The organism is Streptomyces callyspongiae (assembly GCF_047200695.1).
Taxonomy (GTDB): domain Bacteria; phylum Actinomycetota; class Actinomycetes; order Streptomycetales; family Streptomycetaceae; genus Streptomyces.
The window spans coordinates 55,002-110,242 of sequence record NZ_JBJZOM010000015.1 but is presented as its reverse complement, the minus strand read 5'-3'; the positions used below and the strand labels follow the sequence as shown (position 1 = coordinate 110,242).

At 72.7% G+C, this 55,241-nt stretch carries 53 protein-coding genes, 1 tRNA gene, 2 pseudogenes and 1 riboswitch (1 of these 57 only partly in view); of the genes and pseudogenes, 19 read left to right on the top strand and 37 right to left on the bottom strand.

Annotated features, from left to right (window positions below):
• From ACL06G_RS16250 to thrC, 5 genes are all read right to left on the bottom strand, one after another.
• Nucleotides 1–116, bottom strand: partial view of an alanine/glycine:cation symporter family protein gene (locus tag ACL06G_RS16250; RefSeq protein ID WP_412786177.1) — the start only. The gene continues 1,369 nt to the left of window position 1, outside the view; the window shows 116 of its 1,485 coding nt (coding positions 1–116); its start codon is at nt 114–116; the stop codon falls past the left edge of the window.
• 288 nt (nt 117–404) lie between these two features.
• Nucleotides 405–2,033, bottom strand: a complete 1,629-nt coding sequence (gene groL / locus ACL06G_RS16245; RefSeq protein ID WP_412786178.1) for a chaperonin GroEL — start codon at nt 2,031–2,033, stop codon at nt 405–407.
• Nucleotides 2,034–2,343: 310 nt separating this feature from the next.
• Nucleotides 2,344–2,547: a cold-shock protein gene (locus ACL06G_RS16240; RefSeq protein ID WP_016472377.1), complete on the bottom strand. Its 204-nt coding sequence runs from the start codon at nt 2,545–2,547 to the stop codon at nt 2,344–2,346.
• A 417-nt stretch (nt 2,548–2,964) separates the two neighbouring features.
• Nucleotides 2,965–3,243 (bottom strand): MoaD/ThiS family protein, encoded by a 279-nt coding sequence (locus tag ACL06G_RS16235; protein WP_412786179.1) that lies wholly within the window; start codon nt 3,241–3,243, stop codon nt 2,965–2,967.
• A 49-nt stretch (nt 3,244–3,292) separates the two neighbouring features.
• Entirely contained in the window at nt 3,293–4,585 is a 1,293-nt protein-coding gene (thrC, locus tag ACL06G_RS16230) for a threonine synthase (RefSeq protein WP_412836216.1), read from the bottom strand.
• A 17-nt stretch (nt 4,586–4,602) separates the two neighbouring features.
• A riboswitch (SAM riboswitch) is annotated at nt 4,603–4,744 on the bottom strand.
• A 172-nt stretch (nt 4,745–4,916) separates the two neighbouring features.
• Between thrC and ACL06G_RS16225 the strand changes: the two genes are divergently transcribed.
• Both ACL06G_RS16225 and ACL06G_RS16220 read left to right on the top strand, forming a co-directional pair.
• Nucleotides 4,917–5,879: a glucosyl-3-phosphoglycerate synthase gene (locus tag ACL06G_RS16225; RefSeq protein WP_412786181.1), complete on the top strand. Its 963-nt coding sequence runs from the start codon at nt 4,917–4,919 to the stop codon at nt 5,877–5,879.
• 110 nt (nt 5,880–5,989) lie between these two features.
• A complete protein-coding gene (locus tag ACL06G_RS16220; protein WP_412786182.1) occupies nt 5,990–7,462 on the top strand; it encodes an alpha,alpha-trehalose-phosphate synthase (UDP-forming) in 1,473 nt (490 codons plus the stop codon).
• A gap of 27 nt (nt 7,463–7,489) precedes the next feature.
• Here the strand turns inward: ACL06G_RS16220 and ACL06G_RS16215 are convergent, their stop codons facing one another.
• The 3 genes from ACL06G_RS16215 to ACL06G_RS16205 form a co-directional block, all read right to left on the bottom strand.
• Nucleotides 7,490–8,311, bottom strand: coding sequence for an endonuclease/exonuclease/phosphatase family protein (locus ACL06G_RS16215; protein ID WP_412836215.1), 822 nt, complete (start codon nt 8,309–8,311; stop codon nt 7,490–7,492).
• A gap of 99 nt (nt 8,312–8,410) precedes the next feature.
• The gene (gene otsB / locus ACL06G_RS16210) at nt 8,411–9,289 is read right to left on the bottom strand and encodes a trehalose-phosphatase (protein ID WP_412836214.1); all 879 of its coding nucleotides are present in this window, start codon (nt 9,287–9,289) and stop codon (nt 8,411–8,413) included.
• Nucleotides 9,290–9,326: 37 nt separating this feature from the next.
• Nucleotides 9,327–9,590, bottom strand: a complete 264-nt coding sequence (locus tag ACL06G_RS16205) for a DUF3263 domain-containing protein (protein ID WP_412786185.1) — start codon at nt 9,588–9,590, stop codon at nt 9,327–9,329.
• Nucleotides 9,591–9,703: 113 nt separating this feature from the next.
• Between ACL06G_RS16205 and ACL06G_RS16200 the strand changes: the two genes are divergently transcribed.
• The 4 genes from ACL06G_RS16200 (at nt 9,704) to ACL06G_RS16185 (ending at nt 13,965) form a co-directional block, all read left to right on the top strand.
• Nucleotides 9,704–10,654, top strand: coding sequence for an SIS domain-containing protein (locus ACL06G_RS16200; protein ID WP_412786186.1), 951 nt, complete (start codon nt 9,704–9,706; stop codon nt 10,652–10,654).
• A 136-nt stretch (nt 10,655–10,790) separates the two neighbouring features.
• The gene (locus tag ACL06G_RS16195) at nt 10,791–11,690 is read left to right on the top strand and encodes an ROK family protein (protein WP_412786288.1); all 900 of its coding nucleotides are present in this window, start codon (nt 10,791–10,793) and stop codon (nt 11,688–11,690) included.
• Entirely contained in the window at nt 11,687–12,859 is a 1,173-nt protein-coding gene (gene nagA / locus ACL06G_RS16190; RefSeq protein WP_412786187.1) for an N-acetylglucosamine-6-phosphate deacetylase, read from the top strand. Before ACL06G_RS16195 ends, nagA begins: the two co-directional genes overlap by 4 nt.
• A gap of 143 nt (nt 12,860–13,002) precedes the next feature.
• Complete coding sequence (locus ACL06G_RS16185) at nt 13,003–13,965, top strand: 1-phosphofructokinase family hexose kinase (RefSeq protein WP_412786188.1); 963 nt, start codon at nt 13,003–13,005, stop codon at nt 13,963–13,965.
• 43 nt (nt 13,966–14,008) lie between these two features.
• Here ACL06G_RS16185 and ACL06G_RS16180 read toward each other — a convergent pair whose 3' ends face one another.
• The 3 genes and pseudogenes from ACL06G_RS16180 to cdgB all read right to left on the bottom strand — a co-directional run.
• Entirely contained in the window at nt 14,009–14,974 is a 966-nt protein-coding gene (locus ACL06G_RS16180; RefSeq protein WP_412786189.1) for a carbohydrate-binding protein, read from the bottom strand.
• A gap of 153 nt (nt 14,975–15,127) precedes the next feature.
• Nucleotides 15,128–15,643 (bottom strand): annotated as a pseudogene (locus ACL06G_RS16175) (GGDEF domain-containing protein); the annotation flags it as partial.
• A gap of 92 nt (nt 15,644–15,735) precedes the next feature.
• A pseudogene (cdgB, locus tag ACL06G_RS16170) lies at nt 15,736–16,813 on the bottom strand (diguanylate cyclase CdgB); the annotation flags it as partial.
• A gap of 292 nt (nt 16,814–17,105) precedes the next feature.
• Here cdgB and ACL06G_RS16165 point away from each other — a divergent pair.
• Both ACL06G_RS16165 and ACL06G_RS16160 read left to right on the top strand, forming a co-directional pair.
• Entirely contained in the window at nt 17,106–17,720 is a 615-nt protein-coding gene (locus ACL06G_RS16165; RefSeq protein WP_412786190.1) for a flavin reductase family protein, read from the top strand.
• A gap of 86 nt (nt 17,721–17,806) precedes the next feature.
• The gene (locus ACL06G_RS16160; RefSeq protein WP_412786191.1) at nt 17,807–18,478 is read left to right on the top strand and encodes a pentapeptide repeat-containing protein; all 672 of its coding nucleotides are present in this window, start codon (nt 17,807–17,809) and stop codon (nt 18,476–18,478) included.
• Nucleotides 18,479–18,534: 56 nt separating this feature from the next.
• Here the strand turns inward: ACL06G_RS16160 and ACL06G_RS16155 are convergent, their stop codons facing one another.
• The 4 genes from ACL06G_RS16155 to ACL06G_RS16140 form a co-directional block, all read right to left on the bottom strand.
• Nucleotides 18,535–20,718, bottom strand: coding sequence for a SpoIIE family protein phosphatase (locus ACL06G_RS16155; protein WP_412786192.1), 2,184 nt, complete (start codon nt 20,716–20,718; stop codon nt 18,535–18,537).
• 227 nt (nt 20,719–20,945) lie between these two features.
• The gene (locus ACL06G_RS16150) at nt 20,946–21,443 is read right to left on the bottom strand and encodes a hypothetical protein (protein ID WP_412786193.1); all 498 of its coding nucleotides are present in this window, start codon (nt 21,441–21,443) and stop codon (nt 20,946–20,948) included.
• Nucleotides 21,444–21,510: 67 nt separating this feature from the next.
• A complete protein-coding gene (locus ACL06G_RS16145) occupies nt 21,511–23,529 on the bottom strand; it encodes a SpoIIE family protein phosphatase (protein ID WP_412786194.1) in 2,019 nt (672 codons plus the stop codon).
• A gap of 169 nt (nt 23,530–23,698) precedes the next feature.
• Entirely contained in the window at nt 23,699–24,274 is a 576-nt protein-coding gene (locus tag ACL06G_RS16140; protein WP_412786195.1) for a TerD family protein, read from the bottom strand.
• Between the two features lie 160 nt (nt 24,275–24,434).
• On the opposite strand from ACL06G_RS16140, the gene arfB reads away from it, so the two are divergent.
• The gene (gene arfB, locus ACL06G_RS16135) at nt 24,435–24,872 is read left to right on the top strand and encodes an alternative ribosome rescue aminoacyl-tRNA hydrolase ArfB (protein ID WP_412786196.1); all 438 of its coding nucleotides are present in this window, start codon (nt 24,435–24,437) and stop codon (nt 24,870–24,872) included.
• A 45-nt stretch (nt 24,873–24,917) separates the two neighbouring features.
• Here arfB and ACL06G_RS16130 read toward each other — a convergent pair whose 3' ends face one another.
• Nucleotides 24,918–25,637: a DedA family protein gene (locus ACL06G_RS16130; protein WP_412786197.1), complete on the bottom strand. Its 720-nt coding sequence runs from the start codon at nt 25,635–25,637 to the stop codon at nt 24,918–24,920.
• Nucleotides 25,638–25,924: 287 nt separating this feature from the next.
• Here ACL06G_RS16130 and ACL06G_RS16125 point away from each other — a divergent pair, with 287 nt between their 5' ends.
• On the top strand, nt 25,925–26,368 hold the full coding sequence (locus tag ACL06G_RS16125) for a PASTA domain-containing protein (RefSeq protein WP_412786198.1): 444 nt from the start codon (nt 25,925–25,927) through the stop codon (nt 26,366–26,368).
• Nucleotides 26,369–26,445: 77 nt separating this feature from the next.
• The gene (locus tag ACL06G_RS16120) at nt 26,446–26,829 is read left to right on the top strand and encodes a VOC family protein (protein WP_412786199.1); all 384 of its coding nucleotides are present in this window, start codon (nt 26,446–26,448) and stop codon (nt 26,827–26,829) included.
• Nucleotides 26,830–26,880: 51 nt separating this feature from the next.
• On the opposite strand, the gene ACL06G_RS16115 is transcribed toward ACL06G_RS16120, so the two are convergent.
• Complete coding sequence (locus ACL06G_RS16115; protein WP_412786200.1) at nt 26,881–27,654, bottom strand: VOC family protein; 774 nt, start codon at nt 27,652–27,654, stop codon at nt 26,881–26,883.
• 448 nt (nt 27,655–28,102) lie between these two features.
• A tRNA-Thr gene (locus ACL06G_RS16110) sits at nt 28,103–28,179 on the bottom strand.
• A 195-nt stretch (nt 28,180–28,374) separates the two neighbouring features.
• Here ACL06G_RS16110 and ACL06G_RS16105 point away from each other — a divergent pair.
• The 4 genes from ACL06G_RS16105 (at nt 28,375) to ACL06G_RS16090 (ending at nt 31,324) form a co-directional block, all read left to right on the top strand.
• Nucleotides 28,375–29,499: an ABC transporter ATP-binding protein gene (locus tag ACL06G_RS16105; protein ID WP_412786201.1), complete on the top strand. Its 1,125-nt coding sequence runs from the start codon at nt 28,375–28,377 to the stop codon at nt 29,497–29,499.
• Between the two features lie 249 nt (nt 29,500–29,748).
• Nucleotides 29,749–30,123, top strand: a complete 375-nt coding sequence (locus tag ACL06G_RS16100) for a hypothetical protein (RefSeq protein WP_412786289.1) — start codon at nt 29,749–29,751, stop codon at nt 30,121–30,123.
• Between the two features lie 76 nt (nt 30,124–30,199).
• Nucleotides 30,200–30,958 (top strand): nucleotidyltransferase family protein, encoded by a 759-nt coding sequence (locus ACL06G_RS16095; protein WP_412786202.1) that lies wholly within the window; start codon nt 30,200–30,202, stop codon nt 30,956–30,958.
• Nucleotides 30,959–31,123: 165 nt separating this feature from the next.
• On the top strand, nt 31,124–31,324 hold the full coding sequence (locus tag ACL06G_RS16090) for an antitoxin (RefSeq protein ID WP_412786203.1): 201 nt from the start codon (nt 31,124–31,126) through the stop codon (nt 31,322–31,324).
• Nucleotides 31,325–31,431: 107 nt separating this feature from the next.
• Here the strand turns inward: ACL06G_RS16090 and ACL06G_RS16085 are convergent, their stop codons facing one another.
• The 7 genes from ACL06G_RS16085 to ACL06G_RS16055 all read right to left on the bottom strand — a co-directional run bounded on the left by ACL06G_RS16085 (nt 31,432) and on the right by ACL06G_RS16055 (nt 38,384).
• Nucleotides 31,432–33,081 carry a DoxX family protein gene (locus ACL06G_RS16085; RefSeq protein WP_412836213.1) on the bottom strand — a complete coding sequence of 550 codons (1,650 nt, stop codon included), beginning with the start codon at nt 33,079–33,081 and terminating at the stop codon, nt 31,432–31,434.
• Between the two features lie 131 nt (nt 33,082–33,212).
• Nucleotides 33,213–34,169 carry a 23S rRNA (guanosine(2251)-2'-O)-methyltransferase RlmB gene (rlmB, locus tag ACL06G_RS16080; RefSeq protein ID WP_412836212.1) on the bottom strand — a complete coding sequence of 319 codons (957 nt, stop codon included), beginning with the start codon at nt 34,167–34,169 and terminating at the stop codon, nt 33,213–33,215.
• Nucleotides 34,170–34,330: 161 nt separating this feature from the next.
• On the bottom strand, nt 34,331–35,737 hold the full coding sequence (gene cysS / locus ACL06G_RS16075) for a cysteine--tRNA ligase (protein ID WP_412836211.1): 1,407 nt from the start codon (nt 35,735–35,737) through the stop codon (nt 34,331–34,333).
• Nucleotides 35,738–35,803: 66 nt separating this feature from the next.
• Nucleotides 35,804–36,208, bottom strand: coding sequence for a PPOX class F420-dependent oxidoreductase (locus tag ACL06G_RS16070; protein WP_412786207.1), 405 nt, complete (start codon nt 36,206–36,208; stop codon nt 35,804–35,806).
• A 105-nt stretch (nt 36,209–36,313) separates the two neighbouring features.
• Nucleotides 36,314–36,826, bottom strand: coding sequence for a 2-C-methyl-D-erythritol 2,4-cyclodiphosphate synthase (gene ispF / locus ACL06G_RS16065; protein WP_412836210.1), 513 nt, complete (start codon nt 36,824–36,826; stop codon nt 36,314–36,316).
• A complete protein-coding gene (gene ispD / locus ACL06G_RS16060; protein ID WP_412786209.1) occupies nt 36,816–37,577 on the bottom strand; it encodes a 2-C-methyl-D-erythritol 4-phosphate cytidylyltransferase in 762 nt (253 codons plus the stop codon). The genes ispF and ispD overlap by 11 nt, the downstream gene beginning before the upstream one ends.
• A 324-nt stretch (nt 37,578–37,901) precedes the next feature.
• Nucleotides 37,902–38,384 (bottom strand): CarD family transcriptional regulator, encoded by a 483-nt coding sequence (locus tag ACL06G_RS16055; protein WP_412786210.1) that lies wholly within the window; start codon nt 38,382–38,384, stop codon nt 37,902–37,904.
• A 551-nt stretch (nt 38,385–38,935) separates the two neighbouring features.
• Between ACL06G_RS16055 and ACL06G_RS16050 the strand changes: the two genes are divergently transcribed.
• Complete coding sequence (locus tag ACL06G_RS16050) at nt 38,936–39,604, top strand: DUF461 domain-containing protein (RefSeq protein WP_412786211.1); 669 nt, start codon at nt 38,936–38,938, stop codon at nt 39,602–39,604.
• A gap of 105 nt (nt 39,605–39,709) precedes the next feature.
• Here the strand turns inward: ACL06G_RS16050 and phoP are convergent, their stop codons facing one another.
• Both phoP and phoR read right to left on the bottom strand, forming a co-directional pair.
• Nucleotides 39,710–40,390 carry a two-component system response regulator PhoP gene (gene phoP / locus ACL06G_RS16045; protein WP_412786212.1) on the bottom strand — a complete coding sequence of 227 codons (681 nt, stop codon included), beginning with the start codon at nt 40,388–40,390 and terminating at the stop codon, nt 39,710–39,712.
• Nucleotides 40,391–40,407: 17 nt separating this feature from the next.
• Complete coding sequence (gene phoR, locus ACL06G_RS16040; protein ID WP_412836209.1) at nt 40,408–41,700, bottom strand: two-component system sensor histidine kinase PhoR; 1,293 nt, start codon at nt 41,698–41,700, stop codon at nt 40,408–40,410.
• Nucleotides 41,701–41,942: 242 nt separating this feature from the next.
• On the opposite strand from phoR, the gene phoU reads away from it, so the two are divergent.
• Entirely contained in the window at nt 41,943–42,665 is a 723-nt protein-coding gene (phoU, locus tag ACL06G_RS16035) for a phosphate signaling complex protein PhoU (RefSeq protein ID WP_412786214.1), read from the top strand.
• 12 nt (nt 42,666–42,677) lie between these two features.
• On the opposite strand, the gene ACL06G_RS16030 is transcribed toward phoU, so the two are convergent.
• Both ACL06G_RS16030 and ACL06G_RS16025 read right to left on the bottom strand, forming a co-directional pair.
• On the bottom strand, nt 42,678–43,121 hold the full coding sequence (locus ACL06G_RS16030) for a PaaI family thioesterase (RefSeq protein ID WP_412836208.1): 444 nt from the start codon (nt 43,119–43,121) through the stop codon (nt 42,678–42,680).
• Nucleotides 43,122–43,254: 133 nt separating this feature from the next.
• On the bottom strand, nt 43,255–43,647 hold the full coding sequence (locus tag ACL06G_RS16025) for a DUF4440 domain-containing protein (RefSeq protein WP_412786216.1): 393 nt from the start codon (nt 43,645–43,647) through the stop codon (nt 43,255–43,257).
• Nucleotides 43,648–44,029: 382 nt separating this feature from the next.
• Between ACL06G_RS16025 and ACL06G_RS16020 the strand changes: the two genes are divergently transcribed.
• Entirely contained in the window at nt 44,030–44,656 is a 627-nt protein-coding gene (locus ACL06G_RS16020; protein ID WP_412836207.1) for a shikimate kinase, read from the top strand.
• A gap of 191 nt (nt 44,657–44,847) precedes the next feature.
• Here ACL06G_RS16020 and ACL06G_RS16015 read toward each other — a convergent pair whose 3' ends face one another.
• The 3 genes from ACL06G_RS16015 to mshA form a co-directional block, all read right to left on the bottom strand.
• The gene (locus tag ACL06G_RS16015; RefSeq protein WP_412786218.1) at nt 44,848–45,606 is read right to left on the bottom strand and encodes a phosphoglyceromutase; all 759 of its coding nucleotides are present in this window, start codon (nt 45,604–45,606) and stop codon (nt 44,848–44,850) included.
• Nucleotides 45,607–45,683: 77 nt separating this feature from the next.
• Nucleotides 45,684–46,196, bottom strand: coding sequence for a type III secretion system chaperone family protein (locus ACL06G_RS16010; RefSeq protein ID WP_412786219.1), 513 nt, complete (start codon nt 46,194–46,196; stop codon nt 45,684–45,686).
• A complete protein-coding gene (mshA, locus tag ACL06G_RS16005) occupies nt 46,189–47,571 on the bottom strand; it encodes a D-inositol-3-phosphate glycosyltransferase (protein ID WP_412836206.1) in 1,383 nt (460 codons plus the stop codon). The genes ACL06G_RS16010 and mshA overlap by 8 nt, the downstream gene beginning before the upstream one ends.
• 181 nt (nt 47,572–47,752) lie before the next feature.
• Between mshA and ACL06G_RS16000 the strand changes: the two genes are divergently transcribed.
• On the top strand, nt 47,753–48,556 hold the full coding sequence (locus ACL06G_RS16000; protein WP_412786290.1) for a class I SAM-dependent methyltransferase: 804 nt from the start codon (nt 47,753–47,755) through the stop codon (nt 48,554–48,556).
• Nucleotides 48,557–48,627: 71 nt separating this feature from the next.
• Here the strand turns inward: ACL06G_RS16000 and ACL06G_RS15995 are convergent, their stop codons facing one another.
• From ACL06G_RS15995 to mshD, 5 genes are all read right to left on the bottom strand, one after another.
• Nucleotides 48,628–49,662 (bottom strand): hypothetical protein, encoded by a 1,035-nt coding sequence (locus ACL06G_RS15995; RefSeq protein ID WP_412786221.1) that lies wholly within the window; start codon nt 49,660–49,662, stop codon nt 48,628–48,630.
• 116 nt (nt 49,663–49,778) lie between these two features.
• The gene (locus ACL06G_RS15990; protein WP_412836205.1) at nt 49,779–50,228 is read right to left on the bottom strand and encodes an NUDIX hydrolase; all 450 of its coding nucleotides are present in this window, start codon (nt 50,226–50,228) and stop codon (nt 49,779–49,781) included.
• On the bottom strand, nt 50,225–51,514 hold the full coding sequence (locus tag ACL06G_RS15985; RefSeq protein ID WP_412786223.1) for a CHAD domain-containing protein: 1,290 nt from the start codon (nt 51,512–51,514) through the stop codon (nt 50,225–50,227). The genes ACL06G_RS15990 and ACL06G_RS15985 overlap by 4 nt, the downstream gene beginning before the upstream one ends.
• A 189-nt stretch (nt 51,515–51,703) precedes the next feature.
• Nucleotides 51,704–54,139, bottom strand: coding sequence for an RNA degradosome polyphosphate kinase (locus ACL06G_RS15980; protein ID WP_412836204.1), 2,436 nt, complete (start codon nt 54,137–54,139; stop codon nt 51,704–51,706).
• Nucleotides 54,140–54,313: 174 nt separating this feature from the next.
• Nucleotides 54,314–55,210, bottom strand: coding sequence for a mycothiol synthase (gene mshD, locus ACL06G_RS15975; protein WP_412836203.1), 897 nt, complete (start codon nt 55,208–55,210; stop codon nt 54,314–54,316).
• Nucleotides 55,211–55,241: the final 31 nt, after the last annotated feature.

Genomic DNA, 55,241 nt, shown 5'->3' with positions numbered 1-55,241 from the left:
TGCACCACTTTCGAGCGGAGGGTGAACCACAGGCCCGCTCCCGCGACCAGCGGGATGAGCAGGTACGTCCAGAAGTGGTCGTTGATCTCGACGATCAACGTGTCCAGGGTGTGCATGGGTCAGGGATTTCCTCGGAGTCGGGGAGTGCTCGGCTCCTCGTGCAGCGTGGTGCGTCCGGGGCCGCGGGAACCGGAATACGGTCCTCCGTTTGAAGCGTTCCGGACGGAACCTAACCCACCGGTCGACGCCCATTCACCTGCGACGCGGTGCGGAATGTCACAGGCATGCGCAAGGGCCCCTCCCCGGCGGGGAGGGGCCCTTGCGAGGCAGGGGCAGCACGCGTCGCGGCGAACACCGCAGCGAACGGTGCGGCCGGGCGGAGCGCCCGATCCTCGGTGGGAGGATCAGAAGCCCATGTCACCGCCCATGCCGCCGGTCGGGTCGGCGGCACCGGCCGCGGCCTTCTCCGGCTTGTCGGCGATCACGGCCTCGGTGGTGAGGAAGAGCGCCGCGATGGAGGCGGCGTTCTGCAGCGCGGAGCGCGTCACCTTGGCCGGGTCGATGATGCCTTCGGCGATCATGTCGACGTAGTCGCCGGTCGCGGCGTTCAGGCCGTTGCCCGGGGTGAGGTTGCGCACCTTCTCCACGATGACGCCGCCCTCGAGGCCGGCGTTCACCGCGATCTGCTTGAGCGGGGCCTCCAGGGCCAGCTTCACGGCCTGCGCACCGGTGGCCTCGTCGCCCTCCAGCTCGAGCTTCTCGAAGGCCGAAGTGGCCTGCAGCAGGGCGACGCCACCGCCGGCGACGATGCCCTCCTCGACGGCCGCCTTGGCGTTGCGCACGGCGTCCTCGATGCGGTGCTTGCGCTCCTTGAGCTCGACCTCGGTGGCCGCGCCGGCCTTGATGACGGCCACGCCGCCGGCCAGCTTCGCGAGACGCTCCTGGAGCTTCTCGCGGTCGTAGTCCGAGTCGGAGTTCTCGATCTCGGCACGGATCTGGTTGACCCGGCCCTGCACCTGCTCGCTGTCACCGGCACCGTCGACGATGGTGGTCTCGTCCTTGGTGATGACGACCTTGCGGGCGCGGCCCAGCAGCTCCAGACCGGCGTTCTCCAGCTTGAGGCCGACCTCCTCGGAGATGACCTGGCCGCCGGTGAGGATGGCGATGTCGCCCAGCATGGCCTTGCGGCGGTCGCCGAAGCCCGGCGCCTTCACGGCCACGGACTTGAAGGTGCCGCGGATCTTGTTCACCACGAGGGTGGACAGGGCCTCGCCCTCGACGTCCTCCGCGATGATCAGCAGCGGCTTGCCCGACTGCATGACCTTCTCCAGCAGCGGAAGGAGGTCCTTCACGTTGCCGATCTTGGAGTTGACGATGAGGATGTACGGGTCCTCGAGCTCCGCCTCCATGCGCTCCATGTCGGTGGCGAAGTAGGCGGAGATGTAGCCCTTGTCGAAGCGCATGCCCTCGGTGAGCTCCAGCTCGAGCCCGAAGGTCTGCGACTCCTCGACGGTGATGACGCCTTCCTTGCCGACCTTGTCCATGGCCTCGGCGATGAGCTCGCCGATCTGGGCGTCGGCGGCCGAGATGGAGGCGGTGGAGGCGATCTGCTCCTTGGTCTCCACGTCCTTGGCCTGCTCCAGCAGCGCCGCGGAGACGGACTCGGTGGCCTTCTCGATGCCGCGCTTCAGCGCCATCGGGTTGGCGCCGGCGGCGACGTTGCGGAGACCTTCCTTGACGAGCGCCTGGGCGAGAACGGTCGCGGTCGTCGTGCCGTCACCGGCGACGTCGTCCGTCTTCTTCGCGACCTCCTTGACCAGCTCCGCACCGATCTTCTCGTACTCGCCCTCGAGTTCGATCTCCTTGGCGATGGAGACACCGTCGTTGGTGATGGTGGGGGCGCCCCACTTCTTCTCCAGCACGACGTTGCGGCCCTTGGGGCCGAGCGTGACCTTGACGGCGTCGGCGAGCTGGTTCATCCCGCGCTCGAGGCCGCGCCGCGCCTCCTCGTCGAACGCGATGATCTTGGCCATGGAAGTGGTCCTCCCGGACTGGGGTGGGCATCGAAGGACCGCGCTGGCGCCCGCGACGGACGGTCTGCGAGCCTGACGGTTCCCTGCACCGTCCGGCCTGCGGACCTCACCGACCCGGTCCTGCTGTCACTCTCACCTTCAGAGTGCTAACGCCAATGATTAGCACTCGACCCCTTCGAGTGCAAGCGCCTTCGGCCACGGACCCTGCGCGGAACTCCGCGCGCACCGGCACCACCACGACGCGGGCGAGGGCCCGCACCCCGATGGGATGCGGGCCCTCGCCCCGGATACGTCGGTACCGGTCGGCGCTTCAGCCGGTCACGCGGACCATGTCCGCCTGCGGCCCCTTCTGACCCTGAGAAATCTCGAACTCGACCCGCTGTCCTTCGTCCAGGGTGCGGTAGCCGTCCATCTGGATCGCGCTGTAGTGGACGAACACGTCCGCACCACCGTCGACCGCGATGAAGCCGTAGCCCTTCTCCGCGTTGAACCACTTGACGGTGCCCTGAGCCATTACTAACTCCCCTATTACTGGCCCTTGCACGAGCCCGCACTTCGCGGACCCGGGTCAGACCTCACCACCGGCGGGCCGGAGGTGTGCGCCGGAACGCGTCGACCGCCGCTGAATGTATCTGCCCGAACGCCGTCCGCAACAGGTCGGAAGAACGAGAATTCTGATACCGGCACTTCCCCACATAGAGGGAGAAGAAGGGGAAAAACCGGACGACAAAAAGGGGCCGGTGCGGCAAAAGCGACATCGATTTCCGGCCCAAAGTGGCGCGTTCACACAGGTACGCGGCACTCACAGAAGGGGAACGGTTTCACTCTACTCCCTCCCGGAACACCGACTGACCCCCTCCAGCGCTCCTGGAGGGGGTCGTCCCGTGCGGCCGGCGGCGCGGAACGGCACCCGCGCCGGCCCCACGGCCCGTCAGCAGCCGCCGGCCACGGCCGGGATGATCGACACGCCGGCACCGTCCGGCGTGGCCGTCTGCAGGCCGTCGACGAAGCGGACGTCGTCGTCGTTCACATAGACGTTGACGAAGCGGCGCAGCTTCCCGGCGTCGTCGAGGACACGGGCCCCGATGCCGGTGTGGTTGCTCTCCAGGTCGGCCAGCACCTCGGCCAGGGTGGCCCCCTCCGCGGGGACCTCGGCCCTGCCGCCGGTGTAGGTGCGCAGGATCGTCGGGATACGGACGTTGACGCTCATGGGTTCACCTTCCATGGGTACGGGAGTGCGGCGGTGGTGACGCGCCGGTTCAGGCGAGGCCGGCCTCGCGGAACGCGTCCAGGCTGGGGCGGATGGTCGCGCGGGGGCGGGCGGCCTCCGCCACGGCGTCGAGCGTCTTCAGCCCGTCGCCGGTGTTGAGCACCACCGTGGTCAGCGACGGGTCCAGCACGCCCTCCGCCAGCAGCTTGCGGGTGACGCCGAGGGTCACGCCGCCGGCGGTCTCGGTGAAGATGCCCTCCGTGCGGGCCAGCTGGGTGATGGCGTCGACGATCTGCCCGTCGTCGACGTCCTCGACGGCGCCGCCGGAGCGCCGCGCGATGTCCAGCACGTACGGGCCGTCCGCGGGGTTGCCGATGGCCAGGGACTTGGCGATCGTGTCCGGTTTCACCGGCCGGACGACGTCGTGTCCCTCCTTGAACGCGCGCGACACCGGCGAGCAGCCCTCGGCCTGGGCGCCGAAGACCCGGTACGGGCGGTCCTCCACGAGGCCGAGCTCGATCAGTTCGCGGAACCCCTTGTCGATTTTCGTCAGCTGCGAGCCGGAGGCGATGGGAACGACGATCTGGTCCGGCAGCCGCCAGCCGAGCTGCTCGGCGATCTCGTAGGCGAGCGTCTTGGACCCCTCGCCGTAGTACGGCCGCAGATTGACGTTGACGAAGCCCCAGCCCTCGCCCAGCGGATCGCCGATGAGCTCGGAGCAGAAACGGTTCACGTCGTCGTAGCTGCCCTCGATGCCCACCAGATCGCCGCCGTAGACGGCGGCCATCACGACCTTGGCCTGTTCCAGGTCATGGGGGATGAACACGCAGGAGCGGAAGCCGCCGCGGGCCGCGGCGGCACCGACCGCGCCGGCCAGGTTGCCGGTCGAGGAGCAGGAGAGCGTGGTGAAGCCGAAGGCCCGAGCCGCCTCGACGGCGATCGCCACCACGCGGTCCTTGAAGGAGTGCGTGGGGTTGCCGGAGTCGTCCTTGACGTGGAGCGACCCGCCGGCGGCGGATACGCCCAGCTCGCGGGCCAGGTTCCCGGCGTCCACGAGCCGGGTGAAGCCGGGATCGGTGTTCGGCCGTCCGGCGACGTCGGCCGGCACCGGCAGCAGCGGCGCGTAGCGCCACATGGTGTCCGGCCCCGCCTCGATCCGCGCGCGGAGGCCCTCGGGGTCGCCGGTCGGGAGGTCGTAGGCGACCTCCAGCGGCCCGAAACACTCCTCGCAGGCGAAGACCGGTCCCAGCGGGTTGCGCGCCCCGCACTCGCGGCAGGACAGAGCTGCGGCGGGACCGAGCGGAGCGGTGGCGGCTGACTTCTCAGGAGCGTGCACAGCCATGAAGGCGAGGCCCTTTCTCCTCATCTTCCTCGCGGCGAATCTCACCACGAGCCGGAATTGGCACCTTCCCGAACCGGGAGCCCCGCCTTTTTCTGCAGGACCGGCCGGAGGGTTGCCGGGGCTTCATCGGGCCGTTCCCTCTGCCCCTCTGGATGAGCGGTGTGAAGTTGTGGACCGGCGGTGGCCGGTTCCGGCGCTACCCCCGGCATGTGCCGGCGGGGCGCGTTGTTCAAGACTGTAACGGACGGACCGCGCTGTACAGCGGAGCGTCCGAACCGCGAGACAGGCGCCCCGCAGCGGGCTGTGGGGGCGCCACGAAGGAGAACCCGACGTGCTGGACGAGGTCCACGACTGGCTGGAACGCCGCTCCTGGTCCGCGGCCGACCGGCCGCGCGAGGACCTGGCGGCCGCGAAGGCGGCCCCGGGGGCACCGAGCGTGAGCGTGGTGCTGCCCGCCCTCGACGAGGAGCGCACGGTCGGCGCCATCGTGTCGGTGATCCGGCGCGACCTCATGGACGGCCCGCTGCCGCTCGTCGACGAGCTGGTCGTGCTCGACTCGGGCTCCACCGACCGTACGGGTGAGGTCGCCGCCGCAGCCGGGGCGAAGGTGGTGCACCGCGACGAGGTGCTGCCGCACGTGCCCGCGGTGCGGGGCAAGGGCGAAGTGCTGTGGCGGTCGCTGCTGGTGACCGGCGGCGACATCGTGTGCTTCGTCGACGCCGACCTGCGGGACTTCTCCTCCCGGTTCGTCTCCGGCATCGTCGGGCCGCTGCTGACGGACCCGGAGCTCCAGCTGGTCAAGGCGATGTACGACCGGCCGCTCGGGGACAGTCCCGTGGGCGGCGGCCGGGTGACCGAGCTCGTGGCCCGGCCCCTGCTGAACCTGCACTGGCCGCGGCTCGCCGGATTCGTGCAGCCGTTGGGCGGGGAGTACGCCGCCCGCCGCGGCCTGCTGGAGCGGCTGCCCTTCCCGGTCGGGTACGGCGTCGAGCTGGGGCTGCTGGTCGACGCGCTCGACACGGTGGGCCTGGACGCCCTCGCCCAGGTCGACGTGGGCGTACGGCGCCACCGCCACCAGGACGGGCTGGCGCTGGGCCGGATGGCCGCCGCGATCCACCACGCGGCGCAGCTCCGGCTCCCCGGCGGGGAGGCCCTGCGGCCCAGCCTCACACAGTTCTCCCGCGGCGAGGACGGTTTCGTGCCGTGCACGCACGCCGTGGAGGCCGGGGAGCGGCCGCCGATGCTCCGGGTGCCCGAGTACGCCGCCCGCCTCCCCCGCCACGGTCGGGACTGAGACCGGCGGGCGGCGGGAGCCCGCGGCGCCGGCCCGCCCGCCGTCCGCACCGCTCCACCCCTCCGGCGCGGATACGTTTCGGTACGGGGCGCGACGGCTAGGCTCCGGCCATGGCCGCTGAGCGTTCCGCCCAGGTACTCGTCGCGTCGAACCGGGGCCCCGTCGCGTACCGCCCCGCCGACGGCCCCGGACACGAACTTCTCGCCTCGCGCGGCGGCGGCGGCCTGGTCTCCGGGCTGAGCGCCGTGGGACCGGAGGCCGGCGCCGTCTGGGTGTGCGCGGCCCTGGGGCCCTCGGACCGGGAGGCGACCCGCCGGGCCGGGCGACGCCTCGACCCCGCCGACACCGGCGGGCAGGCGGTGCGGATGCTCGACATTCCCGCCGAGGTCTTCGACGGCGCCTACAACGGCGTCGCCAACTCCGTCCTGTGGTTCGTCCACCACCTGCTCTACCGGACACCGGTCGAGCCGTCCTTCGACACCGACTTCGACGACCTGTGGGCGGCGTACGAGGCGTACAACGCCGCCTTCGCCGACGCGCTCGCCGAGGAGGCCGCCGAGGGCGCCGCGGTCCTGGTGCAGGACTACCACCTCTCCCTCGTGCCGGCCCTGCTCCGGGCACGCCGCCCGGACCTGAGGATCGGTCACTTCTCGCACACCCCGTGGGCACCGCCGGACTACTACCGGATGCTTCCCGACGACGTCGCCGCGGCCGTGCTGCGCGGCGTCCTCGGCGCCGACCGCGCCGCCTTCCTCACCGACCGGTGGGCCCGCACCTTCGCCGACTGCTGCGCGGACGTGCTGGGTGCGAAGGTGACCGCCGCGGACGACGGCGGGCTGCTCGTCACCCACGGGGACCGCACCACCCGCCTGGGCACCCATCCGCTCGGCGCCGACGGGGACTTCCTGCGGGAGCGAGCCCAGCGCCCCGACGTCACCGAACGGCGCCAGCAGCTGCGGGCCCAGGTCGGCGGCGGCGACCGCAGGATCGTGGTCCGGGTCGACCGCACCGAACTGTCCAAGAACATCGTGCGCGGGCTCCACGCCTTCCGCCGGCTGCTCACCGATCACCCCGAGTGGCAGGGCCGGGTGGTGCACCTGGCCTTCGCCTACCCCTCACGGCAGGACCTGGCGGTGTACCAGGAGTACACCGCGGAGGTGGCCGAGGTCGCCGAGGAGATCAACGCCGACTTCGGCACTCCGGCGTGGACCCCGGTCGTGCTCCATGTGGAGGACGACTTCGCACGGTCCCTGGCCGCCTACCGGATGGCGGACGTCGCCCTGGTCAACCCGATCCGGGACGGCATGAACCTCGTCGCCAAGGAGGTGCCCGTCGTCTCCGACGAGGGCTGCGCGCTCGTCCTCTCCCGCGAAGCGGGTGCCTGCGCCGAACTGGCCGAGGACGCGCTGACGGTCAACCCGTACGACATCCGCGAGACCGCGCAGGCGCTCCACGAGGCGCTGAGCATGCCGCAGGACGAACGGGCCGCCCGCACCGGGCGGCTCGCGGAGGCGGCCACCGCGCTGCCGCCCGCCGCCTGGTTCGTGGCCCAGCTCGACGCGCTCCGTGCCCCCGCGCCGTAGCAGTACCGCACGCCCCGCGCACCTGCCTCATGCGCCGTCGCCGAGTTCGGCGACGACCGCCGCATGGTCGGACGGCCACACCCCGCCGACCGGCCCGTCGCCCGCACGGCGCACCCCGCGGACGTGGCCGAGACCGCCCGGCCCGGGCTCGGCGACATGGATGTAGTCGAGGCGCACGCCGGGGTCGCGCCGCGCCGCGACGTACGGGTTCTGCGCCATCCGGGTCGCGGAAGGCTGCGAGGGGTCCGCCCACTCCCAGGCGTCGATCAGCACCTGGTCCGGGACGGCAGGGCCCGTGCGGTACCCGCCGAGCAGCCGCATCTCGTCGGAGTCCGGGCAGGCGTTGTAGTCGCCGGTCAGCACAGCGGGATGCGCGTGGCCGGCACGGCGTTCCGCCACGAACCGGGCGAGCGCCCGCACCTGCCCGACGCGGACGGCCGACTCGGCGAGGCCGGAGTTCAGGTGCGAGGTGAAGAAGGGCACCGGGGCCCCGGGGGCGTCCAGCAGGGCGTGCAGGCACAGCCGCCCGTCGTCCGTGCCGGCAGCCGTGGGCAGCCGCAGCGTGGCGCTGTCACGGACGGGCCAGCGGCTGAGCACGGCGTTGCCGACGCCCCACGCGTCGGCCTCCGGTTCGTCGAGGCGGCGCCGCCAGCCGCCGGGTGCGTCGGACTCGGCCCGGATGCAGTACAGCCCGAGGTCCTCGGCGAGCCGGTCGGCGAGACTGTCGTCGCCGCGGGTCCAGTTCTCCTGGAGTCCGAGCACGTCGGGCCGCACCTCGCGCAGCACGTCCCGGATCGCGGTGCTCCGTTCGGCCAGCGGGCCGAAACGCCACCAGAGGTTCCACGTCATCACCCGCACACCGGGTGCCTCCCCCGCGGTGCTCCGCCCCATGCTCCGCCACCGGCTGGGACACCTCCTCCGGCGGAACGGGCGGCGCCGGAAGCCCCGTCAGCGGCCGCGGTGCGCGGCCAGGGCGTCGGCCAGGGCGTCCAGCAGCGCGACGACGCCGTACGGGCCGTCGACGACGAGGTCGGCCCGCTCCGCGAGTGCGGTGACCTCGTCGCTGCCGCTGCACACCAGCAGCCCGTGCAGCCCCTCCGCCCGCAGCTCCTCCACCGCGGCGAACGCGGCGAGGTCGCCGAGGTCGTCCCCGGCATACACCACGGTCCCGGCGCCCGCGGCGCGGGCCAGGCCGGTCACGGCCGCGCCCTTGTCGGTGCCCGGCGGACGCAGTTCCAGCACCGCCCGGCCCGGCTCGACGGTGAGTCCGTGCCGCCCGGCCAGGTCCGTCAGGGGGGCGCGCAGCCGCCGGAACGCGACCGACGGCTCCGCGGCGCGGCGGGTGTGGACGGCGACCGCACCGCCCTTGTCCTCCACGTGCACGCCAGGGTCCGCGCCCGCTGCCGCCAGGACGTTCGGCAGCTCCTCCCGTACGGCGGCGACGCCGGGGTGCGGCGGTGGGGAGGTGAGCTCGCCCGTGGCCGCCTCCCAGCGCTCCGCGCCGTACGCCCCCAGCACGACAAGCCCGTCCAGGCCGGTGACGCCGGCGAACCCGCCGTAGCGGACGGCCCGTTCCGCGGGACGTCCGGTCACGACGGCCACGGCGGCGACCTGCGGGGCCAGGCGGGCCAGTGCGGGTACGGCTCCGGGATGCGCCCGTGCCCGGTCGGGGTCGGGCACGATCGGCGCGAGGGTGCCGTCGAAGTCCAGCGCCACCACCGCCCGGGCGGGGTGGGCGAGGAGCCGTCGGAGTCCGGTGCGCCCCGCCGTGGTGGCCGGGACGGGGAGGGCCGGAGGGACGGAAGGAGCACCGCGGTCACTGCCCATGGGGGCGAGCCTACCCAGCCGCGGCGGGCACGAGGGGTCACCGGCGTGCGCGCTGCGCCTCCCGCCGGCGCCGGAGCCGGTTGACGGTGACCGGGTCGTGGGCGAGGGCCCGCGGATCGTCCAGCAGGGCGTTGAGCAACTGGTAGTACCGGGTGGGGGACATGTCGAGGCGCTCCCGCACGGCACGTTCCTTGGCACCGGGCCCCGACCAGGTGCGGCGTTCCAGCGCGAGCACCGCCCGGTCCCGTTCGGACAGGCCGTCCCCGGTGTCCCGCCGGTCCGGATCCCCTTCCTCGCTCATGCGGCAAACCTACTCTGCGCCGGGGTAGGCACGACACGTAAGGTCGACGCCGCCCGGGCGGCCGACTTCCCGACACCCGCCCGTCCACCGCACGCACCGAGGAGCGCCGTCCCATGACTGCCGGAACCGAGCAGCCCCCGTCCCTCACCGAGACCGAGATCGCGACGCAGCCGCACTGCTGGCAGCGGGCGGCCGACGAAGCCGACGGATTCGGGCAGGCGCTGCCGCAGCGCGGAGAGCGGGTGGCAGTGAGCGGCTGCGGAACGTCCTGGTTCATGGCGCAGGCCTACGCGGCGCTCCGCGAGGCGTCCGGGCAGGGGGAGACGGACGCGTTCGCGGCGTCCGAGTTCCCCGCGGCGCGCGCGGAGTCCTACGACCGTGTCGTCGTCATCACCCGTTCCGGGACGACCACCGAGGTGCTGGACCTCCTCGGGGCGCTGCGGAACCGCACCCGCACCGTGGCGCTCACCGCCGACCCCGCCGGCCGGGTCCTCCGGGCGGCCGACCGGGTCGCCGTGCTGGACCACGCGGACGAGGAGTCCGTGGTGCAGACCCGGTTCGCGACGACCGCGCTCGCTTTCCTGCGCGCCGGGCTGGAGCAGCACGGCAGCCTGCCGGTGAAGTCGGTGGCCGAGGCGGCCGCGGATGCCGAGAACGCCGTCGCCGTGCCGCTGCCGGCCGGTGCGGCGGTGGCCGAGCAGTGGACGTTCCTCGGCAGCGGCTGGACGTACGGGCTGGCGCTGGAGGCCGCGCTGAAGATGCGTGAGGCGGCCGGGGCATGGACGGAGGCGTACCCGTCCATGGAGTACCGGCACGGGCCGATCGCGATCGCCGCGCCGCGCCGGGTGGTCTGGCAGTTCGGGGCGCTGCCGGAGGGGCTCGCGGAGGACATCGCGGGCACGGGCGCCGAGTTGGTCGCCGCGTCCCGGGACGCGGAACGGGTGCCGGACCCGATGGCGGACCTGATCCGGGCCCAGCGGCTCGCGGTGGAGGTCGCCCGCGCGCGGGGCTGCGACCCGGACCGGCCGCGGAACCTGACGCGCAGCGTGGTTCTGGACGGCTGAGACCCCGTGCCGCGGGGGCCCGGAGGTCCGGGCCTTCGCAGAAGATCATCGAACTGGACTAGACCTCTACCCGGTCGCGCGGGAGACTGAGGAGGTGAGTCCGTACGTCATCGCCCTCGACGTGGGCGGCACAGGGATGAAGGGCGCCCTTCTCGGCCCGGTCGGCGAGGAGCCGCTGCACGAGGAGCGGCGCGGAACGCCGCGGGATCGAGGCCCGGAGGCCGTCGTCGCGGCCCTGCTGGACTTCGCGTCCGGACTGCGGGACCGGGGCACGGCCCTGCTCGGCGAGGAGCCCGCCGCCGCGGGTGTGGCGGTGCCGGGGATCGTCGACGACGCGTCGGGCACCGCACTGTTCGCCGCCAATCTGGGCTGGCGGGACGTGCCGCTGCGCGCACTGCTCCGGGAGCGCCTGGGCACCGAACGGGTCGCACTGGGGCACGACATGCGGACCGGTGGTCTCGCCGAGGGCCGGCTGGGCGCGGGGGCGGGCCTGGACCGCTTCCTGTTCGTCGCGCTGGGCACCGGCATCGCCGGAGCGCTGTGCGTCGACGGCCGTATCGAGCCCGGGGCCCACGGCGCGGCGGGCGAGATCGGCCACGTCGTACTCCGTCCGGACGGCCCGCCGTGCGGCTGCGGACGGCGCGGCTGCCTGGAGACGCTGGCCTCGGCTGCGGCCGTCGGCCGCGCCTGGGCCGCGGCCTGCCACGATCCGGCAGCGACGGCCGCGGACGCCGCGCGGGCGGTCGCCGCGGGCGATCCGCGGGCGCGCGCCGTGTGGCACGACGCCGTCGCGGCGCTGGCCGACGGCCTCGTCGTCGGCGTCACGCTCCTCGACCCGGGAACGCTGATCGTCGGCGGCGGGCTGGCCGAGGCGGGCGCGACCCTTTTCGACCCGCTGCGCGAGGCACTCGCGGAGCGGGTGACGTTCCAGCACGTTCCCTCGATCGTCCCGGCGGCCCTCGGGGACGCCGCCGGATGCCTGGGCGCGGGACTCCTCGCCCGGGACCTGCTCTCCGCGGAGGTGATCGGCCGATGACGGCGACGACGCAGCGCACCGTACTGACCGGGGCCCGCCTGGTACTTCCGGACGGCGTGGTGCAGGGCGGCCGGGTCGCGGTGGAAGGGGGCGTCATCGTGTCCGCCGGACCGGGCGGCGGGGACGTGCCCGCCGGGGCAGCCGTCACCCACGATCTGCCGGGCCACTGGGTGGTGCCGGGCTTCGTCGACATGCACGTGCACGGCGGGGGCGGCGCCTCGTTCTCCGCCGGCACGCCCGAGGAGGCGCTGCGCGTCGCCGCGCTGCACCGCCGGCACGGCACGACCACCATGGCCGCGTCCACGGTGACGGGGGACCTGGACGACCTGGCACGGCAGGCCGGAGTGCTGAGCGAACTGGTGGAACAGGGCGACCTGGCGGGCATCCACTTCGAGGGGCCCTTCATCGCGCGTGCCCGCTGCGGGGCGCACCAGCCCGCGCTGCTCCGCGATCCCGACCCGGCGGACGTCCGCAAGTTGCTGGAGGCGGCGCGGGGCACGGCCCGGATGGTCACGCTGGCTCCGGAGCTGCCGGGAGGACTGGAGTCGGTGCGCTTCCTGGCGGACCAGGGCGTGGTCGCGGCGGTCGGGCACACGGACGCCACGTACGAGGTGACGCGGCAGGCGATCGACGCGGGCGCGACGGTGGCGACGCACCTGTTCAACGCGATGCCGCAGCTGGGCCACCGCTCCCCCGGCCCGGTGGCGGCGCTGCTCGGCGACGAACGGGTGACGGTGGAGCTGATCGACGACGGCACCCATCTGCACCCGGCCGCCCTGGCGATGGCGTTCCGTGCGGCGGGAGCCGAGCGGGTCGCCTTCGTGACCGACGCCATGGGTGCGGCGGGCATGGGCGACGGCGTCTACCCGCTGGGCCCGCTCCGGGTGGAGGTGCGCGACGGCGTGGCCCGTCTGGTGGACGGCGGCTCGATCGCCGGTTCGACGCTGACACTCGATCAGGCGTTCCGGCGGGCGGTGACGGTGGACGGCCTGGCCGTGCCGGACGTGGTGCGGGCCCTGTCGGCGAACCCCGCCCGGCTGCTGGGGGTGGACGACCGCGCGGGATCGCTGGAGGCGGGGAAGGACGCGGACCTCGTGGTCCTGGACGAGCACTTCGCCGTGGCGGCCGTCATGCGGCGCGGCGGTTGGGTGGTGCCACCGGCCGTGTGACACGCAGGAGGGACGGCCGCCGGGCCGGGCGGCTCACACCTCTGGGCCGACCCGACCCCACGATGGCATGATCATCCCCGCAGTTTTCCTTCTCGTACGACAAGGGACAGCCACGTGAACACTGCGGCAAGGGACGGACACGCGTGATCCTGACGGTAACCCTCAACGCCGCCCTGGACGTCACCTACCGCGTTCCGCGTCTGGAGCCCCACGGCTCCCACCGGGTGCGCGAGGTGCAGGAACGGCCGGGCGGAAAGGGCCTCAACGTCGCCCGCGTCCTCGCGGCGCTCGGCCACGACACGGTGGTCACGGGTTTCACCGGCGGCCGTACCGGCGAGGCCGTCCGCAGACTGCTCGCCGCTGACACCGCGGGGTCGGACCGGCCCGGACACCTCGGCGACGCCCTGCTGCCGGTCGGCGGCAGCACCCGCCGCACCCTCGCCGTCGTCGACGACGCGACCGGCGACACCACACAGCTGAACGAGCCCGGACCGCACATCACCCGCGAGGAGTGGACCGGCTTCCTCACGGGCTGCCGGGAGTTGCTGGCCGGCGCGCGCGGCACCTGCCGCGCCCTCGCCCTGTGCGGCAGCCTGCCGCCCGGCGTCCCGGTGGGCGCCTACGGCACGCTGGTGCGCGAGGCCAGGAACGCGGGCGTGCCGGTCGTACTGGACACCAGCGGGGAGCCGCTGCGGCGAGGGCTGGCCGCCCGGCCGGAACTCGTGAAGCCCAATGTGGCGGAGCTCGCCGGGATCACCGGCACCAACGAGCCGCTGCACGCGGCACGGGAGGCCCGGCGCCGAGGGGCGCAGGAAGTGGTCGCGTCCCTGGGGGCGGAGGGCCTGATCGCGCTCACCGCCGAGGGCACCTGGCGCGCCGCGCCGCCGCGCCCGCTCGCGGGGAATCCGACGGGAGCCGGCGACTCCGCCGTGGCCGGGCTGCTCGCCGGTCTGGTCGAAGGTCTGCCGTGGCCGCAGCGCCTGGCGCGGGCGGTGGCCGTGTCGGCGGCCACGGTCAGCGCCCCCGCCGCCGGCGAGTACGACCCGGCGGTCTACACCGACCTGCTGGAGAAGGTCGTGGTGACCGAGGAGGCCCCGGTGGCCTGAGCCGGGCGGCGGGCCGGCCGTCCGGGGCCGGGTCCGGACGGTCCTACGGCTGCTTCGTCAGCCAGAACTGGTCGAGGAGCACGTCGCACTTGTCTCCCTTCCGGCAGGAGACGGTCACGGTGTTGCGCCCCTTCTTCAGGTTCACGTCGGCGTAGGTGTAGGTCCAGCTCTTCGCCCAGTCGCCCTTGTCGGCATGGGCGAAGTTGTCCATGTTCAGACCGCCGCCGTGGGACTGGCCGTTGACGTCCAGCGAGGTCCGCATCTTCTTGCCAGGGACGCTGTACTGGATGTACATCCGGTACGTGCCGGCCTTCTCCATGTCGAAGGCCCAGGTGGCACTGGAACCTTCGGCGTTCATCCCTGCCACGTAGGCGCCGTTGCGTGCCTTGGCCCCGGGGACCGTGTTCTGCACCTGGGCGTCGCCGCCGAGACGGAACGTCGCGGCGTCCTCCTTGGGAAGGTCGGCCTGCTTCGGCTCCGGCTTCTCCTGGTCGTCCTCTTCCCGCTGCTCGGGCTGCTCCCGGGCATCGGCACTCGCCCCTGCCGTCGGGGTGCCGCCCGACCCGGTGCCGCCCGACCCGGTGGAATCGTCCCCGTTGACGAGCATGGCCGAGCCGATGCCCACGACGACGGCCGCGACCACGGCGACCGCACCGATCAGCAGGCCGTTCCGGTTCCCGCCACCGCGACCGCCTTCCGACGGGCCGGGGGCGCCGGCCTGCCGCGACGCCGCCCTGCCGCCCGGCATCGTCTCCGGCGCCGCGTAGTGGGCGTTGGGGCTCCCGTCCCCGTACCCGCCGTACGGGGCGGCGGGGGGCGGCCCACCCTGCGGCTGCCGCGCTCCGTACTGCCGCTCGCCGACCGCGCGCACCTGGTTGTAGGAACGCCGAGGTACGCCCGGCTGCGGCGTCTGCGCGGACCCGTCGCGCGCGCCGCCCTCCTGGCGGTACAGATAAGCGAACGGGTCGTCGCCCTCCGGCGCGTCCGCTCCCTGGTTCTCGGCGGTCATTCCCTGTCACTCCTTCTGCGTCAGGTATCCGGCCGAGCCTACATCCAGGGGGCGGCCGCCATACCAACGAGGAAGTGATCATCCAGCGGACGGCGCCGCACGAACTCGTGCGATGCGTCACAGACAGGCCGGCGGCCGGGCAGTCGCCGCGCCTCAACCGGCGCGGCGCCGCCCTCCGCCGCGGGACCGCTTCTCCACGTACATGCGCTGGTCCGCGGAGTGCAGTACCTGCTCCACGGACATGCCGCAGGCGGCCCATCCGATACCGAAGCTCGCGCCGACCCGGACGGCGCGCCCGTCGACCCGGATCGGCGGAATGATCGCGTTCCGCAGCCGCACCGCCAGATCCTCCGCCTCCGCGGGGCCCACGCCGTCGGCGAGCACCACGAACTCGTCGCCGCCGAGCCGGGCGACGGTGTCGTTGTCGCGGACACCGCCGGACAACCGCCGGGCCACCTCGACGAGCACGGCGTCTCCGCAGTGGTGCCCGAAGCGGTCGTTGATGGACTTGAAGCCGTCGAGGTCGCAGAAGAGCACGGCGAGGCCCTTCTCGCCCTCGTGCCGGGGCTGGACCGCGTGGGCGTGGTGGGGGTCGCGCCCCCCGTCGAACCCGCCGGCGCCGTTCGGGGCGGGGAGCGGCACGTCGAACGGCGGGTCTGAGGTGGCGCCGGGAGCACCCTGCTCGGCGCCCGGCAGGCCGAACCTGGACACCGGGTTCCGCCGGCCGTGGGTCAGCACGGGGCCGATCCCGTCGCTGCCGCCGGGGTCGGAGCAGAGCCGCCCCCGCAGACGGGCACGAAGCTCGGCACTGTTCGGCAGGCCCGTGAGCGAGTCGTGGCTGGCGCGGTGCGCGAGCTGCAGCTCGTGCCGCTTGCGTTCCTCTATGTCCTCGACGTGCGTGAGGAGGAAGCGGGGGCCGTCCGTCGCGTCGGCGACCACCGAGTTGCGCAGCGAGACCCACACGAAGCTGCCGTCGCGCCGCGCCAGCCGCAGCTCGGCCCGGCCCCCCTCGGCGGAGGTGCGGAGGAGGGTGCCGATGTCCTCGGGATGGACCAGGTCGGAGAAGGAGTACCTGCGCATCGCCGAGGCCGGCCGGTCCAGGAGGCGGCACAACGCGTCGTTCGCGCGCAGCAGCCGGCCGTGCTGGTCTCCGCCCATCTCGGCGACGGCCATGCCGCTCGGCGCGTACTCGAAGGCCTGCCGGAAACTCTCCTCGCTGGCACGCAGCGCCTGCTGGTCGCGCTCCAGGCGGACCAGGGCCCGCTGCATGTTGGCGCGGAGCCGCGCGTTCGACAACGCGATGGCGGCCTGCGTGCTGTACAGCTGCAGGGCCTCCCGCCCCCAGGCGCCGGGCCGGCGGGAGTTGCTCGGCCGGTCCAGCGACATGACGCCGAGGAGCTCGCTTCCGGAGGTGTAGAGCGGCGCGAACAGGCGGTCGTCGGGGTGCCACTGGTCGGGGTGACCGGTCACCTCGACCGGGGAGTGCCACTGCGGCACGTCGTCCTCGTTGAAGACCCACGCCTCCTCGGCGGGGACGAAGCGCAGGTGCCCCCACTGCACGCCCATGGCCAGGCGGCGCTCCCAGGAGGCCCGGGAACCCACCCGGCCCGCCATCACGGTCTCCGCGGCCTCGCTCCCGGCGACCGCGGCCACGACGAGGTCGCCGTCCGGGCGGACGAAGTTCACGGCGCACAGCTCGAATCCGGTGCCCGCGACGGCTCCGTCGGCGATCGCCTGGAGAGTGTCCGCCATGCTTCTGGCGGTGTTCAGGTGCGCCACGGCTTCGTGCAGTGCGCGCAGGCTGGCGAGGCGGACGTAGGGCTCCGACTCGGTCTCCATCGCCTCCCCCTGAGCATCGGCGTGAACGGCGGTTCCGCGGCCGTGATGCGTGGCGTCCGGGTGCGCCTCCTGTGCCCCTGCCTGTGCACGTGCACGTGCAGTACTCCACTGAATCACAGTCAGCACCACCGCCGGTACACAGGGTCAGCATCCGGTCACTGTTGTGACTCATGTCACACATTCGGATCGGGCGGCCCGCCCGCGCCGCGACCACGCTGCGGAAGACCCTGGTCACCGTACAGAACGGAGTGAGTCCATCCGCTTTCAGCCCGCCCCTGGTCCTAGGCCCCGGATGGTCCCCGGGTCCGATGTCCGCCATCGGACGGACCCGATAGCGTCTCCCGACGTGTCCCACGCAGTGCAGCAGCAGACGACCGGAACCGCGATCCCCCATGCTGAGGGGGTGAGCGAGGAGGAATTCAAGGCCGCCATGTCCCGGCTGGCCGCGGGCGTGGTCCTCATCACGGCCCACGACCCGGAGGAGGGCCCGAGCGGCCAGGACGCCGGCATGACCGCGACCGCCTTCCTGTCCGTCTCACTGGACCCCCCGATGGTGATGGTCAGCGTCCGCGACGGCTCCCGCATGGACGAACTCCTGGAACGCCAGCCGCTGTGGGCGGCGTGCCTCCTCACCGAGAACCAGCGCCAGGTCGCCGGACGCTTCGCGATGAAGGGCCGCTTGAGCGACCGGCTGCTCTTCGACGAACTCCCCCACACCCACGGCACGGCCACCGGTGCGCCACTGCTCGACGAGGCGCTCGCCGTCATGGAGTGCCGCACCGAGCAGCGCGTGCCGGCGGGCGACCACAACCTGGTCATCGCGCGGATGCTGACCTCCTCGGTCCGGCACGGCGAAGGAACCGGACCGCTCACCTACTTCCGGGGCCGCTACCGCACGCTGTCCTGACTGTTCCCGACCGCGGTCCGAACGCCTCGAACGGCCCGGACCGCGACCGGAACCCCCTGTCGGTCCGCTCCGGCACAGTGGAGCGCATGACCGCCCCGACGAACCGCCCCGTGCGGCGCCCGCGCCTGCCCGCGTTCGACCACCCCGACCTCGCCCCGTACCACGGCCCCGGCCTCCGCCCCGACGGCGACCACGACACCGAGTCCCTCACCGGCCTCGACCTGGCCGGAGCGGACGCGGCAGGCACCACGTTCCTCGACTGCGCGCTGCGCGCGTGCGACCTCACCGAGACCCGGCTGAAACGCGCCCGGCTCCTCGACACGGCGCTCGACGGGGTCACCGGCGTGGGCACCGACCTGTCCGGGGCCGAGCTCCGGGACGTGGAGATCACCGACGCCCGGCTCGGCGGCCTCCAGCTCCACGGCGCCCGCCTCACCCGGGTCCACGTGCGGGGCGGGAAACTGGACTTCCCGAATCTGCGCCGGGCCCGCCTCGTGGACGTCGTGTTCGAGAACTGCGTGCTGGTCGAACCGGACTTCGCGGGAGCCGAACTGGAACGGGTGTCCTTCCCCAGCAGTTCGCTGCGCCGCGCAGACCTCTCCACCCACGGCATGCGCGACGTCGACCTGCGCGAGACCGCGGAACTCGACCTCGCGGCCGGCGTCGACCGGCTGTCCGGGGCCGTCATCAGCAACGCGCAACTCATGGATCTGGCACCCGCCTTCGCCGCCCGCCTGGGCGTCCGCGTGACGGACTGAGCGCCCGCACCCGGTCGCCCGGGACGTACGGGGACCGCGGCGGCATCGTCCCGGCCCTACGGCACCGGCACCTCGCTGTCGGGCAGCGGCTGCCCCGTCCAGATCGTCTTGCCCGTGGGCGTGTAGCGGCTGCCCCAGCGCCGCGTGAGCTGGTGGATCAGGAACAGCCCCCGGCCGCCCTCGTCGGTGGGGCGGGCGCGCCGCAGGTGCGGATGCGTCTGCGTGGGGTCCGAGACCTCGCATATCAACGTCTCGTCCTTGATCAGACGCACCTGCACCGGGCCACCCGCGTAGCGGATCGCGTTGGTGACCAGTTCGCTGGCGATCAGTTCGGTGGTGAAGACCAGCTCTTCCAGCCCCCAGGCGACGAGCCGGGCGGCGACCGCCTCCCGGGCCTCGCCGACGATGGCCGGGTCGGCCGGGAACTCCCACTCCGCGGTCTGCTCGACCGGCAGCCGCCGCGGCCGGGCCACCAGCAGGCAGGTGTCCGCGTCCGGCGGCTCCGGCACCAGGGCGCCCAGCGCGTTCCGCACCGCGTCCGAGGGCACCTCCTCCGAGCGCACGGCCTCGCCGAGGGCCCGGCACAGCCGGGCCTGCGCCGCGGTGACCGCCGCCATGACGTCGCCGTCCGGCGACCCGGGAAGGTGGGGCGCCGGCAGGTTCGCCGAGTACAGCGCCAGCAGTTCGCCCGGCTCCAGCACCACCTCCACGAGCTCGAAGGGCTCACCGCCCTCGCCCAGCGCCGGGCCGGGCTCGCAGTCCACCAGCCGCGCCTCCCCGTCCGGCGTGACCAGTGCCGGCGGCGGGTGTCCCGCGCTCGCCAGGGAGCAGCGGCCACTGACCGGGTCGAAGGTCGCGTACAGGCAGGTGGAGCCCTTGATGCGCCCCGACGGGCCGGCGGCGGAGGGGTCGTCGGCGGTGAGCCGCAGCACCAGGTCGTCCAGATGGGCCAGCAGTTCGTCCGGGGGAAGATCCAGGTCGGAGAGCGTCTGGACCGCGGTCCGCAGCCTTCCGGTGGCCGCGGTCGCCTCCAGCCCGTGACCGACCGAGTCGCCGACCACGAACGCCACCCGCGCCGAGGACAGCGGGATCACGTCGAACCAGGTGCCGCCGATACCCGCCGTGGTCGCGGCCGCCAGGCACGTCCCCGCGGCCTCCGCGGCGGACACCTCCACCACCGACGGCGGCAGCAGGCTGCGCCGCAGCGCCTCCGCCGTGCGGCGCTCCTGGGTGTAGCGGCGGGCGTTGTCGACGGCGAGAGCGGCCCGGGTGACCACCTCCTCGGCCAGTTCGGCGTCCTTCTCGTCGAAGGGCCTCCGCTCGCCGGTGCGCCACAGGTTCACCGACCCGAGCACCAGACCGCGGGCCTGCAGCGGCACGAACATGTACGAGGAGCCGCCGCGCGGTAGCAGCAGCCGGGCGCGGTCCGGGGCCTCCGCGAACGCCTCCCGCATCTGCGGATAGTCGGGGATGAACGAGGAGTGCTCCCGCAGGTACGCGGCCTCCATGGTGCGCAGCGTGGCCGTCTCGCCCGGCTGGTACAGCTCCTCCGGCCAGTCGCCGTCGACGGACGCGACGCCCATGCGGGTGAACGGCACTCCCCGCCGCACGTCCCCGGGCTCCTCGCCGACGAGGACCACCTCGGTCAGGTCGACGGCGACGAGATCCGCGACGTCCGGCACGAAGAACGCCGAGAGCTCCTCCGCGCACCGGCCGACGTCCAGCGAGGTGCCGATCCGGTCGGCCGCGTCGTTGACCATCGCAAGCCGCCGCTGGTCGCGGAACGTGTCGGTGACGTCCAGGACCATGCTCATGACCCCGGGACCGTGGCCCTCGACGTCGCCGAGCGGCACCGCCATCAGGGACACCACCCGCTCGCTCTCCGGCTCCCCGAGAAACCGTGCCCGGTACGGCTGCGGCGCCACCGCCTCGCCCGTCTCCAGCACCCGGCGGAGCACCTCACTGATCCTGGCGGCGTCCTCCGGCTCCAGCACGTCGTCGGGGGTCACAGCCCCCACGGTCGGCTCCTCGCCCCGGGATCCCGCGCAGGCGTACGACAGGTTCGTGCGCACCACTTTCAGGTCCGCGTCGTGCAGACAGAACCCGACGACGGACTGCGAGAAGAGCGCCTCCACCAATCCCTCGTACCCCTCGGACCGGGGCGCGTCGCGAAGGGATGCGTCCGTGACGATCCGGGCGGCATCGTCCACCAGGCGGGGATGCGAATCCGGGCGGTTCATACGCCATGTCCTGTCTTCGAAGGCGCCACCCGGGCGAGGTGGCGCTCGGCACCCCGTTCCCGCAACCGCACCCCGCCCGCGTCGTCGAGGTGGGGCCGTGGGACGAAATGTCTCACCTCCTACGGTAACGCTGCCCCACACCGGTGGAAACCGGCGAGTAACCGGGTGGCACGCTCGGTGCCCACCGCCGCGGCCGCCGTCCCGCGCCGGTCGGGCCGCCGGCGGCCCTAAACCCGCGGGAAGCGCGCCCCCAGGTCCCACACCACCGGGTTGTCCGCGAGCCCCTCGTGCAGGTCGGTGAGGTCGGCGAGCAGATCGTGCAGGAAGTCGCGGGCCTCCCGGCGCAGCACCGCGTGGCGGAAGGCCAGCGGCCGCTCGTCGGGCGGCGACCAGTCGGCGGCGATGTCGACCCATCCGAAGCGGCGCTCGAAGCGCAGCAGATCGGCGGTCTCGGTGAAATCCAGGTCCGCCCGCTGCGGCCCCGGGGAACGACTGCCCCGCGGGTCGCGGTCGAGCAGCTCGACCACGTCGCACAGCGCCCACGCGAAGTCCAGCACCGGCAGCCATCCCCAACCGGTTCCCAGCTCGCGGTCGGACTCGGTGTCCGCCAGGTAGACGTCCCCGCAGAACAGGTCGTGACGCAGCGCGGCGACATCCGCCGCGCGGTAGTCGGTCTGCGGCGGGTCGGGGAAGCGGTGGGAGAGGGCATAGCCGATGTCGAGCACGCCCCGATGCTGCCACGCGACCGCGGGCGGCAGTCCGGCGGCGGGGACCGGGCGGGCAGCGGGGCCGTCAGGGAGCGGTGCGCAGCGCGATGAGCGCCGTGTCGTCCGAGGTGCGGGGATTGTGCGCAGTGACCAGCTCCTCGCAGAAGTCCGGCAGCGGCACCGCGGACAACGACTCCGCGTGCTCCCGGAGTCGCTCCAAGCTGGTGTCGAGATCCTCGCCGGGACGCTCGATCAGACCGTCCGTGTACAGCAGCACCGTGCTGTCCCGCGCGACGATCTCCGTCGCGCTCTTCCGCGCGGCGTCGGGCGAGACCCCTCCGAGCAGCACCCCGTGCGCCCCCTCCAGGAACCGGGCACCGCCGCCCCGATCGACGACCAGCGGCGGCAGGTGGCCGGCAACCGTGTAGTGCAGGCGCCAGGACCCGTACCCCGCGGGCTCCACGCGGGAGAAGACGCAGGTGGCGGTGGTCTCCTCCGGGCCGAGGCACTGGGCGGCCAGGTCCAGGCGACGGACGATGTCGCCGGGCGGCTCGGTCCGGTCCACCGCCAGGCCCCGCAGCATGTTGCGCATCCGGCTCATGGTCACCGCCGCATCGAGATCATGGCCCGCCACATCGCCGATCACCAGCGTCACCACACCGTCCGGCAACAGGAAGGAGTCGTACCAGTCACCGCCCACCTCCGCGCTCGTGGTGCTCGGACGGTAGCGGGCAGTGATCTGAAGACCCACCACCTGCGGCGGAGTGGTGAGCAGACTGTGCTGCAGCGCATTCGCCACTCTGCGGGCCCGCTGCAGTTCCAGCGCCGTGTGCAGATGGCCGTGCGCGTGCTCGAGGATCTCCCGGATCAGCTCGGTGTCCTCCTGCGAGAACGGGTCCCGCGAACCGCAGACGAGCGCCGACACGACCGCCGCGACGACCCCGTCGACCAGCACCGGCACCAGGACACCGCTGTGCGCCCCGTGCCGGGCGATCCACGGCGCCAGCGAGGGCGACGAAAACCCGGACGGCGGACGCCCCGGCGGGAAGGAGACCCGCGCCGGAACCTGGTCGAGCGCCGCGTGGCTGAACGCACTGTGCGCCTGGGCGTCGACCCGCTCGTGACCCAGCGGCGGCAGCCGGTGCTGCAGACCGTGCCGGGCGGTCGCCGCCACCCGCTGCACCGTCAAGCCCTCGGTGCGGATCCGCTCCGGACTGTCCGGCAGCAGATAGATGCCGCACTGGTCCGCCAGCTCCGGCACGATCACGTGGCTCAGCGCCGCGAACGACTCCACCGCGCTCGACGCGTCACCCACCACGGCGGCCGCGCGCGCCAGCAGGGCGGAACGCCGCTCCTCGCGCCACTCCTCCTCGATGTCCGAACAGCCACCCACCCATTCGACCAGGACGCCGTTCTCCCGCAGCGGCACGGCACTCAACCGGCAGTGGCGGAACGCACCGTCCCGGTACCGCAACCGGTACACGTACTCGAACCGCTCCGGCACCTCGCGCATGGCGGCGCGCCACGCCTCCTCCAGCCCGGCCCGGTCGTCGGGGTGGGCGACATCGAGCCACCCGTCGCCCACCAGCTCCGCGCGCGTCCGCCCGGTCACCTGCTCCCAGCCCGAGACGTCGACGACCCGACCCGACGGGTCCGCGACCATCGTCTTCTGGTCACTGGCGGTCACCAGACGCTGGAACCGCAGCAGCAGACGCCGCTGCTCCTCCACTCTGCCGGTGACCTCCGTGGCCACCACCAGCACACCGCGGGCGCCTCCGGGCGCGACGGACGGTGACAGACTCACCGAGAACAGCCGCTCCTCGGGGCCCGTGCCCCCGAGGTGCAGCATCACGGGCAGGTCCGTGAGGATGCTGGGCTCACCGGTGCGCCGCACCTCGCCCATCCGCTCCAGAACCTCGCCGCCCGCCAGGTCGGGGAACGCGTCGGCGAAGAGATCCCCCGGTGAGGCTTCCCCGAACATCCGCCGGTGCATCGGGTTGGCGTAGGTCAGGCGATGCTCCGCCCCCCACGTCGCCGCCACTGTGAAAGGTGCGGCGTCGAATGCCTGAGCGGGCAGGCCGGGCGGCGGAGCATGAGATCCCACGCCTTCATTGTTCGCCTCCGGAGCCACGACTGCCATACGACCGGGGCAGTCGGAAGACCCCATCCTGGAGGCGCCCACGCCGCGGGCCCGCGCCCCGCCCCCGCGGGCCCGCGCCCCGCCCCCGTGGGGACGCGGCGCGGGCCCGCCGGAGGAGCCGGGCTCGGCAGGCTCAGACGTTCACGCCGAAGTCCTGGGCAATGCCCACCAGGCCGGAGGCGTAGCCCTGGCCGACGGCGCGGAACTTCCACTCCGCTCCGTTCCGGTAGAGCTCGCCGAAGACCATCGCGGTCTCGGTCGCGGCGTCCTCGCTGAGGTCGTAGCGGGCGATCTCCGTGCCGCCGGCCTGGTTCACCACACGGATGAAGGCGTTGCGCACCTGGCCGAAGTTCTGGCTGCGCGATTCGGCGTCGTAGATGGAGACCGGGAAGACGATCTTGTCGATGTCCGCCGGGAGGGCCGCCAGGTTGACGTTGATCTGCTCGTCGTCGCCCTCGCCCTGGCCGGTGAGGTTGTCCCCGGAGTGCACGATGGCCTGGTCGGGGGTGGCGCGGTTGTTGAAGAACACGAAGTGCTGGTCGGAGTGGACCCTGCCGCCCGCGTTCACCGCGATGGCGCTCGCGTCGAGGTCGAAGTCGTTGCCCGTGGTGGTGCGGACGTCCCAGCCGAGGCCCACCGTGACGGCACTGAGGCCCGGTGCCTCCTTGGTGAGCGAGACGTTGCCGCCCTTGGACAGGCTTACAGCCATGGGGATGCCTTTCGTTGTGACTCTTGCGGGTCCGTACCCTTCACCCCATCACAACGCCACCGGGGCGGGAGCAAGTTCCCCCCTCAACTCCCGGAAACGGCGGAGCACGTGACCGCCACCACGGAAAACACCGTGGCAGGGAGCCCCGCGGCGCGGGACCATGGGACACATGTCCGGTCCCTACGTCATCCGCGGCAGCGTAGCGCTGCCCGAATCCGAACTCCGCTGGCGCTTCAGCAGGTCGTCGGGGCCCGGCGGGCAGCACGTGAACACCAGTGACACCAACGTCGAGTTGCGGTTCGACCTGGCGGCGACGGACGCGCTGCCCGAGGTGTGGAAGTCGCGGGCGCTGGAACGGCTCGGGAACCGCCTGGTGGACGGCGTCCTCGTCGTGCGCGCCGCCGAGCACCGCTCGCAGTGGCGGAACCGCGAGACCGCCGCCGTACGGATGGCCTCGTTGCTCGCGGAGGCGACAGCCCCACCGCCCCGGCAGCGGCGCAGAAAGAGGGTGCCGCGCGGCGTCAACGAGCGGCGGCTGCGGGAGAAGAAGCAGCGCAGTCAGGTGAAGCGGGGCCGCTCCGGCAAGGACTGGACCTGACCGGGAAGCCCCTCGACGCCCGAAAGGCCGGCCGGACCGGGACCGTCAGCCGCGCAGGGCATGGCGTCCGCGGCGCCGCGGACGGCCACCGCCGGACTCCTCGTCGTCCACCCCGCCGCCGTCGGCGTCCACGGCCTCCCGCCGCTTCGCACGACGAGCACGCAGGTACTCGACGACGATCGGCACCACCGAGAGCAGCACGATCCCGACAAGAATCGCCTCGACGTGCTCCCGCACCACGGCGACCTGGCCGAGCCCGGCGCCCAGCAGCGTCACGCCCGCGCCCCAGAGCGTGCCACCGATGATGTTGAAGGTGATGAACGAGCGGTAGTTCATCCGGCTGACGCCCGCGACGATCGGTGTGAACGTCCGTACGATGGGCACGAACCGGGCCAGCACCAGCGACTTCGGGCCGTACTTCTCGAAGAAGTCGTGCGCCTTCTCCACGTTCTCCTGCTTGAAGAACCGGGAGTCGGGGCGCTTGAAGAGAGCGGGGCCGACCTTCCGCCCGAAGAGGTAGCCCACCTGGTCGCCGAGCACGGCCGAGATCACGATCAGCGTGCACACCAGCCACAACGGGTAGTGCAGGTACTGGTCGGTGGCGACCAGCAGCCCCGTGGTGAACAGGAGCGAGTCGCCCGGCAGGAAGAAACCGAAGAACAGGCCCGACTCGGCGAAGACAATGACGAGAATGCCGAGCAGCCCGAAGGTCTGGATCAGGTAGTCCGGGTCCAGCCAACTCGGCCCGAGCGCCAGATTCGTCACGGATGCGGCTCCTCGTCGTGCGAAAGGACCAGCCCCTGTCGGCGGGAACTGGTCCTGCGAGAGCCCGTCGACGCCGGACGCCGATACAAGGCGGGCTCAGGATGGGCGTCTGCCTCGTCACTCTACAGGGTGGGCCTCCGGCCCGCCGGAAGCACCGTCCGGGCGGGGACCCGGGCGGCACGTCACCGGAACCGGCCTCCGCCGCCGTGCAACCCTCACCCGCCGCCACGCGTCACCTTGTCGCACAGCCACCGCACCACGACCTCTCCATTCCTCCGGGAGCAGCCGTGACACACGAGTCGACCACGAAGTCGAGCACGCGCCACCGCCTCGGGGTGGGGTTCGGTGCCGTCCTGGTGCTCATCGCGGCCGGGGTCGTCGCGGAAGGGGCCGACGGCCCCGCACCGCGTTCCTCCCCCGGCGCACCACCGCGCGCACCGAGCCCCAGCCCGCTCGCGCAGGCCGACGACCGCCCGGCCCCGCAGGCGAGCAGCGACGGGACCGCGGTGCTGCCGAACCTGGTGGGCCACAGCCTGCGGGCGGCGCGGACCACCGCCAGGGAAGCCGGATTCCTCCTGCTCGACTCCCACGACGCCACATCGGAACACCGGTCGCAGCTGGTCGACCGCAACTGGAAGGTGTGCTCCCAGACCCCGCCCCCGGGAACCCGCTCCACGCTCACCGAGGTCGACTTCGGCACCGTCAGGCAGGGGGAGCACTGCCCCCGTTGAGCGGCCCGTGCCCCGCCGGGCGCCGCACCCGCCCGGGAACGGACTCCTCCGACCGGATGTTCCGTCAGACTGCGAGCATGCTGACCATCGGATCCGTCGTGATGGGCGTCTCCGACGTCCCCCGAGCCACCGCCTTCTGGACGCGGGCGCTGGGATACGTCCCGCGGGAGGAGCCCGAGGACGACTGGGTCGTGCTCGTCCCGGGGGACGACGGAACGGGGACGCAACTGTCCCTCGGGTACAGCGAGACGCCCGTGCAACAGCGTCCCCGCGTCCACCTCGACCTGTACGCGGGCAGCGCCGCCGACCAGGCCGCGGAGGTCGAACGACTGGTCGCGCTCGGCGCCCGGCGCGTCGGCTGGGCCGACTACCCGGAGGACGCGGACTTCGTGGTCCTCGCCGATCCCGACGGCAACCGCTTCTGCGTCATCGCCACCGGCGACGAGCATCGGGCAGGCTGAGGGCCGCCGCAGGGGCGGCCGCACCCCCGAGCGCACGCGGGCGGGCCGGACTCACCCGTCGCGGTGCTGCTCGGGCTCCGCAGGGGCAGCGCCGAGGACGCAGAGTTCGTGCCCCTCCGGGTCGGACAGGCACCTCCACGGAACGTCGCCCTGACCGAGGTCGAGGTCGGTGGCGCCGAGCACCCGCAGCCGGGCCACCTCCGCCGCCTGATCGTCACCGGGGTACGGGAGCAGATCGATGTGGACGCGGTCCGGCACGGTCTTCGCGTCGGACGAGCGAAGGAACTCGAGGTACGGGCCGACACCCTTGGAGGAGCGCAGCAGCGCCCGGTCGTCCGTCGTCTCGTGCACGGTCCAGTCCGTCGCCTCGCCCCAGAACCGGGCCATGGCCCGCGGATCCACGCAGTCGACCACCACCCGGGCGATCGGCCCGGTGTCCCGATAGCCCTCCCGGGGCTCCAGCACGCAGAACTCGTTGCCCTCGGGGTCGGCGAGGACCGTCCACGGCACATCGCCCTGACCCACGTCGGCGGGCGTCGCACCGAGAGCCTTCAGGCGCGCGACCCACTCCTCCTGGTGAGCAGCGGAAGTGGTGGCGAGATCGAGATGCACCCGGTTCTTCGCCGACGACTTGGCTTCCGGGACGATGACGACGTCGATGCAGACCGCGGACGGGTCCGGCCAGACGAAGTCGCCGCCGGGCGCCACATTGGCCACACCCACCCCCTCACTGGACAGACCCCAGTCCAGCGTGTCCGCCCAGAACCGGCCGACCAACGCTTCGTCAACAGCCTTGATGTTCACCTGTACCGGTCGCAGCGCCATGCCGGTGATCCTAGGTATCCGCACGGCAGCGGCGCAGGGCGATTTCGCCGAGCAGGGCTGCTGTCGGGGCATCCGCTGTCGTCAGCCGGAGGCGCCACAGACTCCTGTGGTTTCTCCGCGAGGACGCTCCCTCGGGAGTCCGGCTGCGCGGAGGGCAGGTGGAGGGACACCCACCCGCGAAGACCGAGGACGAGACCGTCGTCGGGGGCGCCCATGAGCGGGTGGATTCCGCGACCGTGCGGACCGTACGCTCACGAATCTCCGGAGCGTAGGCGGACGCACGGGACATGACTCGATTCTTTCAGGGCGGCTGCTGAACGCATGGACGCTGCCCTGGATACCGATGCCGAGGAAGGGCGGGAGAGGAGGACGCCGGCGAAGGCCGGACACCCGGTCGAGCAGCCGCTGATGTCGGATGCCCCTGCGATTCCGCAGCGGACCTCCGAGCTGGAGCCGCCTGTCGGATTCGAACCGACGACCTTCTGTTTACAAGACAGATGCTCTCACCAGCTGAGCTAAGGCGGCGCTGGGCCTCCGGGGGGAGGCGCCCGTGCAGTGTACCTGCCCGCATCCGGTGGACGACCGGGAGTTTCCCCTGTCGCGGAGTACTGACAACCGCAGGGGTCCCGGGTTAACGTCCTGGAAACCTCCTCCGGGAGGACAATCCCCCTTTACTACGGATCGTCCGGCACGTACCTGCCGGTGAAGGAGCGCATACGCATGGCCACGGTCACCTATGACAGCGCCACCCGGATCTACCCCGGTGGCGACAAGCCCGCCGTCGACAAGCTCGACATCGACATCGAGGACGGCGAGTTCCTCGTCCTCGTCGGCCCCTCCGGTTGCGGCAAGTCCACCTCGCTCCGGATGCTCGCCGGCCTGGAGGACGTGAACGAGGGCGCGATCCGCATCGGTGACCGCGACGTCACGCACCTCCCGCCGAAGGATCGGGACATCGCCATGGTGTTCCAGAACTACGCGCTCTACCCGCACATGACCGTGGCCGACAACATGGGCTTCGCCCTGAAGATCGCGGGCGTGCCGAAGTCGGAGATCCGTCAGAAGGTGGAGGACGCAGCGAAGATCCTGGACCTGACCGCCTACCTCGACCGCAAGCCGAAGGCGCTGTCCGGCGGTCAGCGGCAGCGCGTCGCCATGGGTCGCGCGATCGTGCGTGAGCCGCAGGTCTTCCTCATGGACGAGCCGCTCTCGAACCTCGACGCGAAGCTCCGCGTGCAGACCCGTACGCAGATCGCCAGCCTCCAGCGCCGTCTGGGCATCACCACCGTGTACGTCACGCACGACCAGGTCGAGGCGATGACGATGGGCGACCGGGTGGCCGTCCTCAAGGACGGGCTGCTGCAGCAGGTCGATTCCCCGCGGCGTATGTACGACAAGCCGGAGAACCTGTTCGTCGCGGGCTTCATCGGCTCGCCGGCGATGAACCTGGTCGAGGTGCCGGTCATCGACGGCGGCGTGAAGTTCGGCAACAGCGTCGTGCCGGTCGAGCGCGACGCGCTGTCCGCCGCGGTCGACAAGGGCGACACCACCGTGACCGTCGGCTGCCGCCCCGAGCACTTCGACATCGTCAACGGCGAGGGGTCCGGCAGCTCCCTTTCCAAGGAGGAGCACGCCGGTCTGGCCGTCCAGGTCGACGTCGTCGAGGAGTTGGGCGCCGACGGCTACGTCTACGGCAGCGCCGAGTTCGACGGCAAGGAGAAGGAGCTGGTGATCCGCGTCGCCGGCCGCGAGGTGCCCGAGAAGGGCTCCACCATCCACGTCGTGCCGCGGAGCGGCGAGACGCACGTCTTCTCGACGTCGACGGGCGAGCGCCTGAGCGACTGAGCGTTCCGTGAGGGACCGGTGAGCCGGTGACCGCGGGCAGCCAGGGGCCGCACTTCTCCCGGAAGGGGAAGTGCGGCCCTTTTGCGTGGTTTTCCGATGATGGACGTCAACAGAGCGCCACGACTGCGGAGTTTTTCCTCCCTCGACCGAGTGACGGATTGTCCTCGCGCGGTCACCCCTCGCTACGATCGCCCTGTGACACACCACGCAGCGAACAACGCAGCCCGCCGTATCGGCCGCTCCCTGGCGATGGTCCTGCCGGTCGTCCTGGTCCTGTCCGGGACGCTGGCGGTGGCCAGCGTCCCCTGGGCGGCCGGCCCCACCGACTCCCAGGTCCTCACGGCTTCCGCGGGGTCCTCCGCCCGCCAGGAGGCGAAGGCGCCCCAGGACGTCCTCCGCGAGCGCCTGCTCTCCGAACTGCAGCGGGAGGACCCGGGCGTCGCCCTCACCAGCCTGCAGCGCGAGATGCAGCGGCGTCCGTCGCTGGCCGAGCACTGCGCCTCCCTCGCGAAGGCGCTCGGGCGCGCCGCCGTGAAGAAGTACGGCGCGGTGCACCGCGCCCAGGCGTTCGCCCGGCCGGTCTGCGACACCTCCTTCGCGACCGGGGTCGCGCAGCTGCGCTGACGAAGTACTGCTGCGGGGTTGCGGGACGGGCGTGCGTCTGCGGACGCGCGCCCGTCCCGACGCATAGGCTGCGGGCATGACGAGTGACAGGGGTGCCCAGACGTCCGCACGGCAGTCGCCGCCCGCACACCGCCCCACCCAGGCCGTGATCCTGGCCGGGGGCCAGGGGACGCGGCTGCGTCCCTACACCGACGACCGGCCCAAGCCGATGGTCGAGATCCCCGGCACGGGTGCACCGATCCTCCGTCACCAACTGGTCTGGCTCGCCGCAGCGGGCGTCACGGATGCCGTCGTCTCCTGCGGGCACCTGGCGCACGTCGTCGAGGCGTGGCTCCGGGAGGCCGAACTCCCGCTCCGCACCCGTGTCGTGGTCGAGGAGGAACCGCTGGGGCGGGGCGGCGGCCTCAAGTTCGCCGCTTCGGCGCTACCGCGTCAGGAGGAGTCCTGGTACGCGGTCAACGGCGACATCTGGACGCGCTTCCCGCTCCACGACATGGCCGACTTCCACACCGAGCGCGATGCGACCGCAACCCTGGCGCTGGCGCGGCCCCGCATCCCCTGGGGAGCCGTCGAGACCGACGCGTTCGGCAACGTGGTCGACTTCGTGGAGGCGCCCCCGTCGCCCTATCAGGTCAACGCGGGCGTGTACGTGTTCTCCGCCGGGTTCGCTGCCCTGCTCCCGGACCGGGGCGACCACGAGCGCCACACGTTCCCCCGCCTGGCACGCACCCGTTCTTTGGCCGGATTCCCCCTGCCGCAGGGCGCGTACTGGCGGGCGATCGACACCCCGAAGGACCTCATGGACGCCGCGCGGGAGCTGGAGGCGACCGGCTGACGGCGCGGGTTCTGCTGCCTCCGCGGCCCGGTGGCCCGTCACGAGGCGTCTCCTCCGGTGTCCGCGTCCGGGTGCTCTTCGTCTTCGGGATGTGCCGATCGGCTCGCATCGGGTACGCGACGGCGTGCAGTCCACTCACGAAGGCACGAAGGAGGCCCCGTGTCCATGATGAAGAGGCTCAGGACCCTGGTGAGGGGTCACGAGGACAAGGCCGCCAAGGGCATCGACATGGCGGGACGCATGATCGACCGCAGAACCCACGGCAAGTACCGGCGCCACGTCGAAGGGGCCCGGCGGAAGCTCACGAAGGAGCTGACCCGCCGGGAAGGCGGCCGGCCCTCCTCGCCCGGCGATCCCCGCAGATAGGGGCCGAGGGGGCGGACGGCCCCACGGGGACTCGGCGCCCCTCGCAGCGAGCGGCGGCCCGGCACACACACCGTGCCGGGCCGCCGCTCGCTGCGGACGCAGCCGGGTCAGCCGAGCAGGCCGCCCAGCGCGCCGCCGCGCTCGGGTTCGCCGCCGCCGGACGAGCCGTCCGTCGTGCCTCCCGTGCCGCCGGTGCTGTCGTCCCCGGACGGGCCGGTGCTGCTGGTGCCCGAGGAGGAGGGTTCCGCGACGGTCTCCTGCGGCGCGGGAGCCGCCGGCTGCTGGGGAGCCTGCACGGTCTCCTGCTGGCTCGGGGACGAGGTCTCGCCGGATCCGCCCGGCGTGCCGGCGCTGGACGCCGAGGGTTCGGGAGACTTCTCGGCCTCCGGAGCGCTGCTCTCCGTCTCCGACGTCCGCTTCTTCTCCTTCGGCTCGCGGGGCAGCGGCGAGCCGGGCAGGTGGTTGACCGGCGGCTCGCCGGGCTCGGAGACCCGCGGCGCCTCGGAGGAGCGGACCGCACCGCCCAGCAGGGACCCGGCGAGGAGCGCGCTCCCGGCCACCAGCGACGCCAGGACGATGCCGCGCCGCAGCACTCTGCCGCGCAGATCCCACAGTTCCGCCCGCGGGCCCAGCGTGCGCCAGGCCTCGCCGGCCAGTCTGGCGTCCAGCGAGTAGACCGGCGCCCCCGCGATCACGAGCGGGCTCCACGCGGCGAGGAAAAGCATGTCGGGGGCGTCGTAGACGGGCACCGAGCTCCAGGCGACCGTCACCAGCAGAGCGACGGACAGGGCCGCACCCACTCCGGCCGCCAGGCGCTGCCACAGCCCGAAGAGCGTGAGCACGCCGACGATGATCTGGAGGAAGGCGATCGTGAGTCCCGCGCCCACCGGGTGGGAGACGGCGAAGGCGTGCAGTGGCGAGGCGATGCTCCACGGTTCCAGGGACTGCAGCCAGGAGACCATCGATCCGCGGTCGCCGCCGTCGAAGTACACGGGGTCGCTGAGCTTGCCCATGCCGGCGTACACGGAGACGAAGCCGAGGATGAGGCGCAGCGGCAGCAGGACGATGCCGAGGTTCATCCGGCGGCCCGGGTAGAAGGCGTGCCGCACCGGATCGTTCCGGCGGGGCCGGCGCGAGGTCGGGTCTGCGTACTCCGGGAGGACGCGGGTGCCGGTGTCCTCCGGTTGGGGGCCGGTCGGCCCCGAGGGGCCGGTGCCGCCCGGCGGCACGTCGCCCGGGGGTGCGGCGGCGCGCCCGCCGGCGGACGGCGCGACGCGCGGCAGCGGCTGGGTGGTCTCCGACGGCCCGGGCTCGCGCGGACCGACGATCGTGGGCGCGCCGTCGTCGGGACGCGGCAGCGTCCGTGTGCCGGCGCCGGGCCGGTGCGGGACGGGGGCGAGTCCGGTCGGCGGCACCCGCACAGCCTGCAGCAGCCGTGCGGTCCCGGCGTCGCCGGGTGCGGCGCGGCCGCTCCATACCACCGGGGCGCGGCGACGTGCCGTGCCCGGTGCGGTGGCACCGGCGGCGGGCGAGGCGTCGAGTCCCACCGCTGCCCGCGCGGCTCTCAGCCGCGGCGTCTCCACGGCGGAGCTGCGAGGAAGGGGGCCGGGCAGCACCACACGGAAGCTGACGTGGTTGACGACGACCTGGCCGGGGTCGGACGGGACCTTGACCGTACTCAGCACGGGCTCGTCGTCGAGGAACCCGCGCGGGGTTCCTCCGGGAGACGGGCGGGGTGTTCTCGTGTCCACACTCATCTAACCGAGTGACGTACGGAGAAGACACTGCCTTGACCCCGCGGATCTGTCCGCGGTCCGTCAAACGGACAGATCCCCGCACCGAACGGTCGCATCCCGACCCGCTCGGCCCCGAGCGATCGGACGCGCCGTCAGCGGCGGCGGCGCGCCGCCTCGTACAGCACGACGCCCGCCGCCACGCCGGCGTTCAGGGATTCGGCGCCGCCCGGCATCGGGATGCGGACCCGGAGGTCGCAGGTCTCCCCGACGAGACGGGACAGGCCCTTCCCCTCGGAGCCGACCACGACCACGACCGGGCCGTCGAGCGCGTCGAGGTCGGTGAGGTCGGCGTCCCCGTCGGCGGCGAGACCGACGACGGTGAGCCCGGCTTTCTGGTACCCCTCCAACGCTCGCGTCAGGTTGGTGGCGCGGGCGACCGGGGTCCGGGCGGCCGTGCCGGCGCTCGTCTTCCACGCGCCGGCGGTCATCCCCGCGGCGCGCCGCTCGGGGACGACCACGCCGTGGCCGCCGAAGGCGTTGACCGAGCGGACGACGGCGCCGAGGTTGCGCGGGTCGGTGACCCCGTCCAGAGCGACGATCAGCGGGTCCTCGCCCTCGTCGAAGGCCACCGCGGTGAGGTCGTCGGGGTGCGCGTACTCGTACGGCGGGATCTGGAGGACGACGCCCTGGTGGTTGAGGTTGGACGTCATCCTGTCCAGCTCCGGGCGGGGCGCTTCCATCAGGTGGATGCCGCCGCGTTCGCCCGCGAGGCGGACCGCCTCGCGGACCCGGTCGTCGTTGTCGATGAACTGCTGCACGTAGAGGGTGTTGGCGGGCACGCCCTCGCGCAGCGCCTCGACGACGGAGTTGCGGCCGACGACGAGTTCGGAGCTGCCGCCCTTTCCGCCGCGGCGCGGGCCGCCCTGGCGCCCCTGGGCCTTGCGCGCCTTGGCCTGGGCGGCGCGCTGCTTGGCGTGGCCCTTGCGCATCTCCGCCGGCGGCGTGGGGCCCTTGCCCTCGAGCCCGCGGCGGCGCTGCCCGCCGCTGCCGACCTGCGCGCCCTTCTTGTTGGACGTGCGGCGGTTGCGGCGCGCGCTGTTCCCGGCCATGGGACTACCTCTGTGTTCTGCTCGGTCGTGGCTGCGGTGCGATGTGTGCGGTTCCGGTGCGATTATCCCCGACGGCGTGCGCGGAGCGGACCGGGAGGCGTCAGTCCCGAGCCGCGGCCTCCGCCGCCGGCACGCCGGGGCGGGGGCCGGACCGGCTCGGATCAGGCCCGCGGGCCCAGCTCCCAGCGGGGGCCGGACGGGGTGTCCTCGATGGTGAGACCGGCCCGCCCGAGTTCGTCGCGGAGTGCGTCCGCCGTGGCGAAGTCCTTGCGGGCCCGCGCGGCCTGCCGCTGCTCCAGCACGAGTGCGACGAGCGAGTCGACCACGTCGTGCAGTTCGTCGGCGGCCTTGCCGGCGCCCCCGCCCGCCCACTGCTCGGACATCGGGTCCAGTCCGAGCACGCCGAGCATGGCGCGGAGCTCCGCGACGTGCGCGGTCGTCCTCTCCTTGTCGTCGGCGGACAGCGCCTGGTTGCCGTGCCGGACCGTGGTGTGCACCACGGCGAGGGCCTGCGGGACGCCGAAGTCGTCGTCCATCGCCTCGGCGAAGGCCTCGGGAACGTCCGCGGCCGGAGCGACCTCGCCGACGGTCTCCACCGCGCGGTGGAGGAAGCTCTCGATGCGGCCGAACGCGGTCTCCGCCTCCTGCAGCGACTCCTCGCTGTACTCGATCGTGGAGCGGTAGTGCGGCGATCCCAGGTAGTACCGGAGGACGACGGGGCGCCACCGCTTGACCATCTCGCCGACCAGCACCGAGTTCCCCAGCGACTTGCTCATTTTCTCGCCGCTCATGGTCACCCAGGCGTTGTGCACCCAGTAGCGGGCGAACTCGTCGCCGTAGGCCTCGGACTGCGCGATTTCGTTCTCGTGGTGCGGGAAGACCAGGTCGACACCGCCGCCGTGGATGTCGAACGTGGGGCCGAGGTACTTGTGGACCATCGCGGAGCACTCCAGGTGCCAGCCGGGACGTCCGGGCCCCCACGGCGTGTCCCAGCTGGGCTCGCCGGGCTTGGCCGCCTTCCACATGGCGAAGTCCCGCGGGTCGCGCTTGCCCGTCTCGCCCTCGCCCTCCGGCTGGCGCAGGTTGTCCAACTCCTGGTTGGACAGCTTGAGGTAGCCGGCGTGGGAGCGGACGTCGAAGTAGACGTTGCCGTCGGCGGCGTAGGCGTGGCCGCGGTCGATCAGCGCCTGCATCATCTCGATCATCTCGGGGACGTGCCCGGTGGCGCGGGGCTCGTAGGTGGGCGGCAGGCAGCCGAGCACCTGGTAGCCGTCGTTGAACGCGCGCTCGTTCTCGTAGCCGATCGCCCACCAGGGGCGTCCCTGGTCCTCGGACTTCGTGATGATCTTGTCGTCGATGTCGGTGACGTTCCGGACGAAGGTCACGTCCATGCCGCGGTGGGCGAACCAGCGGCGCATGATGTCGAAGTTGAGCCCGGAACGGATGTGGCCGATGTGCGGCGCCGCCTGGACGGTGGCGCCGCACAGGTAGATCGAGACGCAGCCCGGCCGGAGCGGGACGAAGTCACGGATCTGCCGGGCGCTGGTGTCGTACAGGCGAAGAGTCACGGGGTCAAGACTAGTGGGCGCGCACCACCGCGTGTGCGCGCCCGTGCCCGTGGCCCGGCCGGGCCACTACAGCCGGCCGACCACCTTGCGCGGCGTGACGCGGACGACGACCCGTTCGGCGTCCTGGTGCGCCTGCGGGTTGAACTCGGCGTAGTCCTTCCCGACGTACTTGCGGGCGAGCTCGTCGATCAGCTCCTGGCCGCCCGCGGTGGTCATCGTGGCCGTGCCGCGGATCTCGGCGTAGGTGTACGGGGAGTCGGCGGGGTGCACCAGCACGGTGACCCGCGGGTCGCGCTCGAGGTTGCGGGTCTTGCGCCGGTCGGCGGTGGTGGAGAACAGCAGTTCCTCACCCTCCCGCTTGACCCATACCGGCGACACCTGCGGGCTGCCGTCCGGCTGGACGGTGGCGACGCCGACGAAGACGGGGCCGTCGAGGATGTGCTTGAGCTCGTCGGAGAACACGGCTGTCACGGGTTCCTTCCTGCGGGGACGCTGGGCACCGGAGCCGCCCGCGCGGCACACTCCCGCACGGGCCCTCGGAGAGCGGTTACCGCGCCCGGGGCCCCGCGTAACACCTCACCCGGACGCGGGTTCCCCACCGCGGGGCACCAGCAGGGCCGTGGCGACGGCGGCCAGCCCCTCGGCGCGGCCGGTGAGGCCGAGCCCGTCGGTGGTGGTCCCGGAGACCGAGACGGGGGCTCCGAGCGCCTCCGAGAGCACCTGCTGCGCCTCGTCCCTGCGTTTGCCGATCTTCGGGCGGACCCCGATCACCTGCACGGCCACGTTGCCGATCCGGAAGCCCTCGCCGGTGACGATGCGGGCGGCCTCCGCCAGCAGCGCGACGCCGGAGGCGCCGGCCCACTCGGGCCGTGAGGTGCCGAAGTGCGCCCCGAGGTCGCCGATGCCGGCGGCGGAGAACAGCGCGTCGCAGGAGGCGTGGGCGGCGACGTCGCCGTCCGAGTGCCCGGCGAGCCCGTACTCCTCGCCCTCCCAGAGCAGGCCCGCGCACCACAGCGGGCGCCCCCGCTCGAACCCGTGGACGTCGGTGCCGATCCCCACACGCGGCAACGGGAAGGTCTCAGAAGCCATCGATGGCCCTCCTCCGGGCGAGCACGGCCTCGGCGAGGACGAGGTCGAGCGGGCGTGTGACCTTGAAGCCCTCCTCGTGGCCGGGGACGACGACCACCTCGACGCCGAGGCGCTCGACCATTCCCGCGTCGTCAGTGGCTCCGTCGCCCTCGCGGGCCACGCGTGCGTGGGCCTCGGCCAGTGTCGCGCGGTCGAAGCCCTGCGGGGTCTGCACGGCGCGGAGGCGGGAGCGTTCCGGGGTGCCGACGACGGGTTCGGGGTCGCGGGCGTGGGCCGCGGGCCGGACCTCCTTGACGGTGTCGGACACGGGCAGCGCCGGCACGACGGCGGGGGCGCCGTCCCGCACGGCGGCGGCGACGGCGTCCACGGTGTCCACCGGGACGAGGGGGCGGGCGGCGTCGTGCACGAGCACGGTGGTGACGTCCTCGGGCAGGGCGTCGACACCGAGCCGCACCGAGTCCTGGCGGGTGTCGCCGCCGGCGACCACCACCACCTCCGGCAGGGAGTGGTCGTGCAGGAGGTGGCGGACCTCCTCCACGCCGTCGGAAGGTGCCACCACGACGACGAGGGAGACGGCCCGGGCGCGCGCCATGGCGCGCACGGCGTGCACGAGCATCGGGGTGCCACCGAGTGCGCGGAGGGCTTTCGGCGCCCCGGGGCCGAGGCGGACGCCCCGGCCGGCGGCGGGGATTACCGCGGCGGTCCGGCCGGCGCGGGACGCCGGGTCGGACAGGGCGGAATCGCGTGACATCGATGAGGCGTTCAGGTTTGTGTCCTCAGCAGGAGTGGGTATGGCCAGAACGTGCCGGGGGCGAGACCTCGACCGGACCCTTCCGTGACAGCCGGTCGAGGCGGCCGCAAGGCCCGGCGCCCGGCGCTGCACCGTTGGCAGCTTTCGGGTGAGATGCGTGGGGTGGGCGCCGTCGCCGTGCTCGCGTTGATGGCGGCACGCTCTCACGCCGTGCAGGGGGCGCGACGCACCGACGCCGCAGCGCCCGGGGAACGGCCGACTGTGGTTCGACGTTCCCGAGCACCGCGGCGGGGCGGCTGGGTGGGTGAGCCCGGGGGTGGCGACTCAGGAGGCGAGGACCTCGTCGAGCAGCGCCTCGGCCTTGTCCTCGTTGGTCTTCTCCGCCAGTGCGAGTTCGCTGACGAGAATCTGACGTGCCTTGGCGAGCATCCGCTTCTCGCCGGCGGACAGACCGCGTTCGCGTTCGCGGCGCCACAGGTCGCGCACGACCTCGGCAACCTTGATCACATCGCCGGAGGCGAGCTTCTCGAGGTTCGCCTTGTAGCGGCGGGACCAGTTGGTGGGTTCTTCGGCATAGGGTGCGCGCAGCACCTCGAAGACCTTGTCCAGGCCGTCCGACCCGACGACATCGCGCACACCCACGAACTCCGCATTGTCCGCCGGTACGCGCACCGTCAAGTCGCCCTGCGCGACCTTCAGAACGAGATAGGTCTTGTCCACGCCTTTGATCTGGCGGGTTTCGATGGCCTCGATCAGCGCGGCCCCGTGATGGGGATAGACCACGGTGTCGCCAACCTTGAACGTCATGTGTCAGGTACCCCTTCCGTGGCTATCCAGTCTAACACGGGACCCCTGCGTTCTGAATGGCGTTTCCGCAGGTCAGGCCGCATCTCGGGGCTTGACAATCGACCGGTCGGCATGCTGCGGGGAGGACCCGGGGCGGTGAATTCGCAGGTCGGGACACCTCTGAGGGTGCCACCGAACCCGCCCCTCGGGCGCCGCGCAGGGGTCATTCGCGTACACCAAATGCCCGTTTTGTGAGTTCTTCGGGACTGTTTGTTCGCTCGTTCTCCGGAATTGGCAGGGCGCCGTTCGGCCCACTCGGTGATCAATTCCCACTGCCTTCTCACATTCTTTCCCGAGGATTCCCGCGAGCCCTTCCCGTGCCTCCGTCACGGAGCGGCACCCCCGGGAGGGAACAGCGGACCCCGAGGCCCGCCCCGGGGCTCACACGCCGGACGGAGGGGCGGCTGCTGCCGCCACCCGCGGAGTCGGTAGCCTGTGGGGTCGATCGACCACCGTCCGCGACCGGGCACGCCGTTCGGCCGCCAGAGCTCGTCCTAGGAGTTGCCGCCGCCGTGAGCAGCAGCCTTCGACGCGGCGCCCTCGCCGCTACCGCCCTCGCCGTCTGCACCGCCACGCTCACCGCCTGCGGTGCCGGACACAGCTCCGCGACGCTCCAGGTGAGCGCGGACAACCCCGGGAAGCAGGTCGGGGACATCGAGGTCCGGGCCGTCAACCTCATCACGTCCGAGGACGGAGAGGGCCCGCTCGGCCTCTCGGCCCGGATCTTCAACAACGGCGACAAGGCCGAGAAGGTCGAGGCCGTCAGCATCCGTGGCGTGAGCGGCCGGGTGAAGCTCAGCCCACCCGAGGACGGCAAGGGCCTCGCCGTCCCGGCCGACGGCGTTCTGGCGTTCGGCGGCAAGGGCAACGCCTCGGCCTCCGCCCCCGCCCCGGGGTCCGTGAAGCCCGGCGCCATGCAGCGCGTCACCTTCGTCCTCAGCCGGACCGGCCGCATCACGCTGCGCGCGGCGGTGGTGCCGGCCGACCACGACGGCTACCCGGACTTCGGTCCCAGCACGGTGCCGGCCCCCTCCGGCGTCCCCACCGGGAACCCCTCGCCGCGGCCGAGCGCACCGAGCGGCTCGCCCGCAGCGGGTGAGGACGAGAGCGCCGCGGGCGCTGCCCTCACCGAGGAGTCGCCGACCGCGAGCGCCGAGGACGGCACCGAAGCGGCGCACTGAACCGTCCCGTGCACCGGCACGGGTGAGGGCCCCGGCGGGCGGCGCAGTTCCAGGGATCTGCGTGGCTCCGGGGCCCTCGTACGTACACGGCGACGTACCCGCCGATCACGGCTCGAACTTGTAGCCCAGACCGCGCACCGTGACCAGGTACCGCGGGGCTCCGGGGTCGGGTTCGATCTTCGCGCGCAGCCGCTTGACGTGCACGTCGAGGGTTTTGGTGTCCCCCACGTAGTCCGCACCCCACACCCTGTCGATCAGCTGCATCCGCGTGAGCACGCGCCCCGCGTTCCGCAGCAGCATCTCCAGCAGGTCGAACTCCTTCAGGGGCAGGTCGACCTTCCCGCCGCCGACCGTCACGACGTGACGGTCGACGTCCATGCGCACCGGGCCGGCCTCCAGCGCCGCCGACTCGACCTCCTCGGGCTCGCCGCGGCGCCGGAGCACCGCACGCACCCGTGCCACCAGCTCGCGCGAGGAGAAGGGCTTGGTCACGTAGTCGTCGGCCCCTATCTCCAGCCCGACGACCTTGTCGATCTCACTGTCCTTGGCCGTCACCATGATGACGGGGACGTTGGAACGGCCGCGCAGCTGGCGGCACACCTCCGTACCCGGCAGCCCGGGCAGCATGAGGTCGAGGAGTACCAGGTCGGCGCCGTTGCGCTCGAACTCGTCCAGCCCCTCCGGCCCCGTGGACGCGACCGCGACCTCGAAGCCTTCCTTGCGCAGCATGTACGACAGTGCGTCGCTGAACGATTCCTCGTCCTCGACAACGAGCACTCGGGTCACGGCTGACCTCCGGAGCTTCAGATGTGCTGTTCATGGGTGTCGTTCGAATGGGCCGGGCGGCCGTCCTCGCCGTCGAAGTCGGCCGGGTCGTGCAGGGAGCCACCGGAGGCGTGCCCTGCCCGGTCGTCGCGACCGGAGTCCTTGCGGTTCCGCGCACTGCCCGCTTCGGGGAGCCGCAGAGTGAAGGTGGAGCCCTCCCCCTCGGTGCTCCACACGGTGACCTCACCGCCGTGCGAGGCGGCGACGTGCTTGACGATGGCGAGCCCGAGGCCCGTTCCGCCGGTGTCGCGGGAGCGGGCGGGATCGACCCGGTAGAACCGCTCGAAGATCCGCTCCTTGTCCGCCGCCGAGATGCCGATGCCCTGGTCGGTCACCGCGATGTCGACGAGGTCCCCTCCGGGAGCCGCGATCCGGCGCCCGGCGATGCCGACCCGGGTCCGGGCCGGCGAGTAGTTGACGGCGTTCTCCACGAGATTGCCGAGGGCCGCGGCGAGCTGGCCGCGGTTCCCCCACACGTACAGGTCGTCGAGACCGCCCGAGGCGAGGGTGATCTGCTTGTCGGACGCGGACTGCCGGCAGCGGTCGAGAGCCTCCGCCACCAGTTCCGGGACCGGCACGGGCTCCGCGTCCTCCAGCGGGTCGTCGTTCTGCACGCGGGAGAGGTCGATCAGTTCCTGCACCAGGCTGGTGAGCCTGGTGGCCTCGTTCTGCATCCGGCCGGCGAAGCGTTCCACCGCCTCCGGGTCGTCGGCGGCGTCCATCACGGCCTCGGAGAGCAGCGAGAGCGCGCCGACGGGGGTCTTCAGTTCATGGCTGACGTTCGCCACGAAGTCGCGGCGCACCGCTTCGATGCGGCGGGCGTCGGTGAGGTCCTCGACGAGGAGGAGGACCAGGCGGGAGCCGAGCGGGGCGACGCGGGCGGAGACCGCGAGCGCCTCACCGCCGCGGCCGCCGCCGCGGCGCGGCAGGTCGAGCTCCACCTGCCGGATCTCGCCGTCGCGCCGGGTGTCCCGGGCCATCCGCAGCATTTCGGAGACCGTGAGCCGCCCTCCGCGGACCAGGCCCAGGGCGTAGGCGGCGGAGCTGGCCTTCACCACGCTGTCGCTCTCGTCCAGCACGACCGCCGACGAGCGCAGCACCGACAGCACGTTGTCGACGCCGGACGGCAGCTGCGCGGGGTCGAAGTGCCGCGCGGTACGCGTGGGGCGGGCCTGTTCCCGTTCGCTCCAGCGGAACGCGAGCATCGCGACCACGCCGGTGCACACACCGGCGACCGCAGCCACAGCGGCTACTGCCGCGTTCACGTCCATGGGACCCAGGTTATGCGGCCGAAACGATCCGCCCCCAGCCCTTCGGGGCCGGTCACGCTCACTCGTCCCCCAGAGTTCACCTCCTTGAAGGAGCTGATTCACTTGTGCGGCCGGATCCGGACGCTTTGCGCACTGACCGTGGCAGCGTTGGGGGGCGGGAACGTCGGAGGAACGCGACTCCGCCGACCGCTCACCACCTCACGGGTCACTGCCCGGACACGCCACGCGAGGAAGGACAACCCATGCGGGACGCGTACCACGAGGAGCTGGACTCGATCAGCGACAGCCTGGTCGAGATGGCACGGCTCTCCGGCTCCGCGATCGGGCGGGCCACGACGGCGATGCTCGACGCCGACCTCAAGCTCGCCGAGAGCGTGATCGCCGCCGACGAGAAGGTGGACGACCTCCAGCGGGACCTGGAGACCAAGGCCATCCAGCTCCTGGCCCGCCAGCAGCCGGTCGCCACCGATCTGCGGATCGTCGTGACCTCGCTGCGGATGAGCGCCGACCTGGAGCGTGCCGGCGACCTGGCGCAGCACGTGGCCAAGGTGGCACGGCTGCGCTTCCCGGACTCGCCGGTGCCGCGCGACCTGCAGGCCACCCTGCTGGAGATGGGGCAGCTCGCGCAGCGGCTGATCGCCAAGGCCGCAGAGGTCATCATCACCAAGGACGTCGACGCCGCACTCCAGCTGGAGCACGACGACGACAAGATGGACGACCTGCACCGCACGCTCTTCCAGCACCTGATGGACGACAGGTGGAAGCACGGCATCGAGACCGCCGTCGACGTGACCCTGCTGGGCCGCTACTACGAGCGGTTCGCCGATCATGCGGTGTCGGTCGCCCGTCGCGTGGTCTACCTGGTCACCGGCGACTACGCGGACGAGCTCCCCGAGGACGGATCGGTCCTTCCCGCAGGTCCCGCGCCCGGAACCGACGCCGCGAGTCCCGCGACCGACTCCTGACGGAGGAGCGGCTCAGTCCACGCGGATCAGCGTCTGCTGGCCCGACGCCACGAGCTTCCGCCGCTCCTCCTGGACGGCCAGGACCTCCAGGCGGCAGACGGTCAGCGTGCGTCCGGGGCGCAGCACCGTCCCGATCGCCTCGATGCGGTCGCCGACGGCGGGGGCCAGCAGGTTGATCTTGTACTCGACGGAGAGCACCGAGGTGTCCTCGGGGAAGAGCGTGAAGGCCGCGTAGCCACCCGCGCTGTCGGCGACGGCGCTGGTGGCGCCCGCGTGGAAGTAGCCGTGCTGCTGGGTCACCTCGGGCCTGGCCGGCAGCTCGATGTGGACCCGGCCCGGTCCGATGTGCGTGAGGCGCGCCCCGAGATGGGCCATGAGGCCCTGGTTGTCGAAGCTCTTCCGGATCCGTGCCTGGATCTCGGGGCTCGCCTGCTCGTGCTGCGTCGCGTCTTCCACTGACTCTCCTGGCGGCGTGGCCGTCGCGGGCCGGTCGGGCGGGTGGTGGACGGCAGCAGTACAGCAGGTCCGTGACGCCGTTCCTCCCGCGGGTCCTGCGGGAGGAACGGACGCTCCGATGCCGGGGCGGCGGTCAGCGGCAGGTGGGAGTCCCCTGGTTGTGGAACATCTGCCAGCGGCCCTCTTCCGTCCGCCGCCACAGTGAGGTGCGGTGCGAGCGTCGGCCGTCGATCGACGCGGTGTACTTCAGCATCACCAGGCCGTCGGCCAGCAGTTCGCCGCGCATCCGCTCCACCCGGATGGGCTCGCCGTCGGGGTCGGTGTACGCGGCCACCCGCTCCGCGGTGCCGTCGAACCGGAGCTCGCCTCCCGAGGCGCCGAACTCGTGGAAGTCGGGGGCGAGGAAGTCGCGCAGCCGATCGGGATCGGCACGGCAGGCGGGCGACAGCGTCTCGTGCTCGGCGGCCATCGCCTCGGCCACCTGGGGATCCACCTCATCCGCGCTGTACCTGCGGGGCGTCGTCATGGCGCCCCTGCCTAGCACCCCGCCGAGCGGAACGCACCCGAAATCCGCGCCTGTCGGCCGGTCGGGAGGAGGCACGCCCTCCCGAGCATCCTGCGGCCCGGTACCGGAGGACAGCCCCCTACCCACGGCGAAACCGCCGGTAGGAGGCTCCTTCGCGTCCCGCTACTTCTTCTTCCCCTGGTTCTTGCCGGTGATCTCCGGGACGTGCGTTTCCGCCGGCCCGAGCGCTGCTGAGCGCGGTTCGGCATGCCGTCATTGGTCGTCGTTGGTCACCCGCGAGCACCCTCGCACGGCCCACAGACGGCCCGGCACTGAACCTCGGGTCGCCCAGCCCGCGCTCCTCCGACCTGGCTGGAAGGCCCCAACTTTGGAGACGGAGTAGGTGGAAGCAGGTGATGATCACGACATGACAGCTGAGCCGCTGCTTGTTCTTATAGGACCCGCCGCAACGGGAAAGACCACGCTCGGTCGCGGAGTCGCTGCCGCGCTGGGGTGTTCCTTTGTGGACCTCGACGTCGTCGGCGACTCCTACTATGCCGAGGTGGGTTGGAGTATCGCGCGCGTAGTGGAGCGCGTCGGCATCGTGGGGCGGTTGGCCGCTGAACGAGAGTGGGAGCACGCTAGGGCGCACGCCGTCCAGCGGGTGATCGAAGATCATCCGAGAACAGTGATCGCGCTTGGTGCAGGACACACCAGCTTCACGAACAGGGATCACGCAGCTCGCGCGCGCGTTGCGCTAGGACGTTGTCCTTCCGTCCATATGGTGCTCCCCTCAAGTGACCGCGATGAGGCCTTGGCCGTTCTGCGCAAGCGGGCGATCTCTTCCAAGGGCACCGACTGGACCGTTGACGGGCATGATTTTCTCGCCGAGTGGCTCGACGATCGAGTGAGCCATGCGATGGCTACGCGAACCGTCTACACGGCAGGCGAGACGCCGCAGCAGAGCATCGCGGCGATCACGAGCCTTGTCGAAGGCAGGAAGGGCATATCGGCTCGCGCCGATCTGTGAGGTCGGTGGAGCGGCTTTGGGCAGGAGCTGCCATGGGGCGAGAGATCCGGGGGCCCGTAAGCTTGTCGCGACTCGGGCAGCGCCTAGCCTGACGGCCGGCGTACGCCCTGACGGCCCAGGGACGGCCCAGGCGCACAAGGAAACCCCCTACCGGTGGGAAAACCGCTGGTAGGGGGCTTCTTCGGGACTGGCTACTTCTTCCCCTGGTTCTTCACGGCCTCGATGGCCGCCTTCGCGGCGTCCGGGTCGAGGTAGGTGCCGCCGGGCTTCACCGGGCGGAAGTCGGCGTCCAGCTCGTAGCCGAGCGGGATGCCGGTGGGGATGTTGAGACCGGCGATGTCGCTGTCGGAGATGCCGTCCAGGTGCTTGACCAGGGCGCGCAGCGAGTTGCCGTGGGCGGCGACGAGCACCGTCCGGCCGGCGAGCAGGTCGGGGATGATGCCGTCGTACCAGTAGGGCATCATCCGGCCGACGACGTCCTTGAGGCACTCCGTCCGGGGCCGCAGTTCACCGGGGATGTCGGCGTACCGCGGGTCGCCGCTCTGCGAGAACTCGGCACCGTCGGCGAGCTCCGGCGGCGGGGTGTCGTAGGAGCGGCGCCACAGCATGAACTGCTCCTCGCCGAACTCGGCGAGGGTCTGCGCCTTGTCCTTGCCCTGCAGCGCCCCGTAGTGCCGCTCGTTCAGCCGCCAGCTGCGGTGGACGGGGATCCAGTGCCGGTCGGCTGCTTCCAGGGCGAGGTTGGCCGTGCGGATGGCCCGCTTCTGCAGCGAGGTGTGCACGACGTCGGGGAGCAGGCCCGCGTCCGCCAGCAGCTCCCCGCCGCGGACGGCCTCCTTCTCGCCCTTCTCCGTCAGGTTGACGTCCACCCAGCCGGTGAACAGGTTCTTCGCGTTCCACTCGCTCTCGCCGTGGCGGAGCAGGATCAGCTTGTACGGTGCGTCGGCCATGGCTCCGAGACTAGACGAACCCGGGCGGTGCGCCGTGGCGCGGTCCGCGGGCCGGAACGGTGCCGGGGCCGGTGGTGTCAGGAGCGGTCGTCGCCGTCCCCGGTGAGGTGGGAGAACGCCTCCAGGTTGCGGGTGGACTCGCCGCGCGAGGTGCGCCAGGCGTACTCCTTGCGGATCGCGCTCGCGAAGCCCATCTCCAGCAGGGTGTTGAACGAGCCGTCGGCGTTCTCCAGGACCGTGCCGAGCAGCCGGTCGATCTCCTCGGGCGTCACGGCGGACAGCGGCAGTCGTCCCACGAGGTAGATGTCGCCGAGGTGGTCGACGGCGTAGCCCACGCCGTAGAGGCGGGTGTTGCGTTCCAGGAGCCAGCGGTGGATCCGGGCCTGGTTCTCGTCGGGTCGCCGCACGACGAAGGCGTTCACGGAGAGGGAGTGGCGTCCCACGACCAGCGAGCAGGTCGTGGAGAGCTTGCGGGCGCCGGGCAGGGTCACGACGAAGGTGCCCTCGGACGGGTTCTCCCAGTCGAGTTCGGCGTCGCGGAGCGCCTGCTCCAGGACGGCGGCGGGTGACGTGGGCGTCTGCTCAGCCATGCAGTGATCGTAGGTGACGGCGGCTGCCGTGCAGGGCGGCGGTGTAGAGGTCGGCGGTCGCGGCCGCCGCGACGTCCCAGCCGAAGTCCTCGGCGTGCGCGGCCGCCGCGGCGCCCATGCGCGCCCCCAGGGTCTCGTCGTCGACGAAGCGCCGCAGTGCCCGCGCGTAGTCCGCGGGGTCGTGGCCGTCGACGAGGAATCCCGTCTCCCCGTCGCGCACCGCCACGGGCAGGCCGCCCACCGACGCGGCGACGACCGGGGTGCCGCAGGCCTGTGCCTCCACGGCGACCAGGCCGAAGGACTCGCTGTACGAGGGCATCACCAGGACGCTCGCCGCCCGGTACCAGTCGGCGAGTTCCTGCTGCCCGACCGGCGGGCGGAACCGGACGAGGTCGGCGATGCCGAGGCGGGCCGCGAGCTTCTGCAGCCGCTCCGGCTTGGCGAGCCCGCTGCCGCTGGGGCCGCCGACCACGGGTACGACCAGGCGGGAGCGGAGCGAGGGGTCGTCCTCGACGAGCCGGGCCGCGGCGTGCAGCAGGACGTCGGGGGCCTTGAGCGGCTGTATCCGGCCCGCGAACAGCGGGACCACCGCGTGCTGCGGCAGTCCGAGGCGGGCCCGTGCGGCGGCGCGCCCGTCGGCCGGCCGGAAGGTGCCGAGGTTGACGCCGGGGTGCACCACCGAGGTCCGGGCGGGGTCCGCGTCGTAGTGGTGCACCAGGGCGTGGGCCTCGTCGGCGGTGTTGCCGATGAGCCGGTCGGCGGCGCGGACGATCTGCTGCTCGCCGATCACGCGGGCCTGCGGTTCGGGGGTGTCTCCCGCGGCCAGCGCCGCGTTCTTGACCTTCGCCATGGTGTGCATGGTGTGCACCAGCGGGACGCCCCAGCGCTGGGCGGCGAGCCAGCCGACGTGGCCGGAGAGCCAGTAGTGGGAGTGGACCAGGTCGTAGTGCCCGGGGCGGTGTCCCGCCCACGCCTGCATCACGCCGTGCGTGAAGGCGCACAGTTGCGCCGGCAGGTCCTCCTTGGCGAGCCCCTCGTACGGTCCGGCGTCCACGTGGCGCACCAGGACCCCCGGCGCGAGTTCGACCGTGGGCTCCAGATCGCCGGTGGTGGCGCGGGTGAAGATCTCGACCTCGATGCCCGTGGCGGCGAGCTGCCGCGCGAGTTCGACGATGTAGACGTTCATGCCCCCGGCATCGCCGGTGCCGGGCTGGTGGAGGGGCGAGGTGTGCACGCTGAGCATCGCCACCCGGCGCGGCCTGCCGTGCATGCGCCTGCGCGGGGACGGCAGGACGGCGGCCGGCAGGGAGTGCGCGGCGCCGGGCACCCGGGGGCGGCCTCGGAGGCCGCCGAGCCGGGGCAGGTGCTGGCTCACGTCGTGTGCCCTCCTCCGGTGGTCTGCGACCCGCTTCAACGCCGCGAGGACGCGCTGCCATTTCGACTTTGCCGAAACTTGACGCCCGGTGTGGTGCGGCTCACCTCGCCCCGGGGCGCCGGGATCCCGGAGGCGTCGCAGCGGGGCCCGCCGGCACTAGGCTCGGGGCATGGTCGACCGCATGGCTCCTCGTCCCGTCGGGACGGTGACGCGCGGCACCACGAACCCGAACCGGCTGCGCCGCATGGACCGCTGGATCGCGTACGCCCTCGAGCCCGCGCTGCGCCGCGCGACCGCGGCACCGCTGGCCGTCGATCTGGGTTACGGCGCCGCGCCCTGGACGGCGATGGAGCTGCTGGTCCGGCTCCACCGGGTACGACGCGATCTGCGCGTGGTCGGATTGGAGATCGACCCGGCGCGGGTGGTTTCGGCGCAGGCGTACACCCGGCAGGGGCTGTCCTTCCGGCGGGGCGGGTTCGAGATCCCGCTCGACCGCCGGCCGCAGGTGATCCGCGCCGCGAACGTGCTGCGGCAGTACGCGGAGCACGAGGTGCCGCAGGCGTGGGACCGGCTGCGGGCGCGGCTGGCTCCGGACGGGCTGCTGGTGGAAGGCACCTGCGACGAGATCGGACGCCGTCACGTGTGGGTCGCCCTGGGGCCGGAAGGTCCCCGCACCGTGACGTTCGCGGCCCGGCTCGGCTCCCTGCACGCTCCGACCGACCTGGCGGAGCGGCTGCCGAAGGCACTCATCCACCGCAACGTGCCCGGTGAGCCGGTGCACGCCTTCCTGCGCGACTTCGACCGCGCCTGGGCGTCCGCGGCCCCGTACGGTGCGCTGGGCGCGCGGCAGCGCTGGCTGCGCGCGGTGCAGGCGCTCGCGGTCGACTGGCCGCTCCTGGACGGTCCCCGCCGCTGGCGGCAGGGAGAGGTCACCGTGCGGTGGCACGCCGTCGCGCCGCGCGGCGGGGCGCTGAGCGGCGCCTGACCGCCGGGGCACTTCGGGTCCTTCGACGGCCGGGCGGGCCGGCCGGCCTGCGGTTCACCGGTGGAGCGGAGTCACCAGGTGAAGCGGAGATCCGAGCAGTCACGACGCCGGACCTCGTCCCGCGCGAACGCCGTGAGCAGTGCACGCTGCGTGGTGGCGTCGATCCTGCCGGGAAGACGCTCGCGCAGGTTCAGCGCGAAGTTGGCGTCCTGCCCGTCGCAGCGCGCGAAACCCGTCATACCGAGCCGCTCGTTCCCTACGGAAACCAGCTCGGTGCTCCAATCGCCGTACCAGGCGAGGAGCGTGACCTTGTCCTCCGGACCGCTCGTGCGTCCCTCCGGGACAAGCAGGCTGCAACGCGTATAGGGCACCTGTGCGTCGGAGAAGAAGGAGGCCCGCCACGCCGTGTTGTCGGGAAGATCCGCACCCGCGAGCGAGCCGCACGGCGGTGCGGCTGTCAGTTCGTCCAGCGGCACGGTCGTCGACCGGTCCGCGTCGAGAAGGCTCGCGGGCAGGTCGTGCGCCTCGGGAACCTCGAGAGACTCGGCACCGCATCCCAGCTTCTCCGAGGCAGCGTTGGCGAACGTCACTGCGGCTTCGTACACAGCCGGGGCCGGTGCCGGACCGTCCGCCTCCATGCTCAGCCCGAACCGGACCACAAGTGTCTGCTGCCGCCCGTCGGCGTCCTCGCCGAGATCGGGACACGGCACCAGGAAGTGCATGTCGAGGAACTGGTCCAGAAATCCGGGCAGTCCACCGGCGAGCGGAACCGGCGCGGAATACCTGCCGTCCGAGAAGAGAAGGTCGAACTCCTGCTCCCGGTCCTCCACCCGGGTCGAGGCCGCAGCAGTGAGGAACTTCTCGGCACGACGCCGCGACTCCACCCGGAGTGTGCACCTGTACCAGTCGGGCTGCCCGCCCTGCTCCCACTCGTCGTCCGCCAGGTGGGCGTCCTCGGGCGCCAACTGCCGGACGGCGTCGGGCGGCAGGGAACCGTCGCAGGCGTCCCGGAGCACCCACCAGTCCTGCGCGTACGGTTGGCCGATCCAGCCGCCCAGCCCCACGCACACCGCCGCCGCGATGGCTGCCTTCACCCATCGACGCATCGTCGCCCCCGTTTCGCCCGTTCCCGGCCCTTGTCGCTCCGCCGTGCCCACCCTCGGACCCGGCCCGGACGACCCTACTGGCCGTCGACGCGGCGCCGCAGCCGCCTCGTCGGTCGTCAGGCGGCCCCGGTCCGCCCCGGCGCGATGGCGGTGAGCAGGGCGTCCACCAGGGGACGGTCGTCCTCCCGGGTCAGGCGCTGCTTCGCCGCCGGGGGCGGCAGCCACAGCAGCCGGTCGACCTCGCGGTTCGGCGTGAAAGTGCCGTCCGTGGCCCGGGCCGCCCAGTAGCGGACCTCCTTCGGGTGTTCCGCCACGCGGTACCACGAGGTCGGCAGGCTGGGCCCGGGCAGGCAGTGCATCCCGGTCTCCTCCCGCACCTCGCGCACCGCGCACTCCAGGGCGGTCTCGCCTGCTTCGAGCTTCCCCTTCGGGTGGGACCAGTCGTCGTACTTGGGCCGGTGGACCAGGGCGATCTCGACGCCGCCCGCCGGGAGGGGACGCCACAGCACGCAGCCGGCCGCCCGCACCGTCCGCTGCGGCGCCGGGACCTCCCGGTCCGCCGTCACCGTGCGCTCCTGCGATGCGGACGGTGAGGCGCTTCCAGGGCCGTCCACCGGCGGCCGAAGGCGTACCGGGCGGCTTCGACCTCGTGCCGCTGATCGGCGTGCAGCACGCCCAGCGCGTACGCGGTGGCGGGGGCGATGCGCGGGGTGCGGGCGGCGGCTGCGGCGGCGGCCGCCGCCTCGGCGGCGTCGTGGTGGCGGTCCAGTTCCCGGCAGGCGGCCGCGGCGGGCTCCGTCCAGGCGTCGTCGGACCCGCCGAGCAGGAGTTCCCGGGCGTAGCGGTGCAGGCGCATCAGTTGCCGGACGTTCGCCCAGGCGGTGTCGCCGTGCGCGTCGGCGGACAGCGAGCGGTCGAGGGCCTCCGCATGGAACGGGTGCTCCGACCGGGCCAGGGGCAGCGAGTCCACGGCGTCCTGGAGCCGCCGTTGCGCCTGCACGGCGCAGGACCGGACCTGCCCGTCGGTGGCGCTGGCCCGGGCGCGCCCGGACGCGGCCACCGGGGGCTGGGAGGCGAGCACCGCAGCCTCGTCCGCCACGGCGTGGAAGCGGGAGGAGCCGAGGGCCCGCAGCGCGGCCGAGTGGGCGCGGGTGCGGGACAGGGTGAGCTGCCTGTCCAGCAGGGCGCCCGCACGGGCGACCCCGGGCGGCAGGGTGTCCTGACGGCCCGGGCCGGTCCGCGTCGCCGCGGCGGGGCCCGGTTGTCCGGTGGCGGTGCCGTCGGCGGCGAGCCGCTGCAGGGCGCTCCGCAGCCGTTCGAGTCGTGCGGCGTAGGTGTGTTCGCGCGCCAGGGTGCCCGAGAGCCACCCCAGTTCGGTGCGGAGGTGTTCGGCCCACTGCGGGTCGAGCAGCGGCCGGAAGGTCTGGAGCGTCGCGCCGATCCGCCGGGCGGAGCCGCGGAGTTGCCGTACGGCTTCCGCCGCGTCCGTCACGGGGTCGGCGGTGCCGGCGCTGTCCCGTTGCGCGCGCAGGCTGCGCAGGAAGGCGGCGGCCTGGGTCTGGAGGTATGCGGTGAGCGGATCGTCCGTTTGCGCGGGGGTGTGGAGGGTGTCGCCGTGCTCCCGTGCGGTCGGGGTGCCGTCCGCCTGCGGTGCCGCGACGGCCCGTGGTGTGCGGCGGTTCCCGGCCGCCTCGTCGCCGGAGGCCCTGCCTGCCGCGGCGGCCACGAGGCCGCGGCGCTCTCCCGTGTCCGTGCTCCCGCCGCCGGGGGCGCGGGTTCCGGGCACGGTTCCGTGCCGGAGCTCCGTGGCCCGGGTCTCCTCCGCCGTACGGCGCCGCCCACCCGTCGTCACTGTGTCTCCTCCCCCTCGGGGTTCCGCTCCCGCTGCTCGCCCCCCGCCGGGCCCGGCCCGGCGCACGCCCGGTCCCGCCCGTGCCTGCCCCGGGCCGCGGTGCGGGCTCCGGGGGGCCGCGCCCCGCCGCGCGCGTGCGCCGCGGGGCGCCCCGGGTGGTGCGGCCTCGGGGGCGAGGGTGGCGGGCGGTCAGCTCGTGGGGCCACGTCGGCGCCTCCGGGCGTCGATCAGCGTTTCCTGAAGGTTCCGCAGCGGCTTTCCGTCCGCGTCGTGGGCGACGCGCGTCCAGTCGCCGTCGGAGCCGAGCCGCCAGGAGGCGGTGGTGTCGGACATCCCGGTCTCCAGCAGCCGGTCCAGGGAGGCCCGGTGGCCGGGATCGGTGACCCGTACCAGGGCCTCGATGCGGCGGTCGAGGTTGCGGTGCATCATGTCGGCGCTGCCGATCCACACCTCGGTCTCTCCGCCGCCGTTGAACGCGAAGACGCGGGAGTGTTCGAGGAAGCGTCCCAGCACGCTGCGCACCCGGATGTGGTCGCTGAGGCCGGGGACGCCGGGACGCAGGGCGCAGATGCCGCGTACCCAGACGTCCACCGGGACGCCGGCCTGGGACGCCCGGTAGAGAGCGTCGATCACGGTCTCGTCGACCATCGAGTTGACCTTGATCCGGATGCCGGCGGGCTGTCCGGCGCGGTGGTGGCTGATCTCGCGGTGGATGCGGGAGACGAGCCCGTCGCGGAGGGACAGCGGTGCCACGAGCAGCCGCCGGTAGGTGGCCCGGCGGGAGTAGCCGCTGAGACGGTTGAACAGGTCGGACAGGTCCGCGCCGACCTGCTGGTCGGCGGTGAGCAGGCCGAGGTCTTCGTAGAGCCGCGCGGTCTTGGGGTGGTAGTTGCCCGTGCCGACGTGCGCGTAGCGGCGCAGCATGTCGCCCTCCTGGCGCACCACGAGGGACAGCTTGCAGTGGGTCTTCAGCCCGACGAGGCCGTAGACGACGTGGCAGCCCGCCTCCTCCAGTTTCCGGGCCCACTTGATGTTGGCCTGCTCGTCGAACCGGGCCTTCAACTCGACGAGGACGAGCACCTGTTTGCCGGATTCGGCCGCGTCGATGAGCGCGTCCACGATCGGGGAGTCGCCGGAGGTGCGGTACAGGGTCTGTTTGATCGCGAGGACGTCCGGGTCGGCCGCCGCCTGCTCCAGGAACGCCTGCACGGAGGTGGAGAACGAGTCGTAGGGGTGGTGCAGCAGCACGTCGCGTTCGCGCAGCGCCGCGAAGATGTCGGGGGCCGAGGCGGACTCGACCTCCGCCAGGTCGCGGTGGGTGCCGGCCACGTACTTGGGGTAGCGCAGGTCGGGGCGCTCCAGGCCGGCCGCGACGCCGGACAGGCCGGTGAGGTCGAGCGGGCCGGGGAGCGGGTAGACCTCGGCCTCGCCGACCTTCAGTTCCCGCACGAGCAGGTCGAGGACGTAGGGGTCGATGGACTCCTCGACCTCGAGCCGCACGGGCGGCCCGAAGCGGCGCCGCATGAGTTCCTTCTCGAGCGCCTGCAGCAGGTTCTCCGCGTCGTCCTCCTCGACCTCCAGGTCCTCGTTCCGCGTCACCCGGAACATGTGGTGGCCGAGCACCTCCATGCCGGGGAACAGCTCCTCGAGGTGTGCGGCGATCACGTCCTCCAGCGGCACGAAGCGCTGCGGCGAGGCCTCGAGGAAGCGCGAGAGCAACGGCGGGACCTTCACGCGAGCGAAGTGGTTGTGTCCGCTGACCGGGTTGCGGACGACGACCGCCAGGTTCAGCGAGAGCCCGGAGATGTACGGGAAGGGGTGGGCGGGGTCGACGGCGAGCGGTGTCAGCACCGGATAGATCTGCTGCCGGAAGAGCGTGAACAGGCGTGCCTGCTCCTTCTCGGTGAGTTCGGTCCAGCGGACCAGGTGCAGCCCCTCCTCGGCGAGGGCGGGGGCGACGTCCTGCTGGAAGCAGGCGGCGTGGCGGGCCATGAGCTCGCGGGACCGCGTCCATATGCCCTCGAGCACCTCGCGGGGCTGCAGCCCCGAGGCGCTGCGGGTGGCGACACCGGTCGCGATGCGGCGCTTGAGGCCGGCGACGCGGACCATGAAGAACTCGTCGAGGTTGCCCGCGAAGATCGCCAGGAAGTTGGCACGCTCCAGCAGCGGCGTCGAGGGGTCCTCGGCGAGTTCGAGGACCCGTTCGTTGAAGGCGAGCCAGCTGCGCTCCCGGTCCAGGAAGCGGTCCGCGGGCAGGTCCGGGGCCTCGGTGTCGGGGCCGTGCCCGGGTTCGTAGCTGTCCGGGTCGGAGTCGAGGTCGGGGTCCAGCTGCGGGTGGGAGCCGGCGACGGCGTTCGGGCGGTGCGCGGCGATCGACCCCACGGAGGGCTGGCGGCCGGGCGCGCCGTTCCGCTGTCCGGACGCCTGCTGCGGCGGGGAGGCGGGGGCGGACGTCTCCGTCCGCAGGTCGGCGACGGCCGTGCGTGCGGCGGAGGACCCGGAGGCGGCTGGCTCACTCATGCCCCCATTGTTCCGCGACATCGCCTTTCCGGGCAGGTCGGTCGCCGCTGACCTGCCGGTGGGGCGGTCAAGCGGCGTCTGCCGGGAACGGGGGGCGGGGCGCATTCCGCGAGATTCCCAGAGGTGCGTGAATCGCGGGTGAAGCGCGGGTGGCGCGGCGGCGTCGCCGCTCCCACTCCTCGCTCTCGTGGCCGGGGGGCCGTCCGCACCGGAACGCGACACCCCTCCACCATTCGCACTCGCGAACAATGGAGGGGCGGGTGGCGTGGGGTGGGGCGCTCAGGACTCCGTGCGGTACATCAGGTCGGTCTCGTGGGTGCGGAAGCCCAACCTCTCGTACACCGCGACGGCCGGCAGGTTGTCGGCGTCGACGTAGAGCATCGCGGTCTCCAGGCCCCTGTCGCGGGCCAGGTGCCGCAGTCCGCACTGCGTCAGCGCACGACCGAGGCCGGACCCCTGCGCCTCCGGCGCGACGCCGAGCACATACACCTCGCCGAGCTGCTCGGCGCTGTGGACCTTCGTCCAGTGGAAGCCGACCAGCCGCCCGTCCCGTTCCGCCAGGAAGAAGCCGTGCGGGTCGAACCACGGCTGCTGCTTGCGGTCGTCCAGGTCGCGCTGCGTCAGCGCGCCCTGCTCCGGGTGGTGGGCGAACGCGGCGGCGTTGAGGGCGAGCCAGGCCGCGTCGTCGGCCCCGGGCTCGAAGGTGCGCACCGTCACCCCGGTGGGGTAGCGCGGTTCTTCCGGGGCGAGTTCGGAGAGCGGGCACCGCATCTGCCGCAGTTCGCGGAACAGGGTCAGCCCCAGGATCTGCGCGAGGTGCCGCGCCGCGGGGTGGCCGCCGTGCGCCCACAGGCGCAGCCGCTTGCCGGAGGTGTCCAGCAGGGCCTGCCCGAGTTTCCGCCCGTACCCGCGTCCGCGGTGGCTCGGATGCACGACGAGCTCTCCCGCGGGCGCCTCGACCGGGTCGACGTCCTCGAGTTGGGCGTATCCCACCAACACCCCCTCGTGCCGGAGGAGAAGATGCCGCACTCCTTCGCGGGGTCCCCCCGTCAGCTGGAGCCGGCCCTGCTCCGACACCGCCGGCTGGCCGTCGGCGGCGGCCGCCGCGTCGATCAGATCCTGCACCTCCCGTACGACTTCGGCCGAAACCTCGTCCACAACCACCACGTCGCTCATGGACAGAGAGCCTAAGTCACACCGCCCGGTC

Excerpts from the sequence above, each read along its gene's own strand:
- groL (WP_412786178.1), bottom strand. The coding sequence starts at position 2,033 with ATGGCCAAGATCATCGCGTTCGACGAGGAGGCGCGGCGCGGCCTCGAG.
- ACL06G_RS16240 (WP_016472377.1), bottom strand. The coding sequence starts at position 2,547 with ATGGCTCAGGGCACCGTCAAGTGGTTCAACGCGGAGAAGGGCTACGGC.
- ACL06G_RS16235 (WP_412786179.1), bottom strand. The coding sequence starts at position 3,243 with ATGAGCGTCAACGTCCGTATCCCGACGATCCTGCGCACCTACACCGGC.
- thrC (WP_412836216.1), bottom strand. The coding sequence starts at position 4,585 with ATGGCTGTGCACGCTCCTGAGAAGTCAGCCGCCACCGCTCCGCTCGGT.
- ACL06G_RS16220 (WP_412786182.1), top strand. The coding sequence starts at position 5,990 with ATGGCCGCTGAGCGTTCCGCCCAGGTACTCGTCGCGTCGAACCGGGGC.
- ACL06G_RS16215 (WP_412836215.1), bottom strand. The coding sequence starts at position 8,311 with ATGACGTGGAACCTCTGGTGGCGTTTCGGCCCGCTGGCCGAACGGAGC.
- otsB (WP_412836214.1), bottom strand. The coding sequence starts at position 9,289 with ATGGGCAGTGACCGCGGTGCTCCTTCCGTCCCTCCGGCCCTCCCCGTC.
- ACL06G_RS16205 (WP_412786185.1), bottom strand. The coding sequence starts at position 9,590 with ATGAGCGAGGAAGGGGATCCGGACCGGCGGGACACCGGGGACGGCCTG.
- ACL06G_RS16200 (WP_412786186.1), top strand. The coding sequence starts at position 9,704 with ATGACTGCCGGAACCGAGCAGCCCCCGTCCCTCACCGAGACCGAGATC.
- ACL06G_RS16195 (WP_412786288.1), top strand. The coding sequence starts at position 10,791 with ATGAAGGGCGCCCTTCTCGGCCCGGTCGGCGAGGAGCCGCTGCACGAG.
- nagA (WP_412786187.1), top strand. The coding sequence starts at position 11,687 with ATGACGGCGACGACGCAGCGCACCGTACTGACCGGGGCCCGCCTGGTA.
- ACL06G_RS16180 (WP_412786189.1), bottom strand. The coding sequence starts at position 14,974 with ATGACCGCCGAGAACCAGGGAGCGGACGCGCCGGAGGGCGACGACCCG.
- ACL06G_RS16165 (WP_412786190.1), top strand. The coding sequence starts at position 17,106 with ATGGTCCCCGGGTCCGATGTCCGCCATCGGACGGACCCGATAGCGTCT.
- ACL06G_RS16160 (WP_412786191.1), top strand. The coding sequence starts at position 17,807 with ATGACCGCCCCGACGAACCGCCCCGTGCGGCGCCCGCGCCTGCCCGCG.
- ACL06G_RS16155 (WP_412786192.1), bottom strand. The coding sequence starts at position 20,718 with ATGAACCGCCCGGATTCGCATCCCCGCCTGGTGGACGATGCCGCCCGG.
- ACL06G_RS16140 (WP_412786195.1), bottom strand. The coding sequence starts at position 24,274 with ATGGCTGTAAGCCTGTCCAAGGGCGGCAACGTCTCGCTCACCAAGGAG.
- arfB (WP_412786196.1), top strand. The coding sequence starts at position 24,435 with ATGGGACACATGTCCGGTCCCTACGTCATCCGCGGCAGCGTAGCGCTG.
- ACL06G_RS16120 (WP_412786199.1), top strand. The coding sequence starts at position 26,446 with ATGCTGACCATCGGATCCGTCGTGATGGGCGTCTCCGACGTCCCCCGA.
- ACL06G_RS16115 (WP_412786200.1), bottom strand. The coding sequence starts at position 27,654 with ATGGCGCTGCGACCGGTACAGGTGAACATCAAGGCTGTTGACGAAGCG.
- ACL06G_RS16105 (WP_412786201.1), top strand. The coding sequence starts at position 28,375 with ATGGCCACGGTCACCTATGACAGCGCCACCCGGATCTACCCCGGTGGC.
- ACL06G_RS16100 (WP_412786289.1), top strand. The coding sequence starts at position 29,749 with ATGGTCCTGCCGGTCGTCCTGGTCCTGTCCGGGACGCTGGCGGTGGCC.
- ACL06G_RS16095 (WP_412786202.1), top strand. The coding sequence starts at position 30,200 with ATGACGAGTGACAGGGGTGCCCAGACGTCCGCACGGCAGTCGCCGCCC.
- ACL06G_RS16090 (WP_412786203.1), top strand. The coding sequence starts at position 31,124 with ATGATGAAGAGGCTCAGGACCCTGGTGAGGGGTCACGAGGACAAGGCC.
- ACL06G_RS16085 (WP_412836213.1), bottom strand. The coding sequence starts at position 33,081 with ATGAGTGTGGACACGAGAACACCCCGCCCGTCTCCCGGAGGAACCCCG.
- rlmB (WP_412836212.1), bottom strand. The coding sequence starts at position 34,169 with ATGGCCGGGAACAGCGCGCGCCGCAACCGCCGCACGTCCAACAAGAAG.
- ispF (WP_412836210.1), bottom strand. The coding sequence starts at position 36,826 with ATGGCTTCTGAGACCTTCCCGTTGCCGCGTGTGGGGATCGGCACCGAC.
- ispD (WP_412786209.1), bottom strand. The coding sequence starts at position 37,577 with ATGTCACGCGATTCCGCCCTGTCCGACCCGGCGTCCCGCGCCGGCCGG.
- ACL06G_RS16055 (WP_412786210.1), bottom strand. The coding sequence starts at position 38,384 with ATGACGTTCAAGGTTGGCGACACCGTGGTCTATCCCCATCACGGGGCC.
- phoR (WP_412836209.1), bottom strand. The coding sequence starts at position 41,700 with ATGGACGTGAACGCGGCAGTAGCCGCTGTGGCTGCGGTCGCCGGTGTG.
- phoU (WP_412786214.1), top strand. The coding sequence starts at position 41,943 with ATGCGGGACGCGTACCACGAGGAGCTGGACTCGATCAGCGACAGCCTG.
- ACL06G_RS16025 (WP_412786216.1), bottom strand. The coding sequence starts at position 43,647 with ATGACGACGCCCCGCAGGTACAGCGCGGATGAGGTGGATCCCCAGGTG.
- ACL06G_RS16015 (WP_412786218.1), bottom strand. The coding sequence starts at position 45,606 with ATGGCCGACGCACCGTACAAGCTGATCCTGCTCCGCCACGGCGAGAGC.
- ACL06G_RS16010 (WP_412786219.1), bottom strand. The coding sequence starts at position 46,196 with ATGGCTGAGCAGACGCCCACGTCACCCGCCGCCGTCCTGGAGCAGGCG.
- ACL06G_RS16000 (WP_412786290.1), top strand. The coding sequence starts at position 47,753 with ATGGCTCCTCGTCCCGTCGGGACGGTGACGCGCGGCACCACGAACCCG.
- ACL06G_RS15995 (WP_412786221.1), bottom strand. The coding sequence starts at position 49,662 with ATGCGTCGATGGGTGAAGGCAGCCATCGCGGCGGCGGTGTGCGTGGGG.
- ACL06G_RS15980 (WP_412836204.1), bottom strand. The coding sequence starts at position 54,139 with ATGCGCCCCGCCCCCCGTTCCCGGCAGACGCCGCTTGACCGCCCCACC.
- mshD (WP_412836203.1), bottom strand. The coding sequence starts at position 55,210 with ATGAGCGACGTGGTGGTTGTGGACGAGGTTTCGGCCGAAGTCGTACGG.